This is a genomic window from Wolbachia endosymbiont (group B) of Longitarsus flavicornis, assembly GCF_964028135.1.
In the GTDB taxonomy this organism is placed as follows: Bacteria; Pseudomonadota; Alphaproteobacteria; order Rickettsiales; family Anaplasmataceae; genus Wolbachia.
This window is the reverse complement of record NZ_OZ034758.1, coordinates 1499232-1556902: the sequence shown is the minus strand read 5'-3', so window position 1 is coordinate 1556902 and position 57671 is coordinate 1499232. Positions and strand designations below refer to the sequence as shown.

The window sequence follows — 57671 nt, the reverse complement described above, 5'->3', positions numbered from 1 at the left end:
CTTAAATCATAAAGAGCAACCAGAGCCTATTTATGCTAAAGTAGATTTATCGAAAAAGAGATCAGAAAGACAAGCAAAACATATAAAAGATAATTCTGGGACTTATCATGGATTAGTGCAGGATAAAGTGAATAATTTGCAAGTAAAACTAAATGAGCAAAGTGCTAATAAGCCAGCGAGTCAGCAAATCAAGACCAAGGCTGGCTTTAACGTAAAAGAAATAAGGCAAAATTTTGAGCGTAGAGATTCTGGATACGATTCTGGCTATGATTCAGATACAAAAGTTGAACAAAAATTAGATTTAGGATCTAAAGCTCCTAAATCTGAGATAGGTTCAGTAAGCATTGAACATGGGGTAATAGGAGGCTGTCGATATAAAATCACTGATATATCACTCTAACTGTGTGATTCAAAATAATTGAATTGACTTTATATGTATAATCGATATAACTCAGTTAGATTCAAGTCGACTCTTTCGTCTAGTGGTTAGGACACCACCCTTTCACGGTGGTAACACGGGTTCAAATCCCGTAAGAGTCACTCAAACAGAATGCAAATAACTAAAGTTTTGAATGAAAAAAATTAGGCTTTATGTTGAAGAAGCTTTATCACAAAATGTAAGTTTGACGCTTCATCCACGACAAAGTCACTATATTTACAATGTAATGCGGCTTAAGAAGCATGATAACATCTATCTTTTTAATGGAAAGGATGGAGAATGGTTAGGAGAAGTAGTGAATATATCAAGTAAATCGACAAAAATTATAATAAAAGAACGCACTAAACAACAACAACATGAAAAAAATCTATATTTGTATTGTGCTCTGGTAAAAAGCGGTGACTTAAGCAACATAGTAAGACAAGCAACTGAAATGGGAGTAACCTGCATTCAATTTATTTCAACAGAACGTACAGTAGTAAAAAACATTAACCTAAGTAGAGCGAAATTACAGGCAATTGAAGCTGCGGAACAATCCGGTAGGACAAGTATACCACAGATTTTTCTTCCTATTAATTTTTGTGAATTATCCGATTCCCAGAATAAAAATTTTGTTTTGTGTGATGAAACAGGTGAAGGACAACCTCCTAATAAAGTTCTAAAAGGCAAGAAAAACGTTGCTATTATTGTTGGCCCCGAAGGTGGTTTTTCATCTTACGAACTTGATTCTGCCAATAAATTTTGTCAGAAACTGAGTCTAGGAAAAAGAATTTTGAGAGTTGATACTGCTGTAGTTGCTGCATTAACCTTCACCAATTGGTATAGCTAGATTTTTTAATATGGCTAGTGCAATTTGACACTCTATATAAAGAAATCTGCATTATATTTTTCCTAAAAGAAATAAATGAAACTTGCATTTTTCCGAACTATCGATACTCTTAGTAAAGAAGTCGGGGCGTAGCGCAGCCTGGTAGCGCATTTGGTTTGGGACCAAAGGGTCGGGAGTTCAAATCTCTCCGCCCCGAGATTAGAAAAATTACAAGAGCACTGTAACCTAAGAGCAATTTTTATCAGCAAGTAAATGATTGACAGCAGAATGAAGCTTTTTTCATATAAATCACTGCATATCATATTCTATCGCTCAAGTTTATAAAATAATTGACAATGTTAATTTTCTAATTTATAAATGGATTTTGAAGTGATTACCGAAGGAGGTATAGAGTTTGATTGAAGTATCAGTCCATTATGGTGATGTAGATAGAGCTCTTCCAGTGTTGAGAAAAATAATTCAAAAGGAAGGAAGAGGGCTCAAAATGAAAAAAAAATATCACGAAAAGAAATCAGAGAAAACAGCTAAAAAAAAAGCTGAAGCAAGGAAAAAGAGGTATCAGCAAGAATGCAGAAGACAGCGTTATGGTTGGTAGTTTTTACTAAGGTTAATAATTAGTTATCTTATGAATATTCATGAATATCAAGCAAAGGAAATTTTACACAAGTTTAATGTCCCGGTACCAAAGGGTTTTGTTGCTACATCTGCAGAAGGAGTAGAAACTCAAATAAATCAACTAAAATCTGACGTGTTTGTGGTTAAAGCTCAGATTCATGCAGGTGGTAGGGGTAAGGCTGGTGGCGTAAAGCTAGCAAAGTCAACTAAAGAAGCTCAACAACTTGTAAAGGACATGCTTGGCATAACTTTAGTTACTCATCAAACAGGGCCTAGTGGACAGCAGGTAAGAAGAGTATACATTGAGGAAGGTTCAAGCATTAAAAAAGAGTACTATTTGAGTCTAGTAGTTGATCCAAAGCTCAGTAGGTTAGTATTTATATTTTCCTCAGAAGGTGGTATGGATATTGAAGAGGTAGCAAAAAATTCTCCTACAAAAATTGTGAAATTTGATATTGACCCTGCTACTGGTTTTACAAATCTTGATAACAGTAAACTTGCCAATAATTTTAATTTGAATTCAGAACAAATAGAAAGAATAACAAATATTGCAAAAAATATATATGATGCGTTTATTACAACTGATGCAAGCCAAATAGAAATTAACCCACTAGTTGAAACAAATTCTGGGGATTTTGTTGCACTTGATGCTAAAATTAATTTTGATGACAACGCTTTATATCGTCATCCAGAAATCGTGCAGCTTCGTGATTATGATGAAGAAGTTAAAGAAGAGATAGAAGCTTCAAAACATGGACTTAGTTACATCAAAATGGATGGCAATATTGGTTGCATGGTGAACGGTGCAGGTCTTGCTATGGCAACAATGGATATAATAAAGTACTATGGAGCAGAGCCTGCTAACTTTCTAGATGTTGGTGGTGGAGCAAGTAAGGAAACTGTCACTGAAGCATTTAAAATTATATTATCTGATAGTAATGTACAAGGAATTTTGGTTAATATATTTGGCGGTATAATGCGTTGTGATATCATTGCAAATGGAATAGTTGAAGCTGCAAAAGAAATAGATATTAAGGTCCCTTTAGTGGTTAGATTATCAGGCACTAACTTTAAAGAAGGAAAAAGAATTTTAGAAGAGTCAGGGCTAAATATTATTGCTGCAGACGAACTTGACGAGGCTGCACAGAAAATAGTACAAGAGGTGAAGTAGAGTATGTCTGTTTTAGTAAATAAAGATACAAGATTAATATGCCAGGGCTTTACTGGTGCACAAGGTACATTTCATTCAGAACAAGCAATTAGCTATGGAACAAAAATGGTTGGCGGTGTAACTCCTAGCAAGGGTGGAAGCACTCACCTTAATTTACCAGTTTTTAATACCGTAGCAGAAGCTAAAGAAAAAACTGATGTGAATGCTACTGTGATATATGTACCTGCTAAATTTGCAGCTGATGCAATACTTGAGGCAATAGATGCAGAGATAGAATTAATAGTTTGCATCACAGAGGGCATTCCTATACTTGACATGGTAAAGGTAAAGCACGCTCTCGCTGGTTCAAACAGTCGATTGATTGGCCCAAACTGTCCAGGGGTTATTACACCTGAAGAATGCAAAATAGGAATTATGCCAGGACATATTCACAAACGTGGACATATAGGAATTATGTCTCGCTCTGGAACTTTAACTTATGAAGCAGTAGCACAAACAACTGCTGTTGGTCTTGGTCAATCCACATGTATCGGAATTGGGGGGGATCCAGTTCATGGTATGACATTTGTTGACTGTATGGAGCTCTTTTTAAAAGATGACGATACTCATGGTATTGTAGTTATTGGTGAAATAGGTGGAAACGAAGAAGAAGATGTATCACATTTTGTGAAAACAGAAAAAACTAAAAAGCCAATCGTTGGTTTTGTAGCAGGCCAAACGGCACCTCCAGGAAGACGTATGGGACACGCTGGAGCAATCATCTCTTCCAGCGGTGGAAGTGCTGGTGCAAAGTTAGAGGTTATGCGCAGTGCTGGGATTGCAATTGCAGAAACTCCTGCGGTGATTGGTAAAAAAGTTCTGGAAGTAATGAGTCAGTGCCTAGCCTAGGTCATAAAAACCCTATATCACCAGTCATAAATACGCTATCTGACCACTCAATTAATAACCTACCTCCTGGTAAATGTACTGAAGCTTGTTTAGTAGCCAAACACTTACGAAGTATAGATGCAACAAATGCTGCACAAGCCGCACTACCACATGAAGCAGTAATACCTGTTCCTCTTTCCCAAACTCTTAAGTTTATTTCTCCAGATTTTTCTATTTGTGCAATACTAACATTTGTTTTCTGAGGAAATAATTCGTGATTTTCTAGCTTTGGTCCTAAATTTTGCAATGGTATTTCACTTATGTTATCAACAAAAAAAACTATATGAGGGTTACCAATGTTTACTGCAACTGGATCTTTCAGCATTTCAAGCTCTATAGGTAGATAAAGGGGATCGCATTCACAAGAAAGAGGAATTTCATTCCATTTAAGCAGTGGTTTACCCATATTGACCTTTATTGATTTATCACCTACTTTAAAACATTCTAAGATACGATTATTTATCAGCTCAATAGTGATATATTCAGTACCTTTTTCTAACATTATCAAATATCCAACACAGCGTGCTGCGTTTCCACACATTTCAGCTCGACTACCGTCAGCATTGTAGATATGCATAAAGCAGTTTGCAGCATTAGACATTGTTATAATTATCACTTGATCACAACTGCCTTGATCAGCAATTTGTCTATAATTCCAGTCTAAATTATTTGCTGAACGTGAGTCTATGATAACAAAACTATTGCCAGTACCATGCATCTTTACAAACGGGATCTTGTCTGTTAGGTTACTTACCATTATAGCAAAATTATATAAGTGAAAATTTTTCTTCTAATTACAGCTGTTTTGTATTCTATAGTTTTCTGTAATGTGAGTGCTAAGTCAATACCGGAGAACAGCAAAATGCTCTTTTGGCAAACTGGAGTCAGAAAGGGAACAAATGTTTTCAATAGAAAAGTTGATAGTGACTTAATCAAAGCAGCAAAGGAATACAAAATTGGTTTTATTCGTCTTGCTCCTGACAAATTTGAAACTACGCAACGTGACTTCCTCTTAGGCAATGCAGACAATTATCCGGGCCTGATTTCCAAAGACCTGAAAGTTCTGAAAGATGTTTTAGATGCTTTTCATCAACAAAAAATACCAGTAGTGTTAACGATGCTTAGCTTACCTGGATCTAGATGGAAGCAAAATAATAACGATAAAGATGATTTACGTTTATGGTCAGATCAAGCTTTTCAAAAACAAGCAGCAAAATTTTGGCAAGATCTTGCCAAAGAGCTTAAAGATCATCCTGCTATTGTTGGATATAATATCTTAAATGAACCACATCCAGAAAAGCTTTATAATACTGCAGACTCGGCTATTTATAAAGTAGAACAAAGCAAAGTTCAGAAGAATCTATTTGGCTTTTATAGCAGCGTGGTAAACAGTATCCGCCAAGTTGACTCAGAGACCCCAATAATACTTGATAGCAGCAGTTATGCTGACTCTAATACTTTTAACAAATTTGAACCAGTTAGTGATAAAAATGTTCTTTATTCATTTCATATATATGAGCCCTTTGCTTATACAAACTTAAAATTAAACCAAGGTAACTTCGCCTACCCTGGACATGTTCAATCTTTTGATGCAAAAAAAGTAGAGTATTGGAATAAAGATAAGTTAAAATCATATATAGAACCTGTAAAAATTTTCCAAAAGAGGTATAATATACCAGATTATAAGATCCTTGCTGGAGAGTTTGGCGGGCACCGCTGCTCAAAAGGATTAGAGCACTATTTTCGAGATCTTACTTCTATTTTTAATGAATATAATTGGCATTTTGCTGTTTATGGCTTTCGAGAAGATATATGGGATGGTATGGACTATGAACTTGGAAACGAGAAGCTTTCATGGAAAGACTGGCAAGCAATTGAAGAGGGTAGGATGAAAAAAAATTATTTGCCAAATAATTCAATTTTTAAGATATTAAGAGAAGAATGGTCAAGTCAGCTCGCTGGCCATTCGTCATAAAAGAATATTTCTTTTATTGATCTTCTTTGTTTTTCTTTGACTTCAGCACCCTCTTTTTCGTAACCAACTGCTATCACTGACATTACATTAAAATCATCAGGTATATTGAATCTCTTAACTATTTTATCTCTATCAAATCCACCCATTTGATGAGCCATTAAGTTCATAGCTGCAGCCTGCAGCATAAGTGCATAATTTGCTGCACCAGTATCATGTTTAGCCCAAAGATTTTCTCCTTTACCTTTTTTACGGAAGTTCTTAGCGCTTAGAGATATAATTAGTATTTGTGCATCTTTTGCCCACTTTTGATTAGATTCATCAAGGCAGCCGAGCAATTTTTTCCATGCGCTTTGATTGTTCTGTTTGTTGCATATCACATATCGCCAAGGTTCATCACCAAAACACGAGGGTGTTAGCCTTACAGCTTCTATTAAAATATCCATTTCTTTCTGAGATATTGCTCTTGTAGGATCGTATGAACGTCCGCTGTGTCTTTCTTTCATCAACGATAATAGATCTTGTTTACTCATCATTTTTAAATAGTGCATAAATAATTCATTGTAGCGCAATATAAGCAAAATTTAAATTGCAAAACCTCTTATACACATATATTACATTTAGTAAGTTATTTTTATTGGGAAGATATGTTTATAACACAATCAAGCAGTAGGTCAACACTGGCTGAAATATTGTCTTGTGTTTTACTTTTATTCTTGATGGCTCAAATAAACATACCATTGCAGCCTGTGCCTATCACATTGCAAACTTTAGGATTAATGCTTGTTGGGCTTAAATTTAACCGCAGAACAGCATTCTATTCTGTGCTTACATATCTATCACTTGGTGCAGCAGGATTTCCTGTTTTTGCGAATTTTTCTGGTGGTCATCACATTTTTCTCGGGCCAACAGGTGGATATTTGATTGGCTGTTTAGTTGCTGTTGTAGTAATGAGCAGAGTAAATGAATTACTGAACTCTAAATATAAATCATTTATGTGTAATTCTTTCAGTTGTCTGGCGGGTACAGTTGTAATCTTTATTTGTGGTATTAGTTGGCTTACTATTTACGTGGGTCTGAAACAAGCAATAATGGTAGGTGTTTTACCATTCATCCTTCCTGGTTTGGTAAAAATTTTTCTACTTGTAGCAGCTTTGCAGTATTTGAAAAAGTGATAAGGTTTCGTCCTCATCATTTTATGTGCACTCTTGCATTTCAAGGGTATGGATATTCTCAGAGCTTTGTAGAAAATTACAAAAAGATAGCAAGTAAAGTAATTAGTGATCCTAATACTAAAATCGAAGTAGTTGATAATCTTGACACTATTTGCAGTGTTTGCCCAAAACAGACTAAACAAGGTAAATGTACCACACAAGCTAAAGTTTTAGAGCTAGATAGAAGGCATATGGAAATTTTAGGAATAAAAATTGGCGAGATTTTGACCTGGAGTGAAGCAGTCAAAAGAATTAGAAAGAAAATGTCTTTAGAGAAATTTGACTACGCATGTGAGGAGTGTAATTGGCAACCATATGGAATGTGTAGAAGTGCTCTTTTAACTCATTCTAAATAGTATCTGCCAATTAATAATATCTTTATTATTATATTAGATAAGTAATTTAGCATTTATGAATTTGTAATGTGTTGCGTATAGTTCAAAGAAATAAGATTTACTGGTTACGCGCTGCAGCCAATGCCACAACACTAGGATCTATGGTTGTCTGCATGTTAATTTGCGTTGTGATTTTATGGAGGTCTTCTGTTACCTATGCTAGTGAAAATTTGGAGATACAGAAGGTCTTTGATAGTGTTGTCAAGCATATAAAAGCTGATAAAAAATATAAAGATCTTGATGTTCTCGAGAGAAAAAGTGACAAATTTAATATCAAAATTTCGCAGAATTCTGGCAAGAATTTTGACATATACTCTATTTTAAAAAAAGCAAAAGATTCCTTTGAGTTAGGAGATAGTGAAACAGCTACTTCTCTCCTCAATCAGATTATCGCAAGATTTCCTTATCATGAAAGTGCTTTAATTGGACTAGGGAATATCTATTACGCTAACAAAGAATTTAAAAAAGCTGTAGAGATTTACACAAGACTGTTAAAAGAATATCCTAGCAACCCTTATGTATTAAAGAATTTTCTGACGATAATCTCACAATATGATCCTAATTTAGCATTGAGTGAAATGTTGAAATTGTATGATACACTCAGAAATAGCGCCCCTTTATCAGCAAATTTAGGTTTGATCTATATGAAAAAAGGGGATTACGTAAAAGCTAAAGAATATATGAAAGCAGCAATTTCTTTAGATCAAAACAATATTTTTTATACCTATAATTTAGCTGTTATTCTAGATAAGCTCTCAGATTTTAAAAATGCCACAGCATGTTATTCAAAGTTGTTGAACATGTCAAAAAATGCAAGTGAAAGAATACCTTTATACAAGGTAGCAGCAAGGCTAAAATTTATACAACTCCATAGTGCGCACTCAGCGATTCCATAAGAGTTGCTTGTATCGCTATTTTTGTTTACAACAACAACATTGAACTCTAGAATTATATCTAGAGGGGCAATTAGCTCAGCTGGTAGAGCATCTCGTTTACACCGAGGAGGTCGGCAGTTCAAGTCTGTCATTGCCCATTAGCCTAGTTGAATATTAATATTACAATTATTTCAATCAAAGTATAGAAAATGCAAGACAACATAGTACCAGTTTCAATAGTGAAAGAGCTAGAGGATTCTTATCTCTCCTACGCAATGAGTGTGATCATAAGTCGAGCTATACCTGATGTGCGAGATGGATTTAAACCTGTTCATAGGCGCATATTATACGCAATGTCGAGGGCTGGGTTCGATGCCGGTAAACCGTATAAAAAAGCAGCTCGTATAGTCGGGGATGTAATGGGAAAATATCACCCACATGGTGACATGGCTATCTATGACTCCTTGGTCAGGATGGCTCAAGATTTTTCTCTTCTTTTACCACTGATTGATGGGCAAGGTAACTTTGGTTCGATAGATGGAGATCCGCCAGCTTCAATGCGATATACAGAAGCAAGGCTCCACAGAGTGTCGCATTTTTTACTAAATGATATTGACGAAGATACAGTTGATTTTAGGCCAAACTATGATGGAAATGAAACAGAGCCTGTTGTACTGCCTGCAGAATTTCCGAATCTATTGGTAAATGGTGCAAGCGGTGTTGCAGTTGGTATGGCAACCAATATTCCTTCTCACAACCTTGGAGAAATAATAGATGCTTGTATGTTATATATAGATAATCCTGAAGTTACTTTGGATGAGTTACTTGAAGTGATGCCAGGGCCGGATTTCCCAACTGGGGGAATGATTCTTGGAAGGTCTGGAATAAGATCAGCATTTGCAACTGGTCGTGGCTCAATTGTTGTGCAAGGCAAGACTCACATAGAAGACCTGCCACAAGATAGGCAAGCAATAGTGATTGATGAAATACCTTACCAGGTAAATAAAGTAAAATTAATTGAGAAGATAGGTGAGCTTGTAAAAGAAAAAAGAATTGATGGCATAACAGAAATTAGGGATGAGTCTGATAAGTCTGGTATTAGGGTAGTAATTGACCTCAGAAGAAATGCTGAAGCAAGTTTTATACTTAATCAAATATTAGGACTAACTCCACTAAGAAGTAGTTTTAGTGTTAACACTCTAGTCCTCAACAATAACAGGCCTGCTTTGATGTCATTAAAAGAAATCATAGCTGCTTTTGTTGATTTTAGAAAAGAAGTATTAATCAGGAGAACAGAATTTCGTCTAAGAAAAACGAGGGAAAAAGCTCATATATATATAGGGCTCTACATTGCGGTCTTGAGCATAGATGAAGTGATAAAAATCATCCGTGGTGCAAAAGATCCTGCGGAAGCAAGTAGAGAACTTTTAAATAAAGAATGGAAAACTTCAGCTGAGATAAACACAGTTATTGGATTAATCTCAGACAGCATGAGCTTTTTGAAAGACGGAGTGTATAGATTAACTGAGCTGCAAACGAAAGCTATTCTTGACATGAAATTGCAACGTTTAACAGGCCTTGAAAAAGACAAATTAGAAGCTGAGCTAAGTTCAATGATCAACCTGATAAAAGAATATATCGCTTTTCTTGGCTCAGGAGAGAAGTTGATGAAAGAAATAAAAAACAATCTACAAGAAATAAAGAACAGATTTGCTGTGCCGCGAAAAACTTCAATAGAGGAATCAGATACGGACATTGAAGCTGAAGATCTAATTCCACAAGAGGATATGGTGATAACCGTAACTATGAATGGTTATATCAAGCGTGTGAAGCTTTCTCATTATAGAACTCAGCGTCGTGGTGGAAAAGGAAAGCTAGGACAAGGATTAAAAGAAGAGGATGTAACCACAAAATTATTTGTTGGGAATACCCACACTAGCCTTTTATTCTTTTCTAATATTGGCCGAGTTTATAGATTAAAAGTTTATAAGTTACCTCTTGCAGAGCCAACTGCACGTGGAAGAGCACTTGTTAATATATTCCCGCTTAGCGATGGTGAAACTATAACTAATATAATGCCATTACCAAGTGAAAATGACGAAAATCAAAACATAGTTTTTGCTACTGCTCATGGGAACATAAGGCGCAACTCTTTAGCGGATTTTCACTATATTCCAAGCAATGGAAAAATAGCAATCAAGCTCGATGAAGGAGATAAGTTAATATCAGTTAAAGTATGCAATGAAATTGATCATGTTTTTCTTTCAACAAGATTCGGCAAAAGTATCAGATTTGTTGTAAGTGATGTGCGTCAATTTAAAAGTCGCAATTCAGATGGCGTAAGAGGTATCAAACTTGCAAAGAATGACAGCGTGATATCTATGACCATATTAAATGGGATAGGTGTAGCAACAGAAACAAAAGAACTTTACTTAAAAGTTCCACTTGCAAAAAGACTGGGGACTGCAATTAATAACTCCATTGATTCTAAATTGGAAAAGACTTTGAATGATTTAGGAATAGATAACGAATTATTCTTAAAACTTGCAGTGAATGAGGAGTTTATATTAACTATTACCGAAAATGGCTTTGGTAAAAGAACTTCTGCGTATGAGTATAGAATAACTAACAGGGGTGGTGTTGGTATCACCAATATTCTTACTACCAACAGAAACGGTAATATTGTTGCTAGTTTTCCAGTTGAGCAGGGTGATAATATCATGCTTATTACAGATAAAGGAAAGTTAATTCGTATTTCAGTAAATGATATCAGAATTGCAGGACGTAGCACTCAAGGAGTCACTCTGTTTAAAACAGAGAGTAGAGAAAAGGTGGTGTCAGTAGCGAAAATTGAGGATCCCGATTCCACTGAAGATAGTATTTCCGAAATTGAAAACTCTGTTTCTTCTTAACTGTATAGCAAAGGTTAAGCAAATAGTGCAAATTTCTATTGATTAATCTATAATATTTAAATTAAAATATATGTCTATGTTCAAGTAGAGATTGATGGATAAGAAGTTAACTAAAAATAAAAGATCATTGACGAATGAGAAGAATAAAAAAACATCTCTTGTTAAAGATTTTGCCAAAAATAAGAGTAGAAGAGATTTTATCACATTAACTACGTGTGCCATGGCAGGTATAGGAGCTGCAAGCGGTCTTTGGCCATTGGTTAAGTCTATGAATCCTTCTGCTGAGGTTTTAGCGATGTCTACGGTTGAGGTTAATCTATCTGATATTCAAGAAGGACAAGGAAAAAAGGTAAAATGGCAAGGTAAGCCAGTATTTATCCGCAAGCGCACAAAACAAGAGATTGAGGCTGCAAGAGCCATAAATGCAGAAAATTTGAGAGATCCTGAATCAGATGAAAAAAGAGTATACAAAGGAAAAGATGAATGGTTAATTATGATTGGAATATGCACCCATCTTGGATGTGTACCAGTTGATCACGCTACAAAAGACGGCAACGGTTGGTTCTGCCCTTGTCACGGTTCATATTATGACACATCAGGCCGAGTAATTGGTGGTCCTGCACCAAAAAACATGGCTATACCTGACTACTTTTTTCCAAGTGAAAATATTGTAGTAATTGGCAAGAAGGCTTAACGGATTTTCATAATTAAAGTAATAAAAGTATATTGCATTTCAAGAAGCACACTGACTTCATAGGCAAAGCTCTTGAAGTCTATCAAGCTAATTTTATACTATGCACATATTCGGGTGATAATTAAGAAACTTGCCTGCCAAATCTTCAGAGTTGACAGCTAAATTTAAAACTTGTTCCTTTGCGTCAGAAAAATTCTGACTAACTTGCTTAAAGTTATTTTCTAACTCTTCGAGGATGGAGCTGAAATTAAAAAAACTTTTCTGCATTTTATCAAGATTTTGAGTTATATAGCTTAATACATAAAGATAGAGACAAGAGGGGAAGAGATATGGTAAAGCAAGAAAAAGCTGAAAGTGAGGGAATAAATGTAGTCACCATATCAATATGAATTAAGGGAAAGAGTGATTTCAGTGGAATCGGGATGGCTTTGTTGAATCGCTCAAGTGAAAAGAACTGGCAGTTACTGACAAAATTCATTATAAAACAGCCATTTAACTGTTGAAGAAAAAATATGCCACAAAAAATGAGAGTCAGTAACTGCCATAAATATAACAAATTTCTCCAAGAAAGAGGAAGCATTTTTTGTTATATCAATGACGCCATAGAAAATTGGTACGAGAATTGTCCAAAAATGCAGGGCGGCAACTATATTTATAGTGATAAAGTTGTGATTTTAGTGCATATAATCGTCAGTTTCTTTAGAATTGGTTTAAGACAAACAGTCGGGTTTATAAAAGGATATTTGCAACAAATAGGAAGAGATTTGCAGCTATTCACAAGCATCAAAAAAAACTTAATATTAAGATAAATGATTGCAGAAAATAATATAGAAGATATCGAAATTGCTATAGACAGTACAGGAATTAGTATATACAACAACACACAGCAAGGAAAATAGCACTGACAGAGTGGCTATGAGCAAACGAGAAAATTGCACGTAATGTTGAATATAAACAACAAAAAAGCCATAGCTGTAAAATACAGTAACGGTGTCTACTCTGATCACTTGTGATTTGCTAAAAGAAGTTGATTTTCAGCATGCCATAAAAGCACTATATGCAGATAGAGCATGTGATAGGCACAAGTTTTATAAGTTGTGTAACGAATATGATATAAAGACAAAAATTCCACCAATAAACAATGCGGCAGAACATCCAGAAATAGATTATATGTCTGACAGGAATGCTGCTATTAGGTTAAAAAATTATACGGTGAAGATGGCATGAAAGAATGGAAAAAGAAGTAAATTATGGGAAAAGATCTTATATAGAAGGATTTTTCTCAAGGTTGAAGCAAGTATTTGTTTAGGAATAAACCTGAGATAAATCGAGAAAAAGAACTAAATGCTATTTGCTTAATAAATTCACTGATATTGGTGTGGCTAAATTTGAGATAGTTACATGAATTTACCATAAATCACCATCTCATAAAGTGTGATGCAACAAGGAGAGTAGACCGGCGGAGCTTCCCCACCAGTCTCTCGCAGAACTGCACGGAAACCTCTCGACTTATACAGCTCCCATTATTTAGCCTTTTGATCCTAACCCAAGTGTCCAATGATAGAAAATACTTGGAGACCTCTTTCTCACTTTTCCTAGAAATTGCTTTGCTAGTCTTCCGTGATCACGAAGTTTCTTATATTTTGTCCTGACCCATCTTATGAGGTATCTCTCTATATTTCTGAGAGATGGATACATCTCTGATTTATAAAACCTGCCATAGTACTGAAACCAGCCTCTGACTATTGGATCTATTTTCTTCGATATTTCCTCTAGTGTGGTCCATGTAATCCGATGTATTCTCCATGACTTTATGGTTTTCTTGATCTTCTTCTTGGCTTTGTTACTAATTGCAGGTAGAAATGAGATGAAATAATTCCTCATCTTATTCTTTGCTACTCTAGGTCTAAAAGTATAACCTAGAAAATCAAAGCTTTGTTTAGGAAATTGTTCTTTTCTATCATCATCCTTACTGTACACAATCTGTGTCTTTTCAGGATGTAACTTCAATTTACACTTAGCCAATCTTTCTTCAATCATTACTTTCATAAATCCTGCCTGTCTTTTAGTTCTGCAGTGCACTATCGCATCATCTACATATCTTTCAAATGGTACTGTTGGATAATTTTGTTTCATCCACATATCAAACGCATGGTGCATAAATATGCTTGAAATGATTGGGCTTATTGAACCTCCTTGCGGAACTCCTTTATCCCTTGTTACCCTACTGCCATCTGCTTGCTGAATGGGGGCTTTCATCCACCTCTCAACATACAGTATGACCCATTTGCAGTCTGTGTGTTTCTTGATAGCCTGCAGTGCTAAATCGTGGTCCAGATTGTCGAAAAATCCAGATATATCAAGATCTACCGTCCAATCATTTTTCCAACATCTCTTCCGTGCTGTGTATACCGCATCCAGCGCAGACTTATTTGGTCTATAACCATATGAATCTTCGTGAAATTTCGGTTCTACTAACGGCTCAAGATACATTGTAGCTGCTGTTTGCGCTATTCTGTCGAATACTGAAGGCACACATAAAATTCTTTGCCCTCCTGTATCTTTTGGTATCGCAACAGCTTTTACCGGCTCTGGAAAATAACTTCCGGATGACATCCGATTCCATAATTTGTATAGATTATCCTTTAGATTTTCTTCAAACTTTGTTATCGAGACCTCATCTACACCTGCTGCACCTTTATTTTTCGATACTTGTTTATAAGCTCTCCAAATAAGTTGCTTCGGTATATCAAAAGACTTTGTTTTATTCATTAACTCCTCCCTTTCGGTTGATAAATAATTAAAACTAAATAACTTAGCCCCTTCACTCCATTTCCATTACAGAAACTTCTTCGCTACTACGAGCTAATCCGCCCCTGTTTTTCGCATCGGTACTCTCATCCTCAGAGATCAGCTCTTTGGACTTCTCCCTTTTCATCGAAACGACAGGTTCCCGTAGTTCCATGCAATAGCCTAAAATAGATTCACGCCACTTTTATGCCGGACGCCACCTACCCAGTAAACAAGCTCCCAGTAGATTCATCCCAGGTTAACGACTACCCCCTGGTTTTGACGTCGTCTCTACGCTTTCGACACTTCATCAGTGGTTCACTTGCGTTCGTCTCTCTATTTCATACATGACACATAATTGTGCCTTTTCCATAACGCTCACTACCTTAGCTCTTTACCAAAGCAGCTTATGGCTGTTTGAAGCCTGCTCTTGCAAACCGGCTCCGAGGGGCCCACTGCCATTAAGTTAAGGAAAAGTGATGAACTGTATTATAAAATCAGGTAAGATTCACAAATTAAAAGAAGTAATGACATGAGTAAAAAAAAGAATAATCATGTTTATAAAAAATAAATTGATGAGTTTAAACTTTATAAACGCACACAGAGCATCCTCAAAAGACTTCTCACGAAAAAGAAAGCTGCCCTTCGTTAATGTATTTCTCCTGATTTTTAGAAAGAGTGTAAAGTCATTACAAGTGATGCTTAATGAGTTTGTTCTGCATACAAGAAAAGATTATACAATTACGGCAAGTGCATTTACTCAAGCAAGAAAGAAGCTAAAACATACTGCGTTTTCAGAGTTAAATGATGATATAGTTTCCCTATACTACCAAGATCAGGAATTTAAAACCCACCATGGCTTCAGAGTACTTGCATTTGATGCTTCAATACTGATTCTGCCAAAGAGCGACAAAATAATAGGTGAGTTTAGCTCAAGAGCAGTATGGAATGGAATCCAGAGATTTGAAGACTATACAAGTGCAACCTTTGAAGTTTGTTACGATGTGCTAAATAATATTGCAATAAAATCTGTGCTAAGTAGAGGTGACAGCTATGAGGTTGATTTAGCAATCGGTATGCTTGAATCCATAAAATCAGACGATTTGTTAATCTGTGATAGAGGATACGTATCTTATCGATTTCTTGCTGAGCTTACAGGAAGGAAAATCAATTATATAATTCGCTGTTCAAGTTCGTCTTTCAATGAAATAAACGCTATGTTTAAGCCGGAAAGCCCATCTAGTACGGTGGTAGTGTCTACCGCACCTATTAAAGTAGCAAGACAGCTACGAAAGCTAGGATTACCTGATGAGATGAAATTCAGGTTAGTCAAAATAATACTTTCTTCTGGCGAAGTTGAAGTGTTAGTAACATCTCTGTTAGATGAGAAACGTTTTACAGTTGAAGAGTTTGAGAGATTATATTACTTGCGCTGGGGAGTAGAAACATTTTTTTCTAGGCTGAAGGGAAGATTAAATTTAGAGAATTTCACAGGAAAAAGTATTGAAACTATCAAGCAGGATTTTTGGTCAACTATCTTCATCAGTAATCTAGAAAGTATCATGATAGAAGATGATGAAGAGACATTGAGCTCACAGAATAGTAAACTAAAAAAAAGCATCAATAAATCTGTCTCATTTAATGCGATTAAAAACTTAGCCTTTGATATTTTTTCTACAGAGTCAGACATAGACTGCATTATGGATCGACTATCACAGTTATTTTTGATGAACACTTTAGTGGTGAGAAAAGGGAGAAGAGTTGATCGTCATAAGATATCTGATATTCGTTCACTCAACTACCAGAAAAGAGCTAGAAAACATGTGTTTTAAATTCAAGATATCTTTTCAGTATCATTGCATTAGTACATTCTTTGCAAAATAACCTGCAATTATTACTTTTTTAAATAACTTGCACTTTTCAGACTCCCTTTTCTTAAAAATTCACCCTAGTATTTACCATAATTATCAATCACTTCAAATTTTTTGTCCAATCTTAACTTCTCTTTCCCTTAACTTAATGGCAGTGAGATCAGACCAGGGATATAGGAAACATTTAAGTAATATATTAAGCAATGATTTGCTAATATCTGATCTCGGTTATTTTGTGCCAAGTTCTTTTAAACAAATCAATGAAATAGGAGCTTATTTCATAAGTCGTTATAAATCCGATACCAACATATATGATGTAGAAACAAATCAAAAAATGGAGTTATTAGAATGTTTAGAGGATAAGTTATTTTTAGAAAACGAGGTATTGTTAGGAAAAGAAGCAAAAATTAGAGTAAGAATTATATGTCAGAAACTAACTGAAGAACAGTCTATGGCCAGAAGAAGGAAAGCTAATAGATTAGCAAGATCGCAGGGATATACATCCTCTAAAAGAAATCAAAAATTGTTGAACTGGTCAATATTTATAACTAATGTTCCAGAAAATAAAATTAGTGCTGAGCAAGTATTAACGATTTACAGAGTAAGGTGGCAAATTGAGTTATTATTTAAATTGTATAAAAGCCATATCAGGCTTGATAAGCTAAAAGGAAAGCCATGCAGAGTATTATGTGAACTATATGCTAAATTGTGCGCAATTCTTATATTTCACGGCATGGTTGGTTGCACAGAAGTGAAAAAGAATACAGAACTTAGCTTAACAAAGGCATTTATTGAGCTAAAAAGGCGGGTTAGAGAGTTATTTTTAGTATTAACCAAAATTAATAGTTTAAAAGCATTTCTTAAAAAACTCACTATAACTTGGTCGCGATTTTCATTAAAAGACAAACGTAGAAGGGCTAGAGTATCCACTTTAACCTCTCTAAATTTGCTCACAATCTCTTAACTTGACGCGTATGATGAATCCTACAGTCTGTAGAACTATTGTTATTATTACCGCTATTGGGATTTTTTGCTTTTTCATGTGAAAATATTAACTTGTTATGGATAGTTTTGGAAATTTATATGCAGATTATAGAAAACTTACAGCTTTAGTGATTACTTTTTGTTGATTCGTATCGGTCCTCTGCTTCTGCAAGTAGCTTAATGATTTCATCATAAGGTTTGTCCTTATTATGCCGTGATCTTAATACAGCAATTTTCCTTGGTGTTTTTCCATCTGTATCTCTAATGGTAGGGTCTGAACCTTTGTCTAATAAAAATCTAATTATCTCCAATTTGCCTTCATATGTAGCTGCATGTAAAGGTGTCCATCTTTCATATTTCGTAGCATTTATATCAACTCCTTTTTCTACTAGGAATTTTACAACCTCTGCACATCCCTCTTCTGCAGCATAATGTAGTGCTGTTAATTTAGGGATCTGCACATTAATATCTAATAGATTTTCTACTAAGAATTTTACAGTCTCTAAGTTACAATTTTGAGAAGCAATGCGTAATATCGTTTTATAATTATCTGCAGCCTTTGCCTTCATGTAGGAATAGGTAGCAATAATACATACTATTACTGTTATAAGCCACCAAAAATGCAGCTTGTTTTTTGTATCTTGACCCAATTTATCCATATTCAACATCTTTTTAATATTAAATAGATCATTTACTCATTTTTTATTAACATTACTTACTCAAAGATGCTGACAACATAGTAAGGTAACCTGAGCTATTTAAAGTATGCTCCGCTCTATTAACTATCCATTCACCATCTACCGCTTGGTTAAAGTCTATAAGATTAAGTTTAGCTTCTGCAAAAATTTGAGGATTACCAGGCATAGTTATATCTAAAGCTTCATTGTTACGCTTCAATTGTTTCAACTTGGCATTTGCTGCACTCAGCGCTGACTCTGCATTAGAGTAAAGTTCCAGCATAATATAACTTGGCTCGCTACTACCAACTGTTTCTTTAATAGTTTCGCCCTTTTCATAGCTATGCCACTTTGCCACTACTGAATTATACTTATCACGTACGGTAAAATGTACTTTCCAGTTAATTGTATCTTGAGGTCTAATAGTCGTTGTTCCTAAAGCTTTTCCTGTGGCTGATTTTGCCATATTCTTTGAAATAAACAATATATACCCACCAGCTAATTTTGCCATTGCTTCACGCTCTGTTGCGATCTTTGTTAACAGACTTATATCACTTTCATCTGCCTGATTAATGTGGGGTATCAATACATTCTTAAATTCCTTAGCGACTTTGTATCCATATCCATGTTTTTGGCTATTTCTTTTACTAAGTTTTCTATGGTAATTTGGCGCCATTCTTTTGATACTTTTGCCTTCAAAGATATTCTTAAATTTGTTGCATGAGCTTTGATTAGTAGAGTCTTAGGTGGACCCTGTATAGTCACTTCGTTGACTGTATATATACCCATTGGAAAGATTCCAAATTCCTTATAACCTAGTGCTATGTTCAATTCATTCGGAATATCTATGTCTTCATCCCTGTAATCAACACACACTTCAACTACATCATCTATTATTCCTGATTCATCTGTAAGGTGCAATGATATAACTCTACCTTTAATTGATTCACATTTATCTATTATAAAATCTGGCTGCATTTATTCCCAGACCTTTAATTTTGACTTTTGTACTATTTTCTTAATAGTAGGAAGCTTTATCCTTAATCCTGCAGGCAAAAAGCTTCCGTATTCTGCCAAACCTAAGTTCTCTGCTAGTACTAATTCCACTACTCCATCAGTAAATCCGTAATGTTTCCAGCAAATCAGATCTAACATCTCATTTTCTTTACTCACATAGTATACAGTCATCTATAGCTTTTTAAACTCAAACTAAATTCAACTTTTCTTGGTAGTCCATTAGGTAAAAAATACATCTGCTTTTCTTCTAACCTAGTAATTACGAATTGTCCTAAAATATTACCTAAACTATCTACTAAAATATGTGGTTTTTCAGCTTCTTTCACACTCTTTAATTGATTTAGCCCGTTGAGATTATGCAGATAAATCATTCCTTCTAAATCTATATTTTCTACACCTTGACCGATATTTTGTAATAGTGGCATATTTTCAATACACTCAATCGTGCTCTAACGATTTTCTCTGCTATACTTTAAACTTGTGGGAGCAAACTTATACGAACCAAGAGATACCGTCTTGTTAGTCAACATAAAAATTTCCTAAATTGCATCATAAAACCAAAAAAAATACTTCCAATTCACAATCTGTGTAGCAGTACACAGATTATAGTTAGTGTATATGTTGATAAGTAAATTTCTGCTGTTGTGTATATGTAAAATCAATTTACTTATCAACATACACACTAACCAGCAACATTAAATAAATTTGTGTAAGATACTATTTCACATAAGATGTGATGGAGCACTTTTTGACTTTAAACTTCAGCTAATCTTCTAGCCTTATAATTCTTGATATGATCTGGATCAAAAGCCTTCCTTGAACTTAAAACACCAAAAACTATATGGAGTAACTTGCGCATTGCAGCTCCTACAATGGCCATGTTATGCTTGCCTTTCTCTTTTAACCTCTTACAAAAAGTCATAATAATAGGATTATGCTTTATGTTATATTCCGTGGTATAGTTCCAGCATATGATGCCAATTGCCTGGCATTTATAAAAACTTTTATATCAGAAATTTCAGCTAAAATAGCTACTGCTGATTCCTTTCCTATGCCTGGAACAGTTAATAGTAGCTGAAAATCTTCCAACAATTCTTTGTGTTGTTTTAATAGTTCATGTATGGAGTTTTTTATTGTTTCTATTGATTGCTCTATGTTCACTGAAAGATTTTCCCAAACATTTACAACTTTTTCAGGCAGTCTCTCTTTCTTTTCTAAATGATTATTTACTAATGTTAATTCATTTTTTAACGCAGCTGAACAACGATAAAGATGTTTTAATTTTTTCTTTTCAGAAGAAGGTGGTGTCCAACGTGTAGGTTCCTGTCTTTGACAATAATCTGCTATAATCTCTGCATCGCTCTGATCATTCTTTTGTCGCACAAGCTTACTCCTTGCATAAGATTTTATGCAATAAGGATTTACTACACTAACAAAATATCCAGCATTGTGTAGAAATTCAGCCAAAGCTTCACTATAACAACCTGTAGCTTCCATACAGATTGTTACTTGCTCCACATTATATTTTTGTAAAAAATCAAGTAGACCTTGAAACCCAGAATCATCGTTTTTAAAATTCCTTTTCTTAGTTTCGCGTTTCCCTTTTTTACTTATGAAAGAAAGAAAAACATCAAAGCGATCTTTTGATATGTCTATACCTAAAAAGTTGTTGATCATTTATAACTCCATACGTTACCATTTAAAATGAAAAGTAAGGCTAACCTTGTGCATACAGAATTAGAACCATTTAGGTCTTTCTAAGATACCGTCCAACCTCTACTTTTGAGAAGGGAACTCTTTTCTCTTGGACAGATTTTATATCTAAGATAACATCCAGAGTTCTTCCCTTCTCCACCTAATGCTTAAGCTTAAAACATTAGATGCTTTTTTCAAGATACAAGATAGCATCAATAAAATGTCTCTACCGTATCAAATAAAACATCACGTGACTTTTCTCTTATCCTTTTTATTACTTCATCTGCAAGACTACGAACATCTTGGTTAGGTTCTGCTTTAATGCTGATAGTGTAATTATTAGTGATGTTCTGAGTTTTATTTTGTTCTTTATTTTCAAACTTACTCCTTGCAAATATCTTATCGCTCTCTGTCTCCTCAATAAGGCTTTTGACTCTGAAGCTATTTTTATTTCTCTTTGAAAATTCTTTAATTATACTGTTACCTAGCACAGGATTTCCACTGTTGAGAATATTACTCTTTATGGGAGTATGGACTGCTTTTATTTCAGTTTTTCTTTTTTCAAATTCTTTCAGTGGGCTATTTTCCAATACTTTTCCAAATACACTTTCCCCTATCCATGAAAAAGCTTTTCCTATAGGTTCAATGAGTGATTTCCACAAGCTAGAGAAAAAGTCTTTCACCTTTTGCCAGTTAGCTATAACAAGAGCTGCACCAGTAACAAGTCCAGCAACTAAAAGTCCTATAGGGTTAGCGAGTGTTATTGCTCTTAGTCCTGTTACTACTGCAGGAAAAACTGTAGCTGATAAAAATGAAAATACTCCAAGTAGGTTTGCTTTCAGACTAAAAATCGTACTTCCTAGCAATGTAAATCCGTATCCTAGTCCTACTGCTACAATTTTTAAACTTATCAAGGCTGCTACAGTACCCATGATCGCCGTGGTTAAAGTTGGATATTTTTCTGCAAACTCTGCTATATATCTAGTTTTTTCTTGTAAAAATTCAGCTATAGATTTTAAAGTAGGCAACATCACTGAGCCCAGTTTCATACCAACTTCAGCTATTGCATTTCGAAGAAGTCGTAATTTATTAGCTGTAGTGTCTGCACGATTTTTGAATTCTTCTTGTAGAGAGCTCTTGTACTTTTCTGTATTAGCCAATAACTTTATTGCATCCTCATACTTATTAAAACTTCCAGCTAATAATGCAATATCATCTTGATATTCCTGACCGAAAAGTTTCATAAGGATTGTAGAACGTTCCTGGTTATCCATTTTCTTTAGAGTTTGAAAAAAATAGAGTAATGCTTCTTCGCCGTTTTCGCTTATTCTTTGTACTATTTCTTCTGCAGTTATTCCCATTTGCTCTAATGCTGCTTTAAAATCCCCTCCTTGTTCTTCAGCAGTCTGAAGTTTACTAAGTAGAGCATTTATAGCAGTTGCAGCTTTTGCTGGTTGTTTACCTAAACTAACGAAGGCATTTACTAAACTACTTGTTTCCTTGATGTCAAGACCAAATTGTTTTGCAGTACCACCAACTATTGCTAGAGCTTCAACCATATCTTTTGCTTTGGCAGCAGTGTTATCTGATAAGTGATTGATTACATTACCAACGTATTCCATTTTACTAACATCAATTCCATAAACGTTAGAGAGTTTAGCTATAGAATCACCTGCTTGCTCTGCAGACATATCAAATGCTGTAGACATTTTTGCCACTGTTTCTGTAAACATAAAAAGATCTTCTTTCTTGATACCAAGTTGACCACCACTTGCAGCTATTTGTGCCAGTTCTGCGGCTGATAATGGTATAGTACGTGACATCTCTTTTAACTTCTTTGCAAATTTAGTTGCTTCATCCGTCCCTTTTTTAAAATCTACCACTTTTGTAACATCAGCCATAGCACTTTCAAAGTCAATTGCAACTTTAACTGGAGCTGCAAGCGTTAGCCCTAGCCCAATAGTCTCTATAATTTGTGACTTAAAATGTGCTTTGCTTGCTAAAAAACTTTGGTGACTACGTATTGCAGATCCAAGCTTACCATACTTACCTTTTAATACTTCAATAGAAGAGCCAAGTTTATGTTGGTCACTTACTAAGTACTTAATATTTCTTCCACTTTTCCTTACTTCTTCATTAAATGAATGCAAAGCATCTCTCTTTCTCAAATATGCTTCTTTTGCTTTTGTTACAGAAAACTTAGCTTTATCAAACTCAGCTTTTAAAGTTTTGCTTGGTTTCTCTATTGCTTTCATTTGTTTAGCTAAAGATTTTACCTGATCCTCAAAACCTTTCCATGACCTTCTGCTAGTTAAAACATCACTACCCAACTGCTTAAACTTTGATACTGATTTTAAAGATGAATCAAGCTTTCTTATATTCTCACCGAGACGGGTAAGTTGACTACTGCTTCCCTTTATTACAGTATTAAAACTGCCATCAAGTACTGCACCTATTTTTATCGATAATACTGACATTTGAACTCCCTAGCTAATTTGCTCCATGAAATAAACTCACTAATCTCCATATCAAGAATGTGCTCAACTCCACCACCTATGATAGAGCCAAGCACTAGTATTTCTAATCTCAAGTTTTTTGGACAATCGGTGAAAAAAAATCCTTTAATACTTCTTGCACTTTTACATAATCAGCAATATCCAACTCTTCAATTGCTTCTTTTGCAACTGATGTTAGATTGGCAGTCAAAGTTACTTCCTTACTCAGATCACTACCATTAAGGCGTTCTATTACCAAATAGTCTCTAACTTTTGGACGTCTAACAGTAAGTTCTGAGACAGAAATACCATCAACTGTTATTGGGTTATTAAGTGTTATAGCTTGCATGTTCCTCCTTAAAAAGTTAATTAAATAAAAGTCTATACCGGCTTTTACATAACTAATTTTTTTTATTACAGTTTTTATGTTTGATTGAAGAGATAACCTAATATACAAGTTGTAGTAGGGATTATTTCCTTTCCACTTGGATTAATTCTTGAACTTCATCGACAGAAAGACCTGTACACTTGACAATAGTGCTAATATCAACATTATTAGTCAACATCGCTTTTGCAACTTCAATCTTTCCTTCTTTTTTGGCATCATCAAGTTTTTGAGCAAGGACAGCCTGTTCATCACGAATACGCTTGGTCTCCTGTTCATATGCTATAAACTCTTTTTCTGACCAGTTAAACCTGTTTAGCTCTTCATACGCTTTTTTGATTATTACGTCACTTCCTGTTATTCTTTCCAATTCTTCTTCACTTGTTTCATCAGCGTACTTAAAAAAATACACCCACTTCTCAACTATATTTGAAAGCTGATCTTCTTTAGTTTTGGAAAATTTAGGCAGTTCAATAAATACAAAGTAAAAATCTTTTAGATCATGTTCATTAGTATCTTCATCCCGAATGGTGTGTTTTGATTTATACTCAGACTTATCCGGAAATAGTATACAGTCTGCTATAGCAATAAAGATAATTTCCTTAAGGTCATGGTATTGATCACCTTTATCTGCTTGTCTTGAATAGGCTTTAGCAGCGTAATATTGGGCACGTTTTTCAAAGCCTTTGGTTTTAGCAACCTGCATCTCAATTATCCATTGTACTCCTGTTGAATCTTTACATAGCACATCAACAATACTTTGCTTTTTAGCGGCAATTTCGGGATCTTGAATAGTACTTAAAAACTCTATATCCTGTATTGCATTTTTGCCAGTAAAGCTCAAAATATCATTGAGGAAGTGAATGAGGATGTCTTTATTCTTTTCTGTACCAAAGATACGGCGAAATGCTATATCATTTTTAGGGTCGAGAAATTTAGATAAAGCCATAGCACAAATGCTTAAAAAACATTAATAATTATACAGTATTATCAGTAATTTTTCAATAAAAAAGTGGTTATATGAAAAGGCATCCATCTATTCCATTAAATCCCTAAAATCGTTTGCAGCAAGGCCATTTGATCAACACCGTTAATCTTACGGATCATGTTCTCAGCATCGATTTCTATTAATTCATTACTACCGATAGTAAGTTTATAGTAATGAGCAGCTACAGTACACTTCAGCGTTGCTTTTTCAGCAGGTTTCCAGCTACCAAAATCAAATTCTCTGAATATGCCCCTAAGGTTGATTATTACTCCTTCAATATCGTTACTACCACTCCCTTGCATTCCACCTCTGAGTGTCAAAGCTACTGAATTTCCATTTATCAACCCAAATAGCCGAAAGAGTTCTGTATCGTATTCAGAAAAAGTGAAATCTGCTTCAAGCTTTTCCATGCCCATGTCAATATTTATTGGGATATCCATACCACCAGCACGATACTCCTCTGTTTTTATGGTAAGTTTTGGTAGCGTAATTTCATCTATTTTTCCTGCATAACCCCGACCATCTACGAATATATTAAAATTCTTTAAAATCTTTGGTAGCATCTTTTTTCCCCTTAATAAAATTACGATATTTCACTATTAACCAAACGTGAACGAAAAGTAATCTGTTCAGCCGGATACGGTGGTGTAAACTCAAAGTCAAAATACACTTTGCCATTTGCAATATTTGTTGGTGTATTGAGCTCTGGTGTTGCATAACATTTTCCGCTAATAATCGCTCCTTGTACTTTTAAATTGGCCAAATAAGAATTCACCCCCTCAATCACATCATCTATGTAAGTTTTGGTGATATTGCGATCAACTGCCCATAAATGAGCCCTAAGTAAACTATCATTGATTAAATCTGCAGTCCTTCTCACTGACAAAAAAGCCCATTTTGAGTCATTTGAACATGTTCTATTTCCCCAAAGCCTATAGCCATTTTGATGAATTATCGTTGTTACTTCATTTTCATTCAAGTGGTTTGCTCTACAATTTGTATTACCGAGCGTAAAATCAATAGGCCTGCTTGTTCCAACAATACCGTTTATTTCTTTATTTGAAGGTGAGTGCCAGAAGCCTTGCTCGCTGTCTATCTTAGCTATTAAACCAGCTACAAATGGACTCGATGGCAAGATTTTTTCTTTTCCTTCAATAAATAACTTAATCCATGGGTCAACTACGTAAACTCTTGAGCTGCCTACACTTTTTCTCCATTTTATTGCTTCTTCATCATTAGTATTTGGTCCATCTGCAACTATTATAGCTCTTAATTTTTCTGCTATAGAAATTAATGCACCAACCACTGCATCTTCTGGTAGTTGGTGAGTAAATTGAGGTGCAATTAATATTCTTGGAGCAACATGAACTATGCTTTCACTACTGAGGAATGCCTCTATCCCTTGATACTCTCCAGTCTCTTTATCAACACCGCCAATTATATTCTTCAGCGTTTCTTCTTCTTTTAATTTTGGATTGATGTTTTCACTTTCTTCAACTCTAATAACTACTACTGTTGCACCAATTTGGGAAAATATTCCGTTTACTGCTGAGAAAAGAGTTCCACTCCTTCCAAGTTTTGCTGCTTGTTTTAAACTTCCTGCTATTAATACTGGTTTATTTAGCGGAAATTTTTGCTCATCTGCTTCAGGTGCAGTACCGATTACACCTATCACTGATGATTTAGCTGTACGTACTGCCCTTGCTCCAGAGGTTACCTCTATAACATTTACTCCGTGCAAAAATTCTTCAGCCATTTCTTTGTATTTTTTTCCTAAAATCATCGAGCAAAGTCTTTAGCTCATTTTCACTCTTGGCTTCTTCAATCTTTCTCTTGGCTAAATCTTCAAGCTCTTCACATTTCATTATTTCTTTTACTGCTTTTTTCACTTTTTCTTCAATTATTCTTGCCATTTCAATAACCGTAATACCACGGACTTTTGCTAAAGGTTCTATAATTTCTTTATCCTTTTCATCTTGGTCTGCTAGAATGCTTTTTGCGGCTTTCGCTTGTATCGCATACGACTTAGACTTCTGGTGAGAATGTCCTGTGTATTGGTTAGTATAGTTATCATAATAAGCACGAAGATTAGAAAGTGCAGAAAATTTCGCATTTTGTAATAACTCCAATTCAATATCCTCTTGATTCCGCTGAGCAATTTCTCCTCCTTCTGTTAAACAATAGCTTTTTTGCCAATCAAAATTCTTTGGCGCTTCATACCAATCATTTCCTGTTGGCTTGTTTTCAAGTGTTGTTGTTTCAATCTGCTTGTGGTTTTCAAAACGTATATAAATAGTCACAAATTCCTCCTCATTGCCATATTTGATCAGTTCGTTCTAATCCTGGACATTGCCAAGCCTTTAGTGTTCTCTCTACATCTACCTCAAGCCCTGTGGTGAGAAAATTGCTACGTATGTTATAAATCCCCCACTGAATAAATTGACCATAGTTGTGTACATAATTTGATGCAAGCATACCTTGACTAACTTGTGTTCTGGAATACAGATAAGATGATGTGTAAAGTAATATTGCAACTGTTTTTCCTGCTGGAATCTCCACATTACCAGATCCAGCTAATTTGCTATCAGAACTCGTGTATTGGTAAACATTTTTCCATACTATTTTTGAAATACTTGATTTATTAGAATTAGTATTATCAGGAGTTCCCACAAATAATCCTGCTTCCCCATACTCCGTACTCGAATACGATGACCCAACAAATTCTATTGCTTTATTTATGTTCACATTGGTTGTATTTTTTACAAATACTACTCCAAGTGCAGCATATGGGTAATAGTATATCTTATCATAACTACCCGAAAAGCTTTTTGTGCATAACTCTCCGTAAATAAATGTTCCCTTGCTTCCCTCTATAAAACTTAGTTGTCTTGGCCGATAAAAACTAACGTAATCTGTATTGTACGTATGGCTACCTGCTAGTAGTTGTAACATATAGTCAGTTTTTGTTATATCACTACTCCACTTTCCAAGCTCTGTCGTAAAAGTTCCGTGGCCAAAATAATTATTTTTTCTTCCAAGTACACCAAATAAGAAAGGTAATGCTCCAGGTTCAACCATGTTGCGCTTTCTTATTTCATTTATAAGAGACGCTTTTAACTGTTCATCCCGAGTTTTTACCTCATTAGAGATGTTTTCAATTCGAGTTTCTATTTCTCCTATAATTGATGAGCCAGGTGGTACATTATTAACAGCACGAAAATCTTCTACTAAACCTTTAAGACCATCTTTATGACTGTTACTAATGCTATTTATTGCTGCAATATTGGCATTCTTTCTCGTATCAAGTAGCGATAAATTTGTTGTTCCTTTTTCATCAATTCTCTTTAATAACTGCTTCTCTGATTCAGAGATCACTGCTAAAGAACTAGCTTTTTTATTATCCAGATCAGTTAAGTGTTTTTTTGCACTATCAAGAAGTTCTTTTAGCTTACCATCAGTCATCTGTACAATTTCAGAAACCGCACTTTTGTCGACTATTGATTCCAATGCTTTAGCAAGATATGCTAATTGATCTGGAGTACTGTTTTCTGCTAAATCCTTAAGTCTTTTTTGTAGTGCATCAATTATTCCTTTTACTTCAGTCATCTGCACAACGTTGGAAATAGCTTTTTTATCTGCTATCAATTCCAGCGATTTTGCAAGATATGCCAGTTGATCAGGTGTGCTACTTGCTGCTAAATCCTTTATCCTTTGATGTAACGCTTCTATTGCTTCTTTCATTCCCAAAAATTCAAAAAAGTTTCAAATCTAAATCGTTTAAAATTATTTTTTAGTTGATTATGCTCATCTTCTCTTTCGGTAATATCTTCATCTATTTTCTCAATTGTGGTACGGATACGAACAACATCCTGCACAGCAATATTTTCTAGATGCGGTAAAGAATATCCTCTACTTGTTTTATCATCTGACATTCTGCTAAGTGATAATGATTCGTAGATTTTTGACTTTAGGGCGATAAACAACCGTTCCACTTAAAACTAATTTTACCCTAGTCTCATTAGCATTAAAATTTGATAGTAGATGAGTTCTCTCCACCCAATTTTCTCCAATTGGTTTTCCTGATGTTAAATTTACTAATTGCCAATCCACATTTTTTTGCACATATGCTTTTACATCTGCAGTGCCAGGTATTAGCGCATCATATGTTATGGTAATCTTAGTGTTAGCTCCTGCTGTAATACTTCTTGTAACATAATCTCCAGACTCTAAAAGATTACCTAGAACTAGCTGTAACCCTGGATATAGCACTGGACTTTTCTCTCGCCCTCCTTTTAGGCTTGCTTTTACCGTTAATTCCCCATTTATTCTTTCACGCAGTGCAAGCGGTAAATTATCAGACAAAAAGTTTTCTCTTCCCTCTTCATCTGTTAAGATAAATTCCACATTGGTATCAAATGCTACTTTTTCGACGTTCGTCAAAACAATTAAATCTGAAGTATTGTTTGCAGTAACTTTTCCCAGATCAATAACGTGAGAATTTTCACTAAATTTTGCAGCTAGTAATCGAAACGTTAAATCTAAATTTTGATGTGGAGTCCAGGTACTTGCATTGCTTGATGAAAGTAATACTCCTACTTGATATGGCTGGCTTGTTACCCAACGGCTATTTACTGCATCATATTTGCCAAGTTCTGCTATTTTGACTGTTGTCTCTGAATCATCAGTAAGTAAAACTATTGCATACTCCTCTCCTGCATGGCAAAACACTGGTGACCAAGTAATACTTGTTGCCGTGCCATCTATCTTTATATCTTTTGGCTCAATATAACTTTCAGCAATGACAGTCTGCGAGGGAATTCCCACTGCTGTTTCCCGAATCTGCACAACAACACATTTTTTGCCTTTATTTATGAACCATAGCTCTACACCTCCTATGTGTCTGCTTTCATTTAGAGTAAATGTTTGCGCTAAAGGATCAACTCGTCTTGCTGCGATAACTCTTCTTCTTTCCTCTATGGTAATAGTTTTTTTACCAGTATAAGTTGCTTCTCCATAACTTCCTTTATCCCCGTAAAACTGTACTAATTTAGTACCTGCTGGAATATTTGCCGGTATCTTCACCTTTCCCTTTAATTTTCCCTGGTTGTTAGCTCTTTTTTCCATTTGCCTTCTATGCTATGGGTTGAATACTGATGCCATCAAATTTTATTTCCTTAAGCTTTTCACCTAGCTCAAAACCTTCAATTTCAAAATCTTGTACTGCTTCTCTCATAAATTCAGCTTCGTATGAAGTACTTGACAGCAATTCTGTTGTTTCTTTAACATTAAATACCCTGGTTATTGGACTTTTCCAATTCGTGGTAACCTCCGTCCAGTGATCAATGTTTTTATTTAGAGTAATTTGTGCCGGTACTGGATCAAAAGCTTGATATGGATTAATCTTTTCTCCTTTAGTCTGTAAAAGCTGCTCCAGTACCGGTTTAAGTTCATATGGCAACAAATAAGTTTTTTCTCCTCCATCAATATCAGCAATAGTTACATCTATTGGTAAAATTAGTTCCTTATTTACTATTGCTGCAGACTGCGAAATTCCTTGATCACGCATATCATCATCAAAGAATGGGTCAACAAATACTCCTTTTTTGGTGGTAGGTTCTCTTGAATTTGCATCACTGCGTAGACGTTCCTGTGCAACCAGCGCATAAAGATCATTTATTCCTTTTTTCATTGCTTCAAGTTCATTCATCGGTACAGCATGAATAGCATTATTCACTATTTTTACCCCTTCGCCTTTTTTCCACGTCTGATGAATGTAGCAGAGTAAGAGCTGTCCAGAGGGAGCTTTAGGCATCGATGGTCGCCAAGGGTGAGCTATACCTTTTATTCTCCTTACCACCCCTTTGCTATCGATAGTAATTAAATCAAAGCGTGGCATTTTCCAGGTGTAATCAATCAAAACCAGACTGTTATCAACTGCTCCTTTTACTTTACACCCCTCTTCACTTATATCTTCAGGAATTACATGAGTGCGGCAGCGGTAAGTTATTTGATAACTACTTCCAGGAGCTGGTTCTTTACCTGGTAATGACCAATCAACGTTTCCTGCGTTTAATTTGTAATCTATACTATTTTCATAAATAACATTGCCTTGTTTAACTTGAATAATCTCAAGTACTGCAGAGTCAGGTATCGGATCAATAGCTCCAGAATATGAACCGTGAGTAACAGTAATAGTTTTTTGAACAGTTATGTCTACTTTTTTGATTTCACTTATTGGAAAATCATTAACCTTCAGTTCCATTACTCTTTGGCTATTTGGCTGAAAAGTATGTGGTTCTGATTCAACTGATTTTATATCCGGATCTTCATCAAAAGAAACACGAATACTGTGAGGAAGTTCAATCTCATAACCATCAACATGAGCTTTACCCTCATTAATCACAAATATTTCTTTTTTACCTTTTTTTACCCCTTCTTCTCCCTTTTCTTCTTTGTGGAGGAACATCACTTCAAGGCCATTTACAACGTAGGAACCATTTGCTTCTTTGTCATAACGAGCAAGAGCAGTAGTTACTATATTTGCTTGTGGTGGCGGTGAATGTTCTATCAATACTCCATTTTCAATGTTATAAATTGGATAAAATTCTCCTGAAGCATTAGTAGTCACACCCTCAGCTTGATAACTCCAAGTGGTGGAAACTTTAAGCCTTGCAGCGCCTACTTCTTGATAATTACGTGTACCAACAGCAGGATCACGAAGGTTTTCATCCTCAAGCTCTGTAATGGTAGATTCTAGATAATAAACACCTATGCGAACTATAGTACTCAGTGGAATAACAAACTCTTTTTCCTCTACTTTTCTCACTGCTCCATGCAGATAGATTTTTCCTCCTTCAAGCGTAACTTTACCAGTTTCTCTATCTATAATACAATTGCTTCCTGTTTATAACATCACCATCACGGAATATTGCATTACCTATGCCTTTAAGCTTAGAGAGAGCATACTCCTGAGTTTCGTTTAATTCTGCAGACTGTAGACCTCTTCCAGCAAGAAATAAGCTTTTCTCATATTCTTTGTCAGGATTAAAGCGGTTATAATAACTATTTAAGGTCATTTTGTTTCAAAAAGTTACAACAAATGAAAAAGTTTCCTGAGTTGCAGATGTTCTGATAAGTGGTACGGTATGTTCTAAAACTAACAAAATTCCAGGATTTTCCACGTCTTTTGGCTCGAAATATCTCTGTCCTTCAGGTAATTCTTCTTTTACTTTAGTACCAACCATAACCCCTAATTCCCTTATCACTTGATTTGCTGCGTCCGTGAAATCGAAAGTGAATTTGAGAAAAAGATTATTGGTTGGTACATTTAAGGGCCTAAACCTTCCAGAAGGAGTTATAAGTTCGCCATTTTCATCACCTGTGCAGAATAGCACTTCATCTGCAGTACGTCTGCCAAGTTCATTGAGTAGTTTTTGAGAAGTAATAGGCTCCGGTGGGGTGCTTTCACTATATTCTACAGTAACTGCACTATTTGCCCTGATAGAGCTATTTTCTGTGCGCTGAATAACACCAGTACTACTCTCAACTATATAATCAATACTTGGCTGATAAATTGTTTGCCCTTGAAAAACTCTAGCATCTTTAACATGGTAGTGATCAAGCATTATTTCACCCTTAACGAAAGTTTTTTCTACTTTATGGCTACTTTCCCAATTGGCATCACCACTGCCCCAAGCAAGATGTAGAGATTGCTTTTTTATGCTTGCTGCTATTGCTGCTCTTCCTGACTCTGTGAGTATTGACATTTCCCTTTTTACGCAGACCTATTACTTAATATATACATTTTTCATTGTTGTATGTTTAAGTGAAAGAAAAATATTTTTATCGATTTGTTTTCTTAAATCTTTGTTATAATTTTTACCGTTGACTAGTTTTTGAATTATGTTAAATGTAGCGTATTATATTACACATAATATATGGTTAATCTTTATCCTAGTAGAGAATTCTGGGAGAGTAGTTTGGAAATGCCAGTAGATCATTGGCTGCCTAGCTTTCAAGATGAAGAAATACGTAAAAATTGGCTTTATTCTCTTTCAGGTAGACAACTAAATGTTATTTTTCAGTATTCCTTTACACATAAGCAAAATGGCCAATTATTTGAATTTCAGAAACATGATGATATTTCAGTTCAAGAACAACGTAAAATGCTTATAGGTTGCTCAGACTCTTTGTTCAGCTATTATCTACTTAGCCACTTCAACCATTCTAAACTTGAGTCTGCTGTTGTTGAAGTAGCAAGGTCTATTTTGACTGAAGAGTTGATCACAAACTTTTTATGTAAAAATAACAAACATGATAAAAAATCCTTAATTTTTGTTTTATTTCATAGTGACCCAGAATTAATCAAATGTGTTTACCACTTTGATAAAGTACAAAAGAGAGGATTTTCATCTTTTACTTTACAAAATTCACCAAGGCAGATGAAAATTCCATTTAAAAACTTTATATCAAAAGAAGTTACTCACCGATTACTACAAGAATACGATGCTGAAAAAGATGATGGCTTTGAAACTCAACTACAAGGTTTTTTCTATCACCAAAATCGTATATATGTGTTTATACGTCGAGCTAGCGATAAGGACCTACTCTTCAATTCAAATCGTATTATCCATGGATATAGACCAAGTTGGATTATTCTGGATTTTTCACTGCATGGTAATCAAGTAAATCTGTGTGCTAAGAATTTTAATGAAAGCCTAAAAATAGCAAATAGTATCGTAAGTAATTATTTTGAATGTGAATGCTTATTTATCGACATGAAAGACCAGAATTGTACACTTCTTGTTGCCACATTCTTGAAATCTTCCATAGAAGGTACTGATCCTAATATTTGTCTATTTGAGGTAAAGTTTCGTTCAACTCAGCTCAAGAAAGACACGTACTTAGTTGTAGTTACTAATCCAGTTAACTCAATTGCTCGAGAGTTACAAATGCTAAAACTAACAATTGAGCAAGATAATTCACTTGTTGAATCTATTCGTATTGTATTTCAAGAAAAGAAAGTAACTCTGTTCTTTAAAAGAAATGAACATTATACTATTATTTATTACTCAGAGCACATACTTAATAAAAAAGAGCGTGAAGTATCCGTTCAGAGGTATGGTAAGGATAAAAAAGAATTGACATAACATATCAAAGTAATAATAACAGAAAATGTTGATAGTAAGGTAAGGCTAGATGCTTCAATTGTTGATCAGTATTGTAGAGTTATGTAAAAACTTAGAGCAAAAAGTAGCAAAGCTTGAAGAAAAAAATAAAATCTTAGAAATAGAGAATGCTGAACTAAGAGAGAGACTTGGCTTGAACTCAAGGAATTCATCTTTACCAAGTTCAAAAGAGCTGTACAAAATAAAAAAAGACACACCAGAAGATAAGTCAGAGGGTGGCAGGAAGATAGGGGGTCAAGTTGGTCATAAAGGAAATTATCGGATAAAAATGGAAGCAGATGAAGTAATTAGAGTAAGATTACATGATACTTGTGAATGTGGTGGAGAAATTGCAGTATGCAACAAACCCTATATTCACCAGAATGTTGATCTCCCAAAAATTAAGCCTTACGTAGTGGAATACCAACTAGAACATGGGCGCTGTCGTAAATGCGGAAAAAGAAGGAGTAGCAAATTACCAGAAGGAGTTACACCTGATACCTTTGGTCCTAGAGTTAAGTCAGTAGTTGCATCACTAAGTGGGTTTTATAAGAATTCAAAGCGAGAAATAGCGAATATCATGAAAGACATCTTTAACATGAGTATAAGTGTTGGTAGTGTGTCCAATAGCGAAGCAAGGGTCTCGTCAAAATGTAAAGAAGCCTATGAACAAATAGAGGAAGAAATGAAAGCAAGCGAAATTTTGCATATTGATGAAACCAGTCACTATAACAAAGGTAAATTGGAATGGTGCTGGATGTTTGCCAACAATAAAGCAAGTCTTATGAAGTTAGCAGATACAAGAGGAATGAAGTTTTTAAAGAATAGTGCATTTTGTGATTACAAAAATCGGGTAATTACCGACAGATATGGAGTTTACAACCACTTCAGTGATGAAAAACGACAAATTTGTTGGGCTCACTTATTGAGAAATTTCGAGAGGTTATCTTGTATCTTGAAAAAAGCATCTAATGTTTTAAGCTTAAGCATTAGGTGGAGAAGGGAAGAACTCTGGATGTTATCTTAGATATAAAATCTGTCCAAGAGAAAAGAGTTCCCTTCTCAAAAGTAGAGGTTGGACGGTATCTTAGAAAGACCTAAATGGTTCTAATTCTGTATGCACAAGGTTAGCCTTACTTTTCATTTTAAATGGTAACGTATGGAGTTATAAATGATCAACAACTTTTTAGGTATAGACATATCAAAAGATCGCTTTGATGTTTTTCTTTCTTTCATAAGTAAAAAAGGGAAACGCGAAACTAAGAAAAGGAATTTTAAAAACGATGATTCTGGGTTTCAAGGTCTACTTGATTTTTTACAAAAACATAATGTGGAGCAAGTAACAATCTGTATGGAAGCTACAGGTTGTTATAGTGAAGCTTTGGCTGAATTTCTACACAATGCTGGATATTTTGTTAGTGTAGTAAATCCTTATTGCATAAAATCTTATGCAAGGAGTAAGCTTGTGCGACAAAAGAATGATCAGAGCGATGCAGAGATTATAGCAGATTATTGTCAAAGACAGGAACCTACACGTTGGACACCACCTTCTTCTGAAAAGAAAAAATTAAAACATCTTTATCGTTGTTCAGCTGCGTTAAAAAATGAATTAACATTAGTAAATAATCATTTAGAAAAGAAAGAGAGACTGCCTGAAAAAGTTGTAAATGTTTGGGAAAATCTTTCAGTGAACATAGAGCAATCAATAGAAACAATAAAAAACTCCATACATGAACTATTAAAACAACACAAAGAATTGTTGGAAGATTTTCAGCTACTATTAACTGTTCCAGGCATAGGAAAGGAATCAGCAGTAGCTATTTTAGCTGAAATTTCTGATATAAAAGTTTTTATAAATGCCAGGCAATTGGCATCATATGCTGGAACTATACCACGGAATATAACATAAAGCATAATCCTATTATTATGACTTTTTGTAAGAGGTTAAAAGAGAAAGGCAAGCATAACATGGCCATTGTAGGAGCTGCAATGCGCAAGTTACTCCATATAGTTTTTGGTGTTTTAAGTTCAAGGAAGGCTTTTGATCCAGATCATATCAAGAATTATAAGGCTAGAAGATTAGCTGAAGTTTAAAGTCAAAAAGTGCTCCATCACATCTTATGTGAAATAGTATCTTACACAAATTTATTTAATGTTGCTGGTTAGTGTATGTTGATAAGTAAATTGATTTTACATATACACAACAGCAGAAATTTACTTATCAACATATACACTAACTATAATCTGTGTACTGCTACACAGATTGTGAATTGGAAGTATTTTTTTTGGTTTTATGATGCAATTTAGGAAATTTTTATGTTGACTAACAAGACGGTATCTCATAGCTGGAATAGTGAAGTAATGAGACTTGGCCATTGTTTAAAAGATGCAGCTAATGGATTATTTACATTAAAAAACGCTTTGTCAGAAAATGAAATTAGTATTTCAAAGTTCACTAAGCAAGCTAAAGAGTTACGAAGATTTATGCAGTACTGCATGATAAAAATATCTTATATACTTGAAGCAAAAGGAGCTTCACGAACGGTAAAGGGTATTATAAAATCCGAGCCAATGATGTGGACATTTTTGGATGATCCAGAGAATATTCCATTAACGAATAATCATGTTGAGCGACAAATACGGCATTATGTTGTCTATCGTAAGAATTCATATTTTGCACAGTCAGAGCGAGGGAATAGATTCCTTGAGCGGATAATTTCGTTGTATCTCACTTGGAGGCAAAAAAAGTTAAATCCATTTCAAAACCTTCTATCTATTGTCTCTTAAGCCACACCTCTGAACGGATACTGTCTCATTCCTTCTGCTACATTACTAGCGGATACTCCATGTGAGAGACGACTTGAGACCACTTCTTCTACTTCTTTTATTATTTCTTCCATGTTTTTTCCACTTTTTTTACATGCATCATCAAGTGCTAATTTTAGCTTACGTATATCATACTCTTCTAGCATCTTATTCATTTCTTCTTTCGTTATCTCTAATTTTTTTAGTAAGATGTTCTCCATTATTTCTCTTTCATCACCTTTATATTGTCCATTTAGTCTGTTATATGCAATGCAACACTTCCTTTCTCGTGGCAAGGCTGACAGATTTTGCAATGTAGCATCTATTTGAGCTTCTATAGGGTTAACTTTCCTAGCCTTTTCAGCAGTTTCTGACCTAAATTTCTCTACTTCTTCTTTTATTCTTTCGTCAGCTATTCCCTTAGCTTCAGTTAAAGATGAGTCCTTGAGAAAAAAATCTGTTCTAAGTAAATTTTGGTTTAAAAGCTCCAAAAAGACTTTTCCTTTGATGTTTTCGAGTTGATCGTCTAAACCATCCCCCTGTAGTTTATTTGTTATGTGCTGAGACAGCGCAAAGTGCTCTAATTTATTTAACTTTACAGAGTTAATATTTTTCATTAACGTCAGCACAATTTGTTCACTATACTGAGAAGTAAAACTTAGCAACCTTCTCATTAAAGGAACGCTTACTTCTGCAATAAAATCATCAACTATTTTTTGACTTTTATCATCTTCATAATTATTTTGGGCGTTATGCCAAGCCCTAAGAATTTCTTTACTGTTCTTCTTATTTTTTAGCCTGTCTAACATAAACTTACGTGCTTCATTTTCTGCTTCTGTAAGGAGCATTTGTCTAGGTGGTGTAAATTTAATCTCTGGATCGGAATGAATACCCTCTAATGTACTTAACATTCTGTAGATAACACCAGTAAAACATGTGTTAGGAATTCGTTCTTTTCTAGAGAAAGTTTGGCTATCTAGTAAATTTGCAATCAACGCGTCTTTTTTATTTTTTACAGCTTCTCTATCTCCATCATTGCAGGCTCTAAGAACTAACAGAAGAATTTGTCCACCAGTGAAACCAGAGCTATGTTTCTCATTACCTTTGCAAAAATCTTGCAAAAACATTACTAATTTTCCCTTATTCTCATTACTAAATGGTTGGCCATCAAGCATATGTAAGTGATTTATATATTCAATAAACTCTTTAAATCCCTCATTATTAATAGTGTCTTCTGGTACTGGATCATATTTGCGTATTAACTTACCAATATTATTACTAATATCGTCATTCAATTGATGGGGCAGTAAATGCTCATAAGTATCATCAAACTTATTTGTCATACTGCGAGTATTTTCTTTTATGCCTTCTAAAAAGAAACTTATAGCAGCTTTGAGTAACGTAAATGGATTAAAATCCTTTGGCCTTAATTCACTTTGTAATAGAATTAAAATCATTGCAAGTGGTATTGTTGCAAGTAACGAAACAAGCAGGAAAGTAGTTGTAAAAGTTATATATGTTATAGAGGCAAAAAATAAAAGGAAAGATGCTATCTTAATTTTATTATCCTTAAAAAATATTTCCCAATATTCCTTTTTACTTATTTTTTCCTGCTTTGCAGCTTTTATGTCTTTATAAACGTAAAAAGTTTTTATTTCAGATCTAAAAAACAATGTGGCAAAAGATAAAAAGACATTGGCAGGATTAACTAAAATGCTTAAAGAAACAAAAGCTGCGAAGTAACTTGCTGTCTTTAATCTGTAAGAATCCTTTCCAGGAAATTGTATTTGGGAAATACCTATCATAGCCTACTCTCTATAATATTATGATATTGTAGTAATAACAAATAGCCTATAGATGTCAATGCTTAAGTATTTTACTGTCTACGCACTCATCGTATTCAATTTCAACTGTAGAGTGCGCAATTTCGAACCTATTTAATAGTATTTTTTTTATCTCATACAAAATATTAGTGTGTTGTCCATTTTGCTTTATCTTGGCATGCATAGTAAGTATAAAATAATTATCAGATAGTGACCATGCATGTATATGATGCACATCTATCACTTCAGGTAACTTAGATACAATCTCACTTTTTATCTCCTCAGCAGATACACTCTCAGGTGTACCTTCAAGGAGTATATGGCAAGAATTCTTGAGAATTTTATAGCCACTGTTTAAGATTATTACACTGACAAATACTGACAAAATAGGGTCCACTATTTGCCATCCGGTAAACATGATAATTATGGATGCAAGTATAGCAGCTACAGAACCTAAAATATCTCCGATAACATGCAATACAGCACTTTTTATGTTTATATTACTTTCGCATTTACTATGTAATATAAAAAAGACTATAATGTTAGAGATCAGGCCAAGTGTGGCAATTATTAGCATTACTTTCCATTCAACATTAACCGGACAAATGAATCTCTTTATTGATTCAATTATAATGACTGCTGCAATGAAAAATAGAGTTAAACCATTAACAAATGCTGCAATTATCTGCAATCTGTGATACCCATATGACCTCTGTAAATCAGATTTCTTAGCTGAAAATTTGTGCGCTACCCAGCTTAAAATCAAGGCAAAAAGATCAGTGAGCATATGCCCTGCATCTGATAGTAGAGCAAGCGAATGTGAAATTACTCCACCTGCTATCTCCATAAGCATTGTTATTGCGACTATTATTATGGAATAAATTAAGCGCTTGGACTCTGCTATTGAGTGTTTGCCATTGTGCACTGCTGTCATATAAAATCTTTTTATGAGCAAAAATCGTGGGTAACACTGGGCTCGAACCAGCGACCCCTTGCACGTCAAGCAAGTGCTCTACCAACTGAGCTAATTACCCATCGTAGCTTTAGTATAGTGCTTCAGTGGAATGGAAGTCAATTTGCTTTTAGACTTCTTGTTGAATGAAATTCCTTGACAAACCTTCCCACTTTCCTTATCATACCAATAAGAGTATTTATCCTTGTTTTTGGGTTCAACAACAAAAATTCAGTAAAAAACTCAGATATTTATTGGCAGATTACATAAAAATTATAGCGGCTTTTTTTATTTTTTCTACATTCAGCCAAATCGCGCTTGTTAGCACATTATCAATTTACATTATAAAACTCGCTACATAGGGATTTTTTTGCCTTTTTTAAAATTGATAAATTTCTTAATATTTATAATCCCGTTACTTGTTAGCAGCCACCTAAGGTTAGCTATAGAATTTTAGCCACATTCTAAATGTTACATATTAAGTTAACTATCTATACTTTTTTATTAAGATATAAATTATACCAATATGAGAATTTACGTTTTTTTCAGATGAGTCACTTTATGCTTGATATTGTAAAGGCTAATAAATTAGAGGTTAGAATTATGACAATCAATCAACAAATAAATAAAAATATAACTAAAGAAGAATACTTTAACAATAAGCATATCATAGAAGTTAAAGATTTAAATATTAAAGTAGAAGTTTATTCTCATAATTTAAGAGCAAGTAAAGTTGCTCACATTGAAAGTGAGATAAGAGAAACAGCTACTAATTTTAAAGATGCATTTAAGCTGGAGCCTGGTAGCTCAGAACAAACGTTCAAAATTTATGTGTTTGATGATAAGGCTGATTACACTCACCTTGGTGGAAGCGAACGTTTTGGTTCTTACCTTGGAGATGAAGGTGGTAAATGTTACTACAAAGGAGAAGCTGATATTTTTGCTGAGATGTATGTCTATCAGCAAGGTGGCGTTCATAACCTTCAGCATGAATTTGCACATGGTTTAACTTACTTGGCTACAGGAGGAAAATCTCTACCTACAGTATTAATGGAGGGAATTGCAGATTACTTTGAACATCATTCAGATCACAAGTTCAATGCTCAAGGGTCAAGCATTGATAAAACTGAAGCCGCAAATTTGGATCTAGGTGGAATTTTAAATTTACAATACTCAGCCAGTGGTGAAGAAAACAGTTTAGTGTATAAAACTGGTCATGCGTTGATAATGTACTTACAGGAAAAAGATCCTAGTTTATTAAGAGACTACCTAGATGCTTTACGTCAAGGTAACTCAGATGAATCAAAAAGTTTCTTGAAAGACATAAAAGGACATGATGCTGACTTCAAAAGTTGGCTTGCTGAGAATGATACAGAAACTGCAATGGAACATCTCAACGCTTTGCAAGTTACAAAAGGAGATTTTATAGCAACTGGTCAAGAAATAGTGGGTGGAGAAATTAAAGATGTATCGTATTATAAAGCAAATATAGAAAAAATAGATGGAGAAAACGTTGGAAGTTTCTCTGCTGTAGAGCATGTGTCATTTTACGATTATGCTCGTGCTGTTAATAGGGCAACAAATGATACCCTCGATATATCAAAGGAATATCATTTCTTAAAGGCAGTAAAAACTACTGATGGGCAGGTTAAGCTGACTTACTCTGATCAACAAGGTAATGAATATCAAAACAGTCAAGAGTATAAAATGCAAGCTTTGAGGATATTATCAAAATATGGTGAAGATCTTAGAAAATCTTACTATGATGGGAAAGAAGACTTAGATAAGCAGAAGGATATAAAATATAATGATGTGTTGAAAAGCCTTCGTGAACAGGAAGAAACACAGCGTCATGATGCATACGAGCAATACAAAAGAGGAGAGATCTCTTATGAGAAATTTGTAGAAAAATGCAATTCAGCCAGCACTAATTATCATAATGAAGATAAGAGATTATATAATGCTACACAGGACAAATATACACAACTGAAAGATGATTTGCTTGATAAAACCATAAACGCTGGCTTGAAACAAGTAAAAGAAACTCAGAACATTGACGTAGAAAAGATGTTAGAAGAGATGGTTAATATCGATCCAAACCTAATCAGAGGTGCTCATATTAATCTACAAGAAGGTAAAGTTTTCTCTATCAAAGCTCTTGGTCACGGAGATATGGGTGCACTATCTATATATGATGGGAATACAAAGCTTGGAGAGTTGTCGAGCGAATCGGGCTTTTTTAAGCAAGTTGAAGGTCAAACTAAAGAAACTTTTGTTTTTGAGGACATATTGCACAACTTGAATACTCAATATGACGGTGGTGCTTATATGGCTATTACAAAAGAAAATGGTCATTATAAAGCTTCTCTAATAGATGGCAGAACAGTTGAACGTGATGAATACTTTGATGAAGCACATTTACATGAAAATGAATTGTTGCATCCTAGCACTGGACACATTCAAAAAGATTTAGATTCTCTACTTCTTAGAGGGACCAAAATTCTAAATCATCAGGATTCAAAGCATGCTCAATATTCTGATGAGCAAAGAGAAAGCGGCGTAATCGTAGAAAAAGGAACATTATTGGATGATAAAGGGACTGATAGAACAGACGACGATGTATACGAAGCGGTTGTAAAGCAAGGAGGCGAAAATCTACATGCATTCAAAAATATGGGCTTCTATATCACTGAAGAGATGAAAAATGAAAGAGGTGAAGTTATAAATGAAAGTAACTTGTTCATTCATGATCATGGAAAAAACGTAAGGTTTCAATTGCCAGGCAATGTTACTCACCTAAAATTGGTGGAAAAAGATGGACAATATAAATTAGCACCATCTGATTCTGAAGGAAGAGAATACAGTAGCATACCAGACGAATACAAATATATTGACCCAGTATTTGCACATGAATATGAAAAGAGAGATTATTCTCATAAACATATAAATGTGGGCCTTATAAACTTAGAAAAATATGCCCCTGGTAAACTTTTTACCATTAAACATGATCCAAATGATTATCAGATACAAAGAAACTCGAGTGGTGAAATAGTGAGAATCAACAATCAAAGATATTTCACTAAAGTAAAACTATTTGATGGTGATACTGATGAAGAAATAGGAATGTTATCTAATAACTTCCATAACTTCAAAGGGCAAATATTCTTTTCTGCTGATTATAACTACAGCTATACTGATTTCCTCGCATCTGTTTCTCCTCAAGTTGAAATTGAGAATATGGGAAATGGAAGCAAAAAAATAACTTTTGATCAAGGCAGTGGCGATATCGGTGACACTAATAGAGGCTACACTGACTATCAAAGGATATACACAAGGGAAACCGAAAGTCCAAAAGGGCAAGTAAGTGAAACTAAGACAGAAGTTCATAGTACTACTAATGTTGTTGCTGAAGAGAGAACTGTATCAAACGACAATAGTGAAATACAGTCTGATCAACCACAAATTCCAACAAGGGCAAAAAGGTCAGCTTCAGTGGAGGAGAAAGAGCAGGTAGTGTTGAAAGACACAATCTTGAAAATAGAAAAGAGCTATGATCGAGATGTAGAAGGAAAGCATAAGGCAAATGTAATCATAGATTATAATGATGTGAAAGCCTTGTATAATAGAGCAGAAGGAGCAGATAAGCAATCTGTGTTAGATTTTTGGAACAAACTGCATACATCGGATTATAAGATTGGTGCTTTGCCGGAAGACAAGTATTACTTTAAAGATGGCAAATTTCTAATTCACGATAGTGACACGAAAAAGCTTATAGTGTTACCTGAAGATAAGGTATCCATCAAAATAATGAAGGATGGTGATAGTTATAGTTTGGCTATATCAAATGGTAATGGCAAAGTAATAAGCAGCATTAGTAAAATAGATAATCCAAATTACGAATTGCTATCAGATTCAAGTCACTTCAGCTTAGAAACACAAGATAACTTTGAGTTATTAGATCAACATCATGAATATAATCTCTATCTAGAGAATGGTTTTGTGAAAATGTTCGACTGCGCAAGCGATCACGTTTATCACGATCATAACTCAGCCTATATCTAATATACAAGGAGGGCCCTGCCCTCTTTTTGTTATTCCAATGCCCAGACACTGGCATCCAGTTAAATTTGCTAGTATAAAAGTAATCAACGTTTCTTATGATGGAAAAATGGATTCCAGTGTCAAGCACTGTAATAACACCAAAGGGGCTACTAGGATGACATCGTCTGCTACATACTTAGATCACAAGAGAAGAATTCTGAAGCGAAAAGCTTCAAGGAAATCTTATGCAAAATCTAGTATTTACGGAATTTATATTATTTTCATGCACATTATGGTTTTTGTAATTAACGGAAAGTGATATGGCTAGTTTAACTTTTAAAGACAGTACTGGAGCAAATGTAGTATCCCCTACCATTAAAAGCATAATTTATGAAGATGCTGCACAGAATAAGTATACCTTTGGTGTAGATAGTACTAGTGTTTTCAACACTTTTAGGTATGAACCTAATGGTGCTGCTGAAATAGATTACAGTGCTACAGCAAAAAACTTCATGACTGGAGGTGCAATTGCTACATTATTAGGTATTGGAACTAACGTAGGTGCAATAAAAACTAAGACTGATTCTATTCCAGCTGACTTAAGCGCTGACTTAGTTACCATAAAAACTCAAGTCGGAACAGATCTGATATCAGGAATAAAGGCTAAGACTGACAAGATTACAGATACCTTAGGAGCTGATGTCATTGCTATAAAGGCTAAAACTGATACTATTCCAGCTGACTTAACAGCTAAAGTAACTTCTATAGAAACTGCTACAAATGCTGCTAATTTAGGAGACAAGGTTACTGCAATACAAACTAAGACTGATAAGATTACAGATACCTTAGGAGCTGATGTCATTGCTATAAAGGCTAAAACTGATACTATTCCAGCTGACTTAACAGCTAAAGTAACTTCTATAGAAACTGCTACAAATGCTGCTAATTTAGGAGACAAGGTTACTGCAATACAAACTAAGACTGATAAGATTACAGATACCTTAGGAGCTGATGTCATTGCTATAAAGGCTAAAACTGATAAGATGCCTGACGATCTAGGAACTGAGTTAGGTAAGTTAGCAAAATCTGCTGAACTAGCTCCTTTAGTTAAAACTGCTGAATTAGATCCTTTGGCTAAAACCGCTGAACTAGCTCCTCTAGCTAAAACTGCTGAACTAGCTCCTTTAGCTAAAACTGCTGATGTTACTGCAATAAGGGCTAAGACTGATAAGATGCCCTACGATTTAGGAACTGAGTTAGGTAAGTTAGCAAAATCTGCTGAACTAGCTCCTTTAGTTAAAACTGCTGAATTAGATCCTTTGGCTAAAACCGCTGAACTAGCTCCTTTAGCTAAAACTGCTGATGTTACTGCAATAAGGGCTAAGACTGATAAGATGCCTGACGATTTAGGAGCTGAATTAGGTAAGTTAGCAAAATCTGCTGAACTAGCTCCTTTAGTTAAAACTGCTGAACTAGCTCCTTTGGCTAAAACTGCTGATGTTGCTGCTATAAAGGCTAAGACTGATAAGATCACAGATACCTTAGGAGCTGATGTCATTGCTATAAAGGCTAAAACTGATACTATTCCAGCTGACTTAACAGCTAAAGTAACTGCTATAGAAACTGCTACAAATGCTGCTAATTTAGGAGACAAGGTTACTGCAATACAAACTAAGACTGATAAGATCACAGATACCTTAGGAGCTGATGTCATTGCTATAAAGGCTAAAACTGATACTATTCCAGCTGACTTAACAGCTAAAGTAACTTCTATAGAAACTGCTACAAATGCTGCTAATTTAGGAGACAAGGTTACTGCAATACAAACTAAGACTGATAAGATTACAGATACCTTAGGAGCTGATGTCATTGCTATAAAGGCTAAAACTGATAAGATGCCTGACGATCTAGGAACTGAGTTAGGTAAGTTAACTACAATAGGAAATGCTATAAATGGTAATGGTCACGTCACTGAAGCTGCTAAAGCTGTACTAGAGAGCAGTTTCAAGCAAGCTATCACGGATGCTGGGCAAGAAGGTAGTGAATGGCTTAGAAATGAGATAAAAGAGATAGTGTCACAGCCATCCTTCGAGATTCCAACAGATTCAAGTTCACCTCTTTCTTGGGATTGGTAATGTAAGTGCCAGTAGATGATATCTCGCTATGTCATTTACTGTTGTCATTACAGCATGTGATACACAGCTGTACGAACATTATTCTGTAGGAAGATGTCATGCCAGTGCCCAGACACTGGCATCCATTTTCCCATCATCATAAGAAACGTTATATTTTAACATTACTTTTATACTCGCAAATTTAACTGGATCCCAGACTCATGTGTCAATGTTAAACAAAATACCATGGAATTCAAGAAGACAATTCATAGGAAATTACTAGATCCAAAAAAGGCAAAATGCTACTTAAATAAAACCCCTATAACAAACAATTACGGTTAATTTTTACTACGCGCAGTAGACTAATGCCTTTAAAATACTTAACTAAGATTTAATATATAAATTTAATAGCTCTTATCTACCAGGAAGATCATTTGCAGTACCAGGCCCTAAATCTATTACACGAAAAACATTACAAGCTGATAGAAGGGTATTTGGTCCTTGTGCACCATTATTAAATATGACATCTGATAAAACTGCTGCATCCCCATCAGTAACACGTTTATACCCTCCACTCTGAGCATAATGTTCTATTTGATTTCTTGCTTCTGTTCTTCTTTGTTGTTGATCGCCTGCAGCACGAGCAAATTTTAACTCCATTCCAACTGGATGAGTACCACCTCTACTTTCCATGGATCGTAATAATACTAAGTCTAACTTTTCTCCTCCTCCTAACTGAAATTCAATTATTACTCTGGAAGGGTTGTTACAGATATAAAATAGTCCGTGCAGTACAGAATGAAATCCTGCTTCTCCAGCATGATCCCTGTCTACTACCCACTTTAATGATTGAAGTTGTGCATTATTTTGCTGATCTGGATGTAACACATTTGAAATTGCTTGGAACAACTCTCTATATCTGTCAGCGTTTTGCCAACCAGTATTCATTACTATTTTTGCAGCATTGTGAACATTATTAACACCGCCTATCCGCAAATGCTGGCCTTGAGAAAGGACATTGTTAAAGCTCTGTTGATAATTATTAGGTGGATTAAATTGTCTTAGATTGGCAGTTAATCCAAGATTATCTTGATCCCTTCTGCTTGGGTTTAAGCTGCATGTTAGCTCATATACACGAGCATTTTCCAGCTTTGCGGTAGATTCAAACCTATGTTAGGAAACTGATGAGCTAATGTATGATGAACATTAAATACAACAACTTCTTCTCTTTGATTTCTTCCTCGTAACACATGTAGAACCATCGTTAAGGCACGATCACCAACATTTACTTGTGAAATTCCTCCTTGCGGACCTAACATCATATCATCGTCATGATAGCGAAATAAATACTTAGTTACTCTGATCCGATTTTGCTCTATCTGCACAGTTCCCCTTGCAAACGCAATATTTGAAAAAGCAAATCCAGTTGTATAGAGGAATACCCTTCTATCTCTGGCACTAACGCCATCTCTATTTCTAATACCTGGTACAGCAGGCACACCAAAAGCTGGATAAAGTAGGTAATCTTCAACATTCTCTTCAATCTCTCTGTTACCAACAGGCTCGAATAACCTTTCTACCAAAGAATGTTCTCTTTCCAAGAAATCTTCTACGCTAGACGAAAAACGTCTACGATTAAGATCAAAATTTAATCCTACACAGACAGCATTACCTGATGAAGTATGGATAGACAGTGATGAAATAGGGCATCTGTTAACGTAATTCTCTGCTTGCTCTAACGCATCTGCAGCACTTCTTCTTCCTGCTTTAAGCTCAATTATGATAGACACAGAATCCCCCAATCTTTGCACACCACGCACAAGAAAAGTAATATCCGTATACCCACCTCCTACAAATAGCTCAAGGTAAACGCCAGCTCCGTGACGATGCCCAAAGTTCATCAAAAAGCCTGACAAAAAGCCATGGTGATCAGACTCTATGCCATTAAAATTTAATGGGCGATTATTGTCATTAAGTAACTGATAATACCCATCATATGTATCCAAAATATACTGCAAAATCCTTCTTGTAGAACCCCTTACGTTTTCTGCATCATTGTCTGCCAGGTTACTTATCAAGTTTGGTATACGGTTATTTTGCAGCCCAGGTGTTCTGGTAATTTCGTCAAAACCATTGCATGGGGATGCTGAGTTTGCGGTAAATTCTCCATCTTCAATTCTCCTACATTCTACTTCATCTTCATCCACCTGATTCTGCTTCCACGCAAATATCTTATATTCCTCAAAAACAAAATCATCTTGTCCATCTAGTAGTGCTTCTACTTGCTGCCTCTCTTGCTGACTGAACCTTGAGCCAGGGCTATTTTCCCTATCAGAAACAGTAAAACACTTTACAGTCCTGTACCCTTCTCTATCTCTCTTATTGGTTAGGATAGCAATTTTTAAATTTCCCTTTCCACGATTATTTGGATCATTATCAAAACGAAAGAAAACCCTTTCATTATTTGCAACACCAGAATCATGTGCGGTAGCAAGCATACCAAAAAAGAATGCAGGAAAAAAACGATCTTTGCCAACAGAATGCAAAAAAGATGGGCACTGACCAAGAAAGGATCTAAAATCTCTTATAAACTCTTGACAATTTCCATCAAGTAAATTTCTAGCTAAACCAGTATTGTGCATAAAATACCTCTATCTTCTATGATCAGAAAAATCACTAACTCCAGCACCTTCTAGCATAGGCTGTGGATCACTATCTCTAGATGGCAAAGGTGACTTCTTCTCTAACTCAGAAAATAGCTTTTTTGCCAACTCGTCATAGTATATATCATCTTTCATACCAACTCTGCTAATCATTCTTAGATTTTTAACTATAGACTCTTCAAAATTTTTAAAGTCTGTAGCTGAACAAAACTTCTTAGCAAATTGCAGTATTTCTAGTATTTCACTCTTTTTTGCATTTGTAGCGCTATCTCTTTTGTTATCATTCGCCCAGTCAATAATCAATCCTGAAAGTGCATAATCGATTGGAGCTATCCCGCCGAAGAAAAAAACTGCAGCCTTTTCTTCTTTTCCTTTATGATTATTGAAATTACCACACTTTATAAGGTCCATCATGATTTTCCTAGCTTGAGTACTTAACTCAGGATTTTTAAGTATTATGTCTGAAAGCGAATAAAGGAGAAGAGTATAGTCCTGAGATGAAATTATTTTCTCTTCTAGTATTTTATCTTTAAACATTGGAGTGATAATTTGAACTGTATCAAAAAAGCCATGGCGTATTAATAGACTAAGAAGCGAATATACTCCTTTGTCTTTTTTTGACAGGTTGCACTTTTCTTGATCACTCATTATGTGAAAACAAAAATCTAAAATAATGGTACCGTTATGGTTACATTGGACAGAGGACAAAGCAGTAACTGTTTCAGTAATTTTCTTCTTTTTATCATCTTCTTTTAAATGGTTATAAAAATACTCTACTCCTTCACTCCACTTAAATTCTACAGCTTTATTAAAACCCTCTACTGCATTATCATGTTTCTTAAATTCTCCAGATTTTTTATCAATCCAAAAGCTAAGTACAGGGTCTTGCCCTTTCATATAGCTCAACAATTCACTTCTTACATACTTATCGTTGCGGGTTGCAGGCTTACTATCATCATCCAGCTCTTCAGCAGAGAAGCTAGCTCTATAGGAATTAAGCTGCTCTTGAAAAAGCTGGGGAATTTTATCTATCACACAATACCTGCATGCTATATCATATCTAGAAAGCGGATTCTTTATTCCACCTATTTTTTCTTCAACTAGCTTCTGACCTAACGTTGTATTATTCAATTTTGTACCTGACCAACAACTTTCGTCTTGGAATACATTGTACAAAAATTGTAACCCATCATCTTTAAGATATTCCACTTGTCTCATATAGGTTTTCACCCACCTTTCAATAGTTAAGCGTCTTCCAGCAGTAACATTAGAATCCGTATGTCTAACATTATCTTGTAGCTTCTTAAGTATTGTAGCATGACGTTCTACTTTTTTCCTTGGCATTATAAACCCTCCTATTTAAAATTCATGATATTATGTAAAAATTATAATCAAATTACAACACTAAAATTACCAAGATATAGAAGAATTTCATGCAAAGCATTCTTATAAACAAGGATATAGTGCATCATGAGGGTTTTAAAAGTCTATTGCTCACCTAAATTTTTAAATGGCCATATTTTGCTCAAAGTTAGCAATGATTCATTTTACAAGCAATGCTTTATGTTGGTTAGGCGCTTTTTCTACTCTTAGCTCGCTCATATTACATCTTGGTAAGCATAAGCCCTTTTGAAGTTGCTTTGCAACTTGCATTTGATTTTCATGATCATTGACTTTTCTATCATTACTAAGCGGTAAGTTATTTCCCTTCTATTCTACATTTTGAGAAACTTTCTTTTCTAAATCAAAAATCTCATTCCAGTTGTATCTACCTTCCAGCCCAAGTCTTTTACTCTGTTTTTCTGCCACATTCACCAAATCTGCTTTAGAAGTATTTTCTTCATCTTTAAGTAACTTATGTAAAATCTTAAAAATGTCTATCAGATGAGTTTTTGCATCAAAGTCTTTTTCTTTTTTTATAATATTAGATTCAATATTATATAAATCTTGTTGTAACTGTTGATTTGTAGCCTTGAGTTTATAGCTTTGATCTAGCTGTACTAATTGGCTAGAATGCATAAACTTTTCAGGCCTTTCAAAATATCCCTGCTCAATAGCATCGTAAACCCAATACCCACCAAGTGCGCAATCCTCGCCTATTTCCTCTTTACAATTTTTGAACTTTTCTAATATTTCCTTTTTGTTACTCACTTCTACTATAATTCTGCTTTTATCTTGTACGTCAGGATACAGCCTAACGTCTATCTCTCCCAAACTAGTATAAAAAGTTAATACTATATTGCTACCTTCTGTAAGATCTGTGTAATTCCTTATACCTTCTTCATTTTTAACTTCCACTTCACTATTACCAATCTTTATTATATTTCTTCCGTATCCTACTTCTCCCTCAGTAAGTTCTAAATCCCTTGCTCCATCTGTAATTTTTGCAATATGTATCGTACTGTCCTTTGAATCATACGCGTCAAGTTAAGAGATTGTAAGTAAATTCAGGGAAGTTAAGGTAGATACTCTAGTTTTTCTGTACTTGTCTTTTAATGAAAATCGAGACCAAGTTATGGTAAGCTTTTTAAGAAAAACTTTCAAACTATTAACTTTATTCTTTAGTGCTAAAAATAACTCTCTAACCCGCCTTTTTAGCTCAATAAATGCCTTTGTTAAGCTAAGTTCTGTATTCTTTTTCACTTCTGTGCAACCAACTATGCCGTGAAATATAAGAATTGCGCACAATTTAGCATATAGTTCACATAATACTCTGCATGGCTTTCCTTTTAGCTTATCAAGTCTGATATGGCTTTTATACAATTTAAATAATAACTCAATTTGCCACCTTACTCTGTAAATCGTTAATACTTGCTCAGCACTAATTTTATTTTCTGGAACATTAGTTATAAATATTGACCAGTTCAACAATTTTTGATTTCTTTTAGAGGATGTATATCCCTGCGATCTTGCTAATCTATTAGCTTTCCTTCTTCTGGCCATAGACTGTTCTTCAGTTAGTTTCTGACATATAATTCTTACTCTAATTTTTGCTTCTTTTCCTAACAATACCTCGTTTTCTAAAAATAACTTATCCTCTAAACATTCTAATAACTCCATTTTTTGATTTGTTTCTACATCATATATGTTGGTATCGGATTTATAACGACTTATGAAATAAGCTCCTATTTCATTGATTTGTTTAAAAGAACTTGGCACAAAATAACCGAGATCAGATATTAGCAAATCATTGCTTAATATATTACTTAAATGTTTCCTATATCCCTGGTCTGATCTTACTCCCTCCGTTAAATTAAGTTGGTCTATTATCTGATTCATGTAGTCGAAAACTAATTGTAACTTTATTCCATACTTAGTATTGCTTTCATAGCCACTGTAGCTAGTACCATAACCTTTATACATCTCTTCCATACTGTTAGGTAGAGTAATATAGCTACTGTCCAATAATTTAACACTATTAAATTGCTGTAAGATTTTGCAATCAACTTGCAAGATATTTTTGAAGAGAACCACAGATTCATTATACATCCTTTTCATAAATTCCACTGCTTCTTCAGTAAATCTAAAATCCAAACCTTGTTTTGTTATATCTATCGAGTCCTCGTTTAGTAATTGACACATTGTTTCTACGCTACAATTATCAACCCCTATATTACCCAAGACCATGGCTTTTACGAACGATGAACCTTTTAGCTTTCTCTTTCTTTTTATAAACCTTGTTGTAATTGAGATTTTGTCTGCTTTTTCATTAAAAAATTCTTTGAGCTTTTTTGATAAGCTAGTTATTTTATTCATTGGTTCTCTCACTAAAAGTATTTCTGGGAGAACTTATACCTTATTATTCTATCTCTTTCATACCTTTATTTCCTTAACTTGACGCGTATGGTCCTTTGAATATTCTAAATAGAGAGTAGAGTTATCAATTTTTGCATCTTTCACCTCACCAGTGGATGCACTTTTAACAATTTCCATAAAATCCAAAGTAAGTTGGATAGAATACTCATAAGCTTCTATCATATTGGTTTTGTGGTCTTTAAATTCTGACTCTAGCATATTGAGTACATTCATACTGTTTATATTATATAACACTGCCCCTTTCGATATTAAGCCACATACTATATTACTAGCAACTTCAGGATTTTTCTTTAATTCACTAATTCTTTTTATCACATAATCCATAAAGCTATACTTACTCTCATGCATCTTCCTATATAGCTTTCCTTGATGAGGAAAATTAAACCTTACCCCACATTCTATAGCTTCATTTACAACTTCTTCCAGTTGATTCATATCTTGAGCCGCATCTACTTCATCTAAAAACGTTTTCAACATTACTTGCTGATTTAATATTAAATTATTCCATAGAGTTTTTTTACTGCCTAACTCCTTAAAATCCTTTGCTCCTGCTATTAACAATAACTTTTCCGCTTCTTTATAAGCAGTTTTATCACTATGAAAAGCATCTCTGATAATTTGAAAAATCTGGGACTCCCCTTGATCTTCATGAAGATTTAAAATTCTACTTAAATTTTGAGTATTCCTATGTTTATCCAAAAACTTTTTTAGTTTAATAAGACATCTATTCGGAGAAGGAGGATTATTTTCATCCAAAACATTATATAACTCTTGTTGCAGTATCTTTTGCTCATTAGTTAAAAGATATTCTTCAACAAAGTAGTTGCGGTTATCAATTGCAATATCAAGTGGAGTTTTTCCTTGCTTATCGCACATACTAGGGTCAGCTCCGTTTTCTAGCAGCAAGTCTACACACCAACTATAGTTAGTATTGGCAATATGGTGTAAAGGTGTTTTCCATTCGTTATCATGTACATTAGGATTAGCCCCTGCGTTTAGTAGGAAATCTATACCGTTAAGACCAGTAGCATAATGTAATGGTACTCTTCCTCTATCATCCTTTACATTAGGATCAGCTCCTGCTCTCACAAATAACGCCACAGAATCATCATATTCTTTCTCTACCCAAGCGATGCTTGATATTGCATGCAATACTGTCAACTTAGATTCTCCTCTTCTAAGATTGAGAACAACCTTTAGATCTTGATTGCTTTGATTTTTTTCTAAAAATTTCTTAAGTCTTGCAATATAGCCATTTTCATCATAATCACCTTCGTCGTTAAAAGACGGGCAAGCTTGAAGGATACTCAATAATTCATTATTTAATTCATTTTGACTTGGCGTTAAATCCAATACTTCACCGGACCATGCGCATGTTAAATCGTCAAATGTATCTTCTTCAAGAATATCAACTAAAGAACGGCTATCACGACATAGTAATGAATATTTGAGTAACTCATACCTATCATCTTCTTGATTCTGCTTTAAATTATCAATTTTAGCTAAGTATCTTAGGGTTTTATTCTTATTTCTTAATAGAGGATCTGCCCCATTTTTCATTAAAGCATATACTGCTTCTTTATGACCACCCTTAGCTGCAAAGTATAATGGTGTTAACTTCTTTCTGTCCATTGCATTAACATTTGCATCGCTTTCTATTAGGATCTTTACTATCTCTGTATAGCCGTTTTCAGCAGCTAAATGTAATGGGGTTTTTTCAAATTCATGACCTACTAGATTAACATTAGCCTCATTCTTTATTAGAGTTTCCACCACCTTCTTATGACCACTCCAACTAGCTAAATGTAATGGAGTTCTCTTATGCTTATCTACTGCATTAACATCAGCTCCGTTTTCTATTAGAGCCTTTACTACCTTTGTACAGCCAACGCTAGCAGCTAAATGTACCAGTGTACATTGCTCAAAATTTATTATATTATTTACGTCAAAGTTAGTTTTTTTCCACTCTTCATATATATGTGGATCTGCTACTTCTAACTTTTCTTTTATTCTTTTAATTACGTCATTTGTACCTAAATCATTACCAGTACTTATTTCTTCTAATATCCCTAACCACGTATGTATCATATTCCTACCTCATATTGTTTTACTAGCCATACAGAAAATCCATCAATAACCCTTCTATACTTAATTTTCCAATACTCATGATCTACATGATGATCGTTGAGTTACTTTGCCTACATCCGTTTCGTTTAGCTTACACCCAGGCTTATGCATAATACTATAAGCAATTCCTCCAGCTATCAATGCAGCAGTTAAAGATATGCCAGTTATAATCAATACTGATAATCCAGCACTAGCAGCAGCACATCCAACTATCAGCATGGTTGTTATACCTACAGCAAAACTAATTTTCACTGCTTTATTAGTAGTTTCTGAAACTTTTGAATGCTGTTTTATCCCTTCTTGAGTGCTAGATAAAGGTCCTTTTATTTTTTGTACTGTGTACAATATATTATCTTCAACAGCAAGTTCGTTATCTTTGGTGGCAAAATGTGAAGAAACGTTGCAAGGACTGTTATCACATTTAGTATGTTTTAAGTATTCTGGAAAAAACTCAGGAGTTTCTGAAGGGATCATGCCCAGATTATCCTTTATATTAAGATCAATTTTTTCTCTACTCTCAAGATACTTAAATATTTCTGAGTGACCATTGAGCTTAGCCAAGTGTAAAGGAGTGCAGCCTCTGTTACATTGCACGTTAAGATCAACATCTTTTTCATCTACAAGATATTTAACTATTTTTATATGACCATTAATAACAGCGTTATGTAAAGGAGTATAGCCACTGTTACATTTTAGATTAAGGTTAATATTTTTTATATCTGCAAGATATTTAACTATTTCAAAGTGACTATTGTAAACAGCTAAGTGTAAAGGAGTCTCGCCATTATTATTTCGTAAATTAGGGTTAGCATTTTTTACATCTACAAAATATTTAGCTATTTCTAAATGACCATATTCAGCAACTTCATGTAAAAGAGTGTTGCCATACCCATCCTGCACGTTGAGGTCAATATTTTTTTTATCTACAAAATATTTAACTATTTCTAAGTGACCGTCAAAAATAGCCATACCTAAAGGAGTATCCCCAGCCTCATTTTGCACGTTAAGATCAACTCCTTTTTCATCTACAAGATATTTAACTACTTCTAAATGATCACCCTCAGTAGCAGCATGTAAAGGAGTATTACCCTCCTCATTTTGTATATTAGGATCAATCCCTTTTTCATCTATAAAATACTTGACTACTTCTAAGCGACCATTGAAAGCAGCTACGTGCAGAGAAGTACCACCTCCCTCATTATCCTGCACATTAGGATCAACCCCTTTTTCATCTATAAAATACTTAATTATCTCTAAATGACCACCTTCAGCGGCATCTTGTAAAGGAGTATTACCATCTTTACTCTGTACATTAGGATCAACTCCTTTTTCATCTACAAGATACTTAACTATCTCTAAGTGACCACCTTCAACGGCATCATGTAAAGAAGTACGGCCAAGATCATCTCTTACATTAGGATCAACCCTCTTTTTGTCTATAAGATACTTAACTATTCTTAAGTAACCAGTACGAGCAGCTATGTGCAATAATGTAACTTTTTTACAATCTTGATAATCGGTAAGCGTGACAGTGAACAGATAACTTACTTCATATTTATTTTGACGCCATTTTTTATATACGCCTTCATCTTGTTCTTTTAACTTCTCTTGTATTCTGCGAATTAAATCGCCTTTATCTATTGAACTGAATAATTGTTCCCACTGAGCTAAATACATAATTATACCTCACTTAAGTATATGATATAATAAGTATTGGAAAAGGATAGTAAAGAATTTTTCTATCAAACTTGATTGCGAATAGTTGCTTCCTTAAGTTGAGTTTGGTAAAAATTGCTATTAGATAATTTTTTCATCTGCCATTTACAAGAGAACATGGATTAACTTATTTTTAGTATAAAGATTGTAAATACCAAAAAATTTCTTGAAAAGAATCTCTAACTCGGTATTCATTAACTATGCTTTTTTAAAATTTTTCATAAACTTAAGTGAGGTATAATTATGGATTTAGATAAATTAACCGAAGCAGCTTTTTCTATTATTAAGGATGATGATCCTTATAAAGCATCTAAACAACTTCAAATAAGAAATTGGGGCTGTGGGTACTTGGAGATTATTAATACCGGAAACCTTTCCTTTTTCCTTGATATACTATCAGATGAAGAATGTTGGGAAAAAACTAGTACAATACATGGTATCAAACTCAACAGAAGAGTAGCAGCAAAAAAGATGATTGAACCTCAGAGTTGGAAGGGTACAAGCAATCCACTAGAGGACTTTTATCTTTACCAAATTGCGTTTTGGTGTTGCTTAGAAGAGGATGTAATCACTATGTTTGAGCATTTTAAACAAAAGCATGGAGTAAAAGGTGGTGATTCAGATGCATTAAAGAAATTAGCTAAAAGAATGAGTGGAAGTTGGTATACAGATGCAATGATGCAGTTTTGGTCGCATTTTATTAGTGGATACGTTTCAGAGTTAGATCTAAAAGGTCGGCACCCCTATGTCTTTGGCTTACACTATGCAGCAATAAGTTCAAATAGAAGACGTGTAGAAGCAGTAGAGTTCTTTTGGGATAAAGTTAAGTCATTACCTGAAAGTGAATTAAGTAATCAGGAAAAGGATGAGATCTTTATGACAACTGCAGTGAATGTAGCAAAAGATAATGGTTATCCTGACGTATTTGAATTTTGCCTCAGTCAAATGAATCCTAATAAGTACTCAGAATTTCTAAAAAGAGATTTGAGGGAAAATCGTTATTATGCCTCTTTAAATAGAACACTAGAAACGCTTAATTTTGATAAATTTCAAGAGTTGTTTGATTGTTTTAAACCAAGCAGTGTTTCTACAACTAATTACGATGTTTGGTTATACTCTATAAAAATACTGAATTACTCAGGGCCTTACGTGCATGCAGCTGCGAAGCTTTTTATACATATATGGATGAAAGAAGGATTTGATAATCATCGTGCTTTTGTAATCAATGAAGAAGTAATGGATAAATCTGCTTCCGTTTATGGAAATTTATTAATACGTTGGGTAAAGGCAGGCTGCATGGAACCGGTGTGGATGATACTAGATAAGCTGAACTCTAATCAGATTAAAGAATTTATGACTTATGAACAAGCAGATTATATACGTTCTGTATTAGAACAAAGAAACGATAACTCATTAAATAGATTTCTAGCCTATAGTAGATCCATTGCTGAAGATCTTAATCAAAATGATACACCTGGTCCAGGAAGTGACTTAGCTGAGCT

General features: G+C 34.6%; 42 protein-coding genes, 4 tRNA genes and 10 pseudogenes (2 of these 56 cut by a window edge). 25 read left to right on the top strand and 31 right to left on the bottom strand.

Features of this window, described 5'->3' with window-relative positions; genetic code table 11:
• The 7 genes and pseudogenes from ABWU45_RS07395 to sucD form a co-directional block, all read left to right on the top strand.
• A pseudogene (locus tag ABWU45_RS07395) lies at positions 1-400 on the top strand (hypothetical protein); its annotated part reaches 26 nt to the left of the window's first position; the annotation flags it as partial.
• Between the two features lie 68 nt (positions 401-468).
• A tRNA-Glu gene (locus ABWU45_RS07390) sits at positions 469-540 on the top strand.
• A 32-nt stretch (positions 541-572) separates the two neighbouring features.
• Entirely contained in the window at positions 573-1268 is a 696-nt protein-coding gene (locus tag ABWU45_RS07385) for a 16S rRNA (uracil(1498)-N(3))-methyltransferase (RefSeq protein ID WP_353278366.1), read from the top strand.
• Between the two features lie 122 nt (positions 1269-1390).
• A tRNA-Pro gene (locus ABWU45_RS07380) sits at positions 1391-1464 on the top strand.
• Positions 1465-1662: 198 nt separating this feature from the next.
• Positions 1663-1863 carry a 30S ribosomal protein S21 gene (rpsU, locus tag ABWU45_RS07375; RefSeq protein WP_007302350.1) on the top strand — a complete coding sequence of 67 codons (201 nt, stop codon included), beginning with the start codon at positions 1663-1665 and terminating at the stop codon, positions 1861-1863.
• A gap of 30 nt (positions 1864-1893) precedes the next feature.
• Positions 1894-3054 carry an ADP-forming succinate--CoA ligase subunit beta gene (gene sucC / locus ABWU45_RS07370; RefSeq protein WP_139686754.1) on the top strand — a complete coding sequence of 387 codons (1161 nt, stop codon included), beginning with the start codon at positions 1894-1896 and terminating at the stop codon, positions 3052-3054.
• A gap of 3 nt (positions 3055-3057) precedes the next feature.
• The gene (gene sucD / locus ABWU45_RS07365; protein WP_353278365.1) at positions 3058-3942 is read left to right on the top strand and encodes a succinate--CoA ligase subunit alpha; all 885 of its coding nucleotides are present in this window, start codon (positions 3058-3060) and stop codon (positions 3940-3942) included.
• Position 3943: 1 nt separating this feature from the next.
• Here the strand turns inward: sucD and dapF are convergent, their stop codons facing one another.
• On the bottom strand, positions 3944-4738 hold the full coding sequence (gene dapF, locus ABWU45_RS07360) for a diaminopimelate epimerase (RefSeq protein ID WP_353278364.1): 795 nt from the start codon (positions 4736-4738) through the stop codon (positions 3944-3946).
• Between the two features lie 105 nt (positions 4739-4843).
• Between dapF and ABWU45_RS07355 the strand changes: the two genes are divergently transcribed.
• Complete coding sequence (locus ABWU45_RS07355; RefSeq protein WP_353278363.1) at positions 4844-5956, top strand: glycoside hydrolase family 5 protein; 1113 nt, start codon at positions 4844-4846, stop codon at positions 5954-5956.
• On the opposite strand, the gene ABWU45_RS07350 is transcribed toward ABWU45_RS07355, so the two are convergent.
• Positions 5932-6504, bottom strand: a complete 573-nt coding sequence (locus ABWU45_RS07350) for a nitroreductase family protein (protein WP_353278362.1) — start codon at positions 6502-6504, stop codon at positions 5932-5934. The genes ABWU45_RS07355 and ABWU45_RS07350 overlap by 25 nt on opposite strands.
• 96 nt (positions 6505-6600) lie before the next feature.
• Here ABWU45_RS07350 and ABWU45_RS07345 point away from each other — a divergent pair, with 96 nt between their 5' ends.
• The 8 genes from ABWU45_RS07345 to ABWU45_RS07310 all read left to right on the top strand — a co-directional run bounded on the left by ABWU45_RS07345 (position 6601) and on the right by ABWU45_RS07310 (position 13270).
• The gene (locus ABWU45_RS07345) at positions 6601-7128 is read left to right on the top strand and encodes a biotin transporter BioY (RefSeq protein ID WP_353278361.1); all 528 of its coding nucleotides are present in this window, start codon (positions 6601-6603) and stop codon (positions 7126-7128) included.
• Positions 7125-7523, top strand: coding sequence for a DUF1284 domain-containing protein (locus ABWU45_RS07340; RefSeq protein ID WP_353278360.1), 399 nt, complete (start codon positions 7125-7127; stop codon positions 7521-7523). Before ABWU45_RS07345 ends, ABWU45_RS07340 begins: the two co-directional genes overlap by 4 nt.
• Positions 7524-7591: 68 nt before the next feature.
• Positions 7592-8458 carry a tetratricopeptide repeat protein gene (locus tag ABWU45_RS07335; protein ID WP_264682810.1) on the top strand — a complete coding sequence of 289 codons (867 nt, stop codon included), beginning with the start codon at positions 7592-7594 and terminating at the stop codon, positions 8456-8458.
• 64 nt (positions 8459-8522) lie between these two features.
• Positions 8523-8595, top strand: a tRNA-Val gene (locus tag ABWU45_RS07330).
• A gap of 51 nt (positions 8596-8646) precedes the next feature.
• The gene (gene gyrA / locus ABWU45_RS07325; protein WP_353278359.1) at positions 8647-11349 is read left to right on the top strand and encodes a DNA topoisomerase (ATP-hydrolyzing) subunit A; all 2703 of its coding nucleotides are present in this window, start codon (positions 8647-8649) and stop codon (positions 11347-11349) included.
• Positions 11350-11443: 94 nt separating this feature from the next.
• Positions 11444-12043, top strand: coding sequence for a ubiquinol-cytochrome c reductase iron-sulfur subunit (gene petA / locus ABWU45_RS07320; protein WP_353278358.1), 600 nt, complete (start codon positions 11444-11446; stop codon positions 12041-12043).
• 512 nt (positions 12044-12555) lie between these two features.
• Entirely contained in the window at positions 12556-12852 is a 297-nt protein-coding gene (locus ABWU45_RS07315; RefSeq protein WP_353278357.1) for a transposase, read from the top strand.
• 181 nt (positions 12853-13033) lie between these two features.
• Entirely contained in the window at positions 13034-13270 is a 237-nt protein-coding gene (locus tag ABWU45_RS07310; protein ID WP_353278356.1) for a hypothetical protein, read from the top strand.
• 300 nt (positions 13271-13570) lie between these two features.
• Here the strand turns inward: ABWU45_RS07310 and ltrA are convergent, their stop codons facing one another.
• Together ltrA and ABWU45_RS07300 are read right to left on the bottom strand one after the other, a co-directional pair.
• A complete protein-coding gene (gene ltrA / locus ABWU45_RS07305; protein ID WP_007302363.1) occupies positions 13571-14815 on the bottom strand; it encodes a group II intron reverse transcriptase/maturase in 1245 nt (414 codons plus the stop codon).
• Positions 14816-14867: 52 nt separating this feature from the next.
• On the bottom strand, positions 14868-15008 hold the full coding sequence (locus ABWU45_RS07300) for a hypothetical protein (protein ID WP_019078704.1): 141 nt from the start codon (positions 15006-15008) through the stop codon (positions 14868-14870).
• A 379-nt stretch (positions 15009-15387) separates the two neighbouring features.
• Here ABWU45_RS07300 and ABWU45_RS07295 point away from each other — a divergent pair, with 379 nt between their 5' ends.
• Both ABWU45_RS07295 and ABWU45_RS07290 read left to right on the top strand, forming a co-directional pair.
• Positions 15388-16665, top strand: a complete 1278-nt coding sequence (locus tag ABWU45_RS07295; RefSeq protein WP_353277994.1) for an IS4 family transposase — start codon at positions 15388-15390, stop codon at positions 16663-16665.
• A gap of 178 nt (positions 16666-16843) precedes the next feature.
• Positions 16844-17668, top strand: a pseudogene (locus ABWU45_RS07290) (IS4 family transposase); the annotation flags it as partial.
• Positions 17669-17813: 145 nt separating this feature from the next.
• Here the strand turns inward: ABWU45_RS07290 and ABWU45_RS07285 are convergent.
• From ABWU45_RS07285 to ABWU45_RS07205, 17 genes and pseudogenes are all read right to left on the bottom strand, one after another.
• Positions 17814-18347 (bottom strand): ankyrin repeat domain-containing protein, encoded by a 534-nt coding sequence (locus tag ABWU45_RS07285; RefSeq protein WP_155968672.1) that lies wholly within the window; start codon positions 18345-18347, stop codon positions 17814-17816.
• Between the two features lie 52 nt (positions 18348-18399).
• A pseudogene (locus ABWU45_RS07280) lies at positions 18400-19343 on the bottom strand (phage tail protein).
• Positions 19344-19553, bottom strand: a complete 210-nt coding sequence (locus ABWU45_RS07275) for a tail protein X (protein WP_015589019.1) — start codon at positions 19551-19553, stop codon at positions 19344-19346.
• A pseudogene (locus ABWU45_RS07270) lies at positions 19550-19912 on the bottom strand (phage tail protein). Before ABWU45_RS07270 ends, ABWU45_RS07275 begins: the two are co-directional and overlap by 4 nt.
• 224 nt (positions 19913-20136) lie before the next feature.
• Positions 20137-21059, bottom strand: a pseudogene (locus ABWU45_RS07265) (IS110 family transposase).
• A 230-nt stretch (positions 21060-21289) separates the two neighbouring features.
• Positions 21290-23554 carry a phage tail tape measure protein gene (locus ABWU45_RS07260; RefSeq protein ID WP_353278355.1) on the bottom strand — a complete coding sequence of 755 codons (2265 nt, stop codon included), beginning with the start codon at positions 23552-23554 and terminating at the stop codon, positions 21290-21292.
• The gene (locus tag ABWU45_RS07255) at positions 23536-23667 is read right to left on the bottom strand and encodes a hypothetical protein (protein WP_265040494.1); all 132 of its coding nucleotides are present in this window, start codon (positions 23665-23667) and stop codon (positions 23536-23538) included. The genes ABWU45_RS07260 and ABWU45_RS07255 overlap by 19 nt, the downstream gene beginning before the upstream one ends.
• Positions 23664-23921: a phage tail assembly protein gene (locus ABWU45_RS07250; protein ID WP_353278354.1), complete on the bottom strand. Its 258-nt coding sequence runs from the start codon at positions 23919-23921 to the stop codon at positions 23664-23666. The genes ABWU45_RS07255 and ABWU45_RS07250 overlap by 4 nt, the downstream gene beginning before the upstream one ends.
• A gap of 121 nt (positions 23922-24042) precedes the next feature.
• Positions 24043-24906: an Rpn family recombination-promoting nuclease/putative transposase gene (locus tag ABWU45_RS07245; RefSeq protein WP_265017161.1), complete on the bottom strand. Its 864-nt coding sequence runs from the start codon at positions 24904-24906 to the stop codon at positions 24043-24045.
• Between the two features lie 95 nt (positions 24907-25001).
• Positions 25002-25508: a phage major tail tube protein gene (locus ABWU45_RS07240; RefSeq protein ID WP_353278353.1), complete on the bottom strand. Its 507-nt coding sequence runs from the start codon at positions 25506-25508 to the stop codon at positions 25002-25004.
• A 20-nt stretch (positions 25509-25528) separates the two neighbouring features.
• The gene (locus ABWU45_RS07235; RefSeq protein WP_353278352.1) at positions 25529-26701 is read right to left on the bottom strand and encodes a phage tail sheath subtilisin-like domain-containing protein; all 1173 of its coding nucleotides are present in this window, start codon (positions 26699-26701) and stop codon (positions 25529-25531) included.
• Positions 26694-27245 (bottom strand): hypothetical protein, encoded by a 552-nt coding sequence (locus ABWU45_RS07230; RefSeq protein WP_353278351.1) that lies wholly within the window; start codon positions 27243-27245, stop codon positions 26694-26696. The genes ABWU45_RS07235 and ABWU45_RS07230 overlap by 8 nt, the downstream gene beginning before the upstream one ends.
• A gap of 10 nt (positions 27246-27255) precedes the next feature.
• Complete coding sequence (locus tag ABWU45_RS07225; RefSeq protein ID WP_353278350.1) at positions 27256-28686, bottom strand: hypothetical protein; 1431 nt, start codon at positions 28684-28686, stop codon at positions 27256-27258.
• On the bottom strand, positions 28683-28877 hold the full coding sequence (locus ABWU45_RS07220) for a hypothetical protein (protein ID WP_353278349.1): 195 nt from the start codon (positions 28875-28877) through the stop codon (positions 28683-28685). Before ABWU45_RS07220 ends, ABWU45_RS07225 begins: the two co-directional genes overlap by 4 nt.
• 4 nt (positions 28878-28881) lie before the next feature.
• Positions 28882-30069: a hypothetical protein gene (locus ABWU45_RS07215; RefSeq protein ID WP_353278348.1), complete on the bottom strand. Its 1188-nt coding sequence runs from the start codon at positions 30067-30069 to the stop codon at positions 28882-28884.
• A gap of 7 nt (positions 30070-30076) precedes the next feature.
• Positions 30077-32021, bottom strand: a pseudogene (locus ABWU45_RS07210) (DUF4815 domain-containing protein).
• A gap of 6 nt (positions 32022-32027) precedes the next feature.
• Positions 32028-32711 (bottom strand): hypothetical protein, encoded by a 684-nt coding sequence (locus tag ABWU45_RS07205; protein WP_353278347.1) that lies wholly within the window; start codon positions 32709-32711, stop codon positions 32028-32030.
• Between the two features lie 171 nt (positions 32712-32882).
• On the opposite strand from ABWU45_RS07205, the gene ABWU45_RS07200 reads away from it, so the two are divergent.
• The 4 genes and pseudogenes from ABWU45_RS07200 to ABWU45_RS07185 all read left to right on the top strand — a co-directional run.
• Positions 32883-34094 (top strand): hypothetical protein, encoded by a 1212-nt coding sequence (locus ABWU45_RS07200; RefSeq protein WP_353278346.1) that lies wholly within the window; start codon positions 32883-32885, stop codon positions 34092-34094.
• Between the two features lie 61 nt (positions 34095-34155).
• Positions 34156-35133, top strand: a pseudogene (locus tag ABWU45_RS07195) (IS66 family transposase); the annotation flags it as partial.
• Positions 35134-35283: 150 nt separating this feature from the next.
• Positions 35284-36206: pseudogene (locus ABWU45_RS07190) on the top strand (IS110 family transposase).
• 240 nt (positions 36207-36446) lie between these two features.
• Positions 36447-36899: pseudogene (locus tag ABWU45_RS07185) on the top strand (IS66 family transposase); the annotation flags it as partial.
• Here the strand turns inward: ABWU45_RS07185 and ABWU45_RS07180 are convergent.
• From ABWU45_RS07180 to ABWU45_RS07170, 3 genes are all read right to left on the bottom strand, one after another.
• Positions 36896-38722, bottom strand: coding sequence for a hypothetical protein (locus ABWU45_RS07180; protein WP_353278345.1), 1827 nt, complete (start codon positions 38720-38722; stop codon positions 36896-36898). The pseudogene ABWU45_RS07185 and the gene ABWU45_RS07180 sit on opposite strands and share 4 nt — an antisense overlap.
• Before the next feature lie 55 nt (positions 38723-38777).
• Positions 38778-39674, bottom strand: a complete 897-nt coding sequence (locus tag ABWU45_RS07175) for a cation diffusion facilitator family transporter (RefSeq protein ID WP_353278344.1) — start codon at positions 39672-39674, stop codon at positions 38778-38780.
• A gap of 27 nt (positions 39675-39701) precedes the next feature.
• Positions 39702-39774 (bottom strand) — tRNA-Val (locus ABWU45_RS07170).
• Positions 39775-40253: 479 nt separating this feature from the next.
• On the opposite strand from ABWU45_RS07170, the gene ABWU45_RS07165 reads away from it, so the two are divergent.
• The gene (locus ABWU45_RS07165; RefSeq protein WP_353278343.1) at positions 40254-43754 is read left to right on the top strand and encodes a peptidase M2; all 3501 of its coding nucleotides are present in this window, start codon (positions 40254-40256) and stop codon (positions 43752-43754) included.
• A gap of 299 nt (positions 43755-44053) precedes the next feature.
• The gene (locus ABWU45_RS07160; RefSeq protein WP_353278342.1) at positions 44054-45868 is read left to right on the top strand and encodes a hypothetical protein; all 1815 of its coding nucleotides are present in this window, start codon (positions 44054-44056) and stop codon (positions 45866-45868) included.
• Positions 45869-46261: 393 nt separating this feature from the next.
• Here the strand turns inward: ABWU45_RS07160 and ABWU45_RS07155 are convergent, their stop codons facing one another.
• The 7 genes and pseudogenes from ABWU45_RS07155 to ABWU45_RS07125 all read right to left on the bottom strand — a co-directional run bounded on the left by ABWU45_RS07155 (position 46262) and on the right by ABWU45_RS07125 (position 56130).
• The gene (locus ABWU45_RS07155) at positions 46262-46843 is read right to left on the bottom strand and encodes a hypothetical protein (protein ID WP_353278341.1); all 582 of its coding nucleotides are present in this window, start codon (positions 46841-46843) and stop codon (positions 46262-46264) included.
• 125 nt (positions 46844-46968) lie between these two features.
• A complete protein-coding gene (locus tag ABWU45_RS07150) occupies positions 46969-48489 on the bottom strand; it encodes a hypothetical protein (protein ID WP_353278340.1) in 1521 nt (506 codons plus the stop codon).
• Positions 48490-48498: 9 nt separating this feature from the next.
• Positions 48499-49854, bottom strand: coding sequence for a hypothetical protein (locus tag ABWU45_RS07145; protein WP_353278339.1), 1356 nt, complete (start codon positions 49852-49854; stop codon positions 48499-48501).
• A gap of 366 nt (positions 49855-50220) precedes the next feature.
• A pseudogene (locus ABWU45_RS07140) lies at positions 50221-50922 on the bottom strand (hypothetical protein); the annotation flags it as partial.
• A gap of 15 nt (positions 50923-50937) precedes the next feature.
• Positions 50938-52266, bottom strand: a complete 1329-nt coding sequence (locus ABWU45_RS07135; protein ID WP_353278337.1) for an IS4-like element ISWen1 family transposase — start codon at positions 52264-52266, stop codon at positions 50938-50940.
• Between the two features lie 57 nt (positions 52267-52323).
• Positions 52324-54414, bottom strand: coding sequence for an ankyrin repeat domain-containing protein (locus tag ABWU45_RS07130; protein WP_353278336.1), 2091 nt, complete (start codon positions 54412-54414; stop codon positions 52324-52326).
• 75 nt (positions 54415-54489) lie between these two features.
• Positions 54490-56130 (bottom strand): ankyrin repeat domain-containing protein, encoded by a 1641-nt coding sequence (locus ABWU45_RS07125; protein ID WP_353278335.1) that lies wholly within the window; start codon positions 56128-56130, stop codon positions 54490-54492.
• Between the two features lie 282 nt (positions 56131-56412).
• On the opposite strand from ABWU45_RS07125, the gene ABWU45_RS07120 reads away from it, so the two are divergent.
• Positions 56413-57671, top strand: the 5' portion of a protein-coding gene (locus tag ABWU45_RS07120; protein WP_353278334.1) for a hypothetical protein. Its footprint extends 37 nt past the window's final position; only the first 1259 of its 1296 coding nucleotides appear in the window; its start codon is at positions 56413-56415; the stop codon falls past the right edge of the window.

Excerpts from the sequence above, each read along its gene's own strand:
- ABWU45_RS07135 (WP_353278337.1), bottom strand. The coding sequence starts at position 52,266 with ATGAATAAAATAACTAGCTTATCAAAAAAGCTCAAAGAATTTTTTAAT.
- ABWU45_RS07205 (WP_353278347.1), bottom strand. The coding sequence starts at position 32,711 with ATGTCAATACTCACAGAGTCAGGAAGAGCAGCAATAGCAGCAAGCATA.
- ltrA (WP_007302363.1), bottom strand. The coding sequence starts at position 14,815 with ATGAATAAAACAAAGTCTTTTGATATACCGAAGCAACTTATTTGGAGA.
- gyrA (WP_353278359.1), top strand. The coding sequence starts at position 8,647 with ATGCAAGACAACATAGTACCAGTTTCAATAGTGAAAGAGCTAGAGGAT.
- ABWU45_RS07175 (WP_353278344.1), bottom strand. The coding sequence starts at position 39,674 with ATGACAGCAGTGCACAATGGCAAACACTCAATAGCAGAGTCCAAGCGC.
- ABWU45_RS07180 (WP_353278345.1), bottom strand. The coding sequence starts at position 38,722 with ATGATAGGTATTTCCCAAATACAATTTCCTGGAAAGGATTCTTACAGA.
- ABWU45_RS07240 (WP_353278353.1), bottom strand. The coding sequence starts at position 25,508 with ATGCTACCAAAGATTTTAAAGAATTTTAATATATTCGTAGATGGTCGG.
- sucD (WP_353278365.1), top strand. The coding sequence starts at position 3,058 with ATGTCTGTTTTAGTAAATAAAGATACAAGATTAATATGCCAGGGCTTT.
- ABWU45_RS07295 (WP_353277994.1), top strand. The coding sequence starts at position 15,388 with ATGTTTATAAAAAATAAATTGATGAGTTTAAACTTTATAAACGCACAC.
- ABWU45_RS07220 (WP_353278349.1), bottom strand. The coding sequence starts at position 28,877 with ATGTCAGATGATAAAACAAGTAGAGGATATTCTTTACCGCATCTAGAA.
- ABWU45_RS07345 (WP_353278361.1), top strand. The coding sequence starts at position 6,601 with ATGTTTATAACACAATCAAGCAGTAGGTCAACACTGGCTGAAATATTG.
- ABWU45_RS07275 (WP_015589019.1), bottom strand. The coding sequence starts at position 19,553 with ATGACTGTATACTATGTGAGTAAAGAAAATGAGATGTTAGATCTGATT.
- petA (WP_353278358.1), top strand. The coding sequence starts at position 11,444 with ATGGATAAGAAGTTAACTAAAAATAAAAGATCATTGACGAATGAGAAG.
- dapF (WP_353278364.1), bottom strand. The coding sequence starts at position 4,738 with ATGGTAAGTAACCTAACAGACAAGATCCCGTTTGTAAAGATGCATGGT.
- ABWU45_RS07285 (WP_155968672.1), bottom strand. The coding sequence starts at position 18,347 with ATGGATAAATTGGGTCAAGATACAAAAAACAAGCTGCATTTTTGGTGG.
- ABWU45_RS07260 (WP_353278355.1), bottom strand. The coding sequence starts at position 23,554 with ATGTCAGTATTATCGATAAAAATAGGTGCAGTACTTGATGGCAGTTTT.
- ABWU45_RS07350 (WP_353278362.1), bottom strand. The coding sequence starts at position 6,504 with ATGCACTATTTAAAAATGATGAGTAAACAAGATCTATTATCGTTGATG.
- ABWU45_RS07150 (WP_353278340.1), bottom strand. The coding sequence starts at position 48,489 with ATGCACAATACTGGTTTAGCTAGAAATTTACTTGATGGAAATTGTCAA.
- ABWU45_RS07130 (WP_353278336.1), bottom strand. The coding sequence starts at position 54,414 with ATGATACATACGTGGTTAGGGATATTAGAAGAAATAAGTACTGGTAAT.
- ABWU45_RS07250 (WP_353278354.1), bottom strand. The coding sequence starts at position 23,921 with ATGCAAGCTATAACACTTAATAACCCAATAACAGTTGATGGTATTTCT.
- ABWU45_RS07355 (WP_353278363.1), top strand. The coding sequence starts at position 4,844 with ATGCTCTTTTGGCAAACTGGAGTCAGAAAGGGAACAAATGTTTTCAAT.
- sucC (WP_139686754.1), top strand. The coding sequence starts at position 1,894 with ATGAATATTCATGAATATCAAGCAAAGGAAATTTTACACAAGTTTAAT.
- ABWU45_RS07235 (WP_353278352.1), bottom strand. The coding sequence starts at position 26,701 with ATGGCTGAAGAATTTTTGCACGGAGTAAATGTTATAGAGGTAACCTCT.
- ABWU45_RS07125 (WP_353278335.1), bottom strand. The coding sequence starts at position 56,130 with ATGTATTTAGCTCAGTGGGAACAATTATTCAGTTCAATAGATAAAGGC.
- ABWU45_RS07200 (WP_353278346.1), top strand. The coding sequence starts at position 32,883 with ATGGTTAATCTTTATCCTAGTAGAGAATTCTGGGAGAGTAGTTTGGAA.
- ABWU45_RS07300 (WP_019078704.1), bottom strand. The coding sequence starts at position 15,008 with ATGGAACTACGGGAACCTGTCGTTTCGATGAAAAGGGAGAAGTCCAAA.
- ABWU45_RS07315 (WP_353278357.1), top strand. The coding sequence starts at position 12,556 with ATGCCACAAAAAATGAGAGTCAGTAACTGCCATAAATATAACAAATTT.
- ABWU45_RS07145 (WP_353278339.1), bottom strand. The coding sequence starts at position 49,854 with ATGCCAAGGAAAAAAGTAGAACGTCATGCTACAATACTTAAGAAGCTA.
- ABWU45_RS07225 (WP_353278350.1), bottom strand. The coding sequence starts at position 28,686 with ATGAAAGAAGCAATAGAAGCGTTACATCAAAGGATAAAGGATTTAGCA.
- ABWU45_RS07215 (WP_353278348.1), bottom strand. The coding sequence starts at position 30,069 with ATGGAAAAAAGAGCTAACAACCAGGGAAAATTAAAGGGAAAGGTGAAG.
- ABWU45_RS07385 (WP_353278366.1), top strand. The coding sequence starts at position 573 with ATGAAAAAAATTAGGCTTTATGTTGAAGAAGCTTTATCACAAAATGTA.
- ABWU45_RS07245 (WP_265017161.1), bottom strand. The coding sequence starts at position 24,906 with ATGGCTTTATCTAAATTTCTCGACCCTAAAAATGATATAGCATTTCGC.
- ABWU45_RS07165 (WP_353278343.1), top strand. The coding sequence starts at position 40,254 with ATGCTTGATATTGTAAAGGCTAATAAATTAGAGGTTAGAATTATGACA.
- ABWU45_RS07160 (WP_353278342.1), top strand. The coding sequence starts at position 44,054 with ATGGCTAGTTTAACTTTTAAAGACAGTACTGGAGCAAATGTAGTATCC.